Source organism: Victivallis sp. (assembly GCF_048170485.1).
Classification (GTDB): Bacteria; Verrucomicrobiota; Lentisphaeria; order Victivallales; family Victivallaceae; genus Victivallis.
Genome location: NZ_DBEXAY010000271.1, coordinates 1 through 42,895, shown reverse-complemented (window position 1 = coordinate 42,895; position 42,895 = coordinate 1). Strand labels below are relative to the sequence as shown.

Annotated in this window: 28 protein-coding genes and 1 tRNA gene; 17 read left to right on the top strand and 12 right to left on the bottom strand. The window is 63.5% G+C overall.

The annotated features are described in order from the left end of the window. Window positions 1–9: 9 nt before the first annotated feature. From ACMLHG_RS14120 to ACMLHG_RS14110, 3 genes are all read right to left on the bottom strand, one after another. The gene (locus ACMLHG_RS14120; protein WP_417170903.1) at window positions 10–984 is read right to left on the bottom strand and encodes a glycosyltransferase; all 975 of its coding nucleotides are present in this window, start codon (window positions 982–984) and stop codon (window positions 10–12) included. 64 nt (window positions 985–1,048) lie between these two features. After that, window positions 1,049–2,497: a polysaccharide deacetylase family protein gene (locus tag ACMLHG_RS14115; protein WP_417170902.1), complete on the bottom strand. Its 1,449-nt coding sequence runs from the start codon at window positions 2,495–2,497 to the stop codon at window positions 1,049–1,051. A 27-nt stretch (window positions 2,498–2,524) separates the two neighbouring features. Continuing rightward, on the bottom strand, window positions 2,525–4,708 hold the full coding sequence (locus ACMLHG_RS14110; protein WP_295810255.1) for an alpha-L-rhamnosidase: 2,184 nt from the start codon (window positions 4,706–4,708) through the stop codon (window positions 2,525–2,527). A 200-nt stretch (window positions 4,709–4,908) separates the two neighbouring features. On the opposite strand from ACMLHG_RS14110, the gene eda reads away from it, so the two are divergent. The 4 genes from eda to ACMLHG_RS14090 are packed head-to-tail and all read left to right on the top strand — an operon-like array spanning window position 4,909 to window position 10,647. Further along, window positions 4,909–5,565 carry a bifunctional 4-hydroxy-2-oxoglutarate aldolase/2-dehydro-3-deoxy-phosphogluconate aldolase gene (gene eda, locus ACMLHG_RS14105; protein WP_417170901.1) on the top strand — a complete coding sequence of 219 codons (657 nt, stop codon included), beginning with the start codon at window positions 4,909–4,911 and terminating at the stop codon, window positions 5,563–5,565. A gap of 2 nt (window positions 5,566–5,567) precedes the next feature. Continuing rightward, on the top strand, window positions 5,568–6,659 hold the full coding sequence (locus ACMLHG_RS14100; protein ID WP_294435222.1) for a sugar kinase: 1,092 nt from the start codon (window positions 5,568–5,570) through the stop codon (window positions 6,657–6,659). Between the two features lie 11 nt (window positions 6,660–6,670). Beyond that, a complete protein-coding gene (locus tag ACMLHG_RS14095) occupies window positions 6,671–8,245 on the top strand; it encodes a hypothetical protein (protein WP_294435224.1) in 1,575 nt (524 codons plus the stop codon). An 8-nt stretch (window positions 8,246–8,253) separates the two neighbouring features. Continuing rightward, window positions 8,254–10,647, top strand: a complete 2,394-nt coding sequence (locus ACMLHG_RS14090) for a RecQ family ATP-dependent DNA helicase (protein WP_417170900.1) — start codon at window positions 8,254–8,256, stop codon at window positions 10,645–10,647. A 3-nt stretch (window positions 10,648–10,650) separates the two neighbouring features. Here ACMLHG_RS14090 and ACMLHG_RS14085 read toward each other — a convergent pair whose 3' ends face one another. The 4 genes from ACMLHG_RS14085 to ACMLHG_RS14070 form a co-directional block, all read right to left on the bottom strand. Next, entirely contained in the window at window positions 10,651–12,045 is a 1,395-nt protein-coding gene (locus ACMLHG_RS14085; RefSeq protein WP_417170899.1) for an MATE family efflux transporter, read from the bottom strand. 146 nt (window positions 12,046–12,191) lie between these two features. After that, window positions 12,192–13,181, bottom strand: coding sequence for a glycoside hydrolase family 130 protein (locus ACMLHG_RS14080; protein WP_294435230.1), 990 nt, complete (start codon window positions 13,179–13,181; stop codon window positions 12,192–12,194). Between the two features lie 144 nt (window positions 13,182–13,325). Further along, window positions 13,326–13,402, bottom strand: a tRNA-Ile gene (locus ACMLHG_RS14075). Between the two features lie 773 nt (window positions 13,403–14,175). Continuing rightward, window positions 14,176–15,120 (bottom strand): helix-turn-helix transcriptional regulator, encoded by a 945-nt coding sequence (locus tag ACMLHG_RS14070; RefSeq protein ID WP_417170898.1) that lies wholly within the window; start codon window positions 15,118–15,120, stop codon window positions 14,176–14,178. Window positions 15,121–15,242: 122 nt separating this feature from the next. On the opposite strand from ACMLHG_RS14070, the gene ACMLHG_RS14065 reads away from it, so the two are divergent. From ACMLHG_RS14065 to ACMLHG_RS14055, 3 genes are read left to right on the top strand one after another with little or no spacing between them, the layout of a single operon-like run. Next, window positions 15,243–19,439, top strand: a complete 4,197-nt coding sequence (locus ACMLHG_RS14065) for a sugar-binding domain-containing protein (protein WP_417170897.1) — start codon at window positions 15,243–15,245, stop codon at window positions 19,437–19,439. A gap of 57 nt (window positions 19,440–19,496) precedes the next feature. Beyond that, window positions 19,497–20,222: a prepilin-type N-terminal cleavage/methylation domain-containing protein gene (locus ACMLHG_RS14060; protein ID WP_295808275.1), complete on the top strand. Its 726-nt coding sequence runs from the start codon at window positions 19,497–19,499 to the stop codon at window positions 20,220–20,222. A gap of 50 nt (window positions 20,223–20,272) precedes the next feature. Beyond that, window positions 20,273–21,517, top strand: a complete 1,245-nt coding sequence (locus ACMLHG_RS14055) for a hypothetical protein (RefSeq protein ID WP_295808272.1) — start codon at window positions 20,273–20,275, stop codon at window positions 21,515–21,517. Window positions 21,518–21,557: 40 nt separating this feature from the next. Here ACMLHG_RS14055 and ACMLHG_RS14050 read toward each other — a convergent pair whose 3' ends face one another. After that, entirely contained in the window at window positions 21,558–22,907 is a 1,350-nt protein-coding gene (locus ACMLHG_RS14050) for a deoxyguanosinetriphosphate triphosphohydrolase (protein ID WP_294434746.1), read from the bottom strand. Window positions 22,908–23,054: 147 nt separating this feature from the next. On the opposite strand from ACMLHG_RS14050, the gene ACMLHG_RS14045 reads away from it, so the two are divergent. The 3 genes from ACMLHG_RS14045 to ACMLHG_RS14035 all read left to right on the top strand — a co-directional run bounded on the left by ACMLHG_RS14045 (window position 23,055) and on the right by ACMLHG_RS14035 (window position 27,004). After that, entirely contained in the window at window positions 23,055–23,891 is an 837-nt protein-coding gene (locus ACMLHG_RS14045) for an HAD-IIA family hydrolase (RefSeq protein WP_295808269.1), read from the top strand. A gap of 138 nt (window positions 23,892–24,029) precedes the next feature. Next, window positions 24,030–25,073, top strand: a complete 1,044-nt coding sequence (locus ACMLHG_RS14040; protein WP_295808267.1) for a class I mannose-6-phosphate isomerase — start codon at window positions 24,030–24,032, stop codon at window positions 25,071–25,073. 26 nt (window positions 25,074–25,099) lie between these two features. Beyond that, on the top strand, window positions 25,100–27,004 hold the full coding sequence (locus ACMLHG_RS14035; protein ID WP_417170896.1) for a glycoside hydrolase 5 family protein: 1,905 nt from the start codon (window positions 25,100–25,102) through the stop codon (window positions 27,002–27,004). Window positions 27,005–27,010: 6 nt separating this feature from the next. Here the strand turns inward: ACMLHG_RS14035 and ACMLHG_RS14030 are convergent, their stop codons facing one another. Both ACMLHG_RS14030 and tkt read right to left on the bottom strand, forming a co-directional pair. After that, window positions 27,011–27,922, bottom strand: a complete 912-nt coding sequence (locus tag ACMLHG_RS14030) for a DUF6159 family protein (RefSeq protein ID WP_417170895.1) — start codon at window positions 27,920–27,922, stop codon at window positions 27,011–27,013. Between the two features lie 84 nt (window positions 27,923–28,006). Continuing rightward, window positions 28,007–30,082, bottom strand: a complete 2,076-nt coding sequence (gene tkt / locus ACMLHG_RS14025; protein WP_294434755.1) for a transketolase — start codon at window positions 30,080–30,082, stop codon at window positions 28,007–28,009. A 122-nt stretch (window positions 30,083–30,204) separates the two neighbouring features. On the opposite strand from tkt, the gene ruvB reads away from it, so the two are divergent. Genes ruvB through ACMLHG_RS14005 form a run of 4 tightly spaced genes read left to right on the top strand, consistent with a single transcriptional unit; the run spans window position 30,205 to window position 35,333 of the window. Further along, window positions 30,205–31,236 carry a Holliday junction branch migration DNA helicase RuvB gene (gene ruvB / locus ACMLHG_RS14020; protein WP_294434759.1) on the top strand — a complete coding sequence of 344 codons (1,032 nt, stop codon included), beginning with the start codon at window positions 30,205–30,207 and terminating at the stop codon, window positions 31,234–31,236. Between the two features lie 24 nt (window positions 31,237–31,260). After that, the gene (locus ACMLHG_RS14015; RefSeq protein ID WP_294434760.1) at window positions 31,261–31,977 is read left to right on the top strand and encodes a zinc ribbon domain-containing protein; all 717 of its coding nucleotides are present in this window, start codon (window positions 31,261–31,263) and stop codon (window positions 31,975–31,977) included. Window positions 31,978–31,980: 3 nt separating this feature from the next. Then, on the top strand, window positions 31,981–33,249 hold the full coding sequence (locus tag ACMLHG_RS14010; RefSeq protein WP_294434764.1) for a helix-turn-helix domain-containing protein: 1,269 nt from the start codon (window positions 31,981–31,983) through the stop codon (window positions 33,247–33,249). Window positions 33,250–33,254: 5 nt separating this feature from the next. Continuing rightward, on the top strand, window positions 33,255–35,333 hold the full coding sequence (locus tag ACMLHG_RS14005; protein WP_417170894.1) for an ATP-dependent DNA helicase: 2,079 nt from the start codon (window positions 33,255–33,257) through the stop codon (window positions 35,331–35,333). On the opposite strand, the gene ACMLHG_RS14000 is transcribed toward ACMLHG_RS14005, so the two are convergent. Continuing rightward, complete coding sequence (locus ACMLHG_RS14000; protein WP_294434769.1) at window positions 35,315–36,142, bottom strand: AraC family transcriptional regulator; 828 nt, start codon at window positions 36,140–36,142, stop codon at window positions 35,315–35,317. The two genes, ACMLHG_RS14005 and ACMLHG_RS14000, sit on opposite strands and share 19 nt — an antisense overlap. A 147-nt stretch (window positions 36,143–36,289) precedes the next feature. Between ACMLHG_RS14000 and ACMLHG_RS13995 the strand changes: the two genes are divergently transcribed. The 3 genes from ACMLHG_RS13995 to ACMLHG_RS13985 all read left to right on the top strand — a co-directional run bounded on the left by ACMLHG_RS13995 (window position 36,290) and on the right by ACMLHG_RS13985 (window position 41,940). After that, complete coding sequence (locus ACMLHG_RS13995; RefSeq protein WP_417170893.1) at window positions 36,290–37,138, top strand: AraC family transcriptional regulator; 849 nt, start codon at window positions 36,290–36,292, stop codon at window positions 37,136–37,138. Window positions 37,139–37,226: 88 nt separating this feature from the next. Further along, entirely contained in the window at window positions 37,227–38,921 is a 1,695-nt protein-coding gene (locus ACMLHG_RS13990; RefSeq protein WP_417170892.1) for a hypothetical protein, read from the top strand. Next, window positions 38,914–41,940 (top strand): beta-galactosidase, encoded by a 3,027-nt coding sequence (locus ACMLHG_RS13985; protein WP_417170891.1) that lies wholly within the window; start codon window positions 38,914–38,916, stop codon window positions 41,938–41,940. The genes ACMLHG_RS13990 and ACMLHG_RS13985 overlap by 8 nt, the downstream gene beginning before the upstream one ends. Window positions 41,941–41,947: 7 nt before the next feature. On the opposite strand, the gene ACMLHG_RS13980 is transcribed toward ACMLHG_RS13985, so the two are convergent. Continuing rightward, the gene (locus tag ACMLHG_RS13980) at window positions 41,948–42,790 is read right to left on the bottom strand and encodes a helix-turn-helix transcriptional regulator (protein ID WP_294434776.1); all 843 of its coding nucleotides are present in this window, start codon (window positions 42,788–42,790) and stop codon (window positions 41,948–41,950) included. Window positions 42,791–42,895: the final 105 nt, after the last annotated feature.

Sequence of the window (42,895 nt, the reverse complement as noted above, 5' to 3'; positions counted from 1 at the left end):
ATTTTCACCTCAATTCCGGAGCAGGAGATCCTGCACCACGTTGAGCCAGCCGCGCCCGTAGCGGAAGTAGCGGCGGCGGAGAAGTTCATTCAAAACCAGGCGCAGACGGCGAAGCGGCGAATTCGCCATCGCCGCTCTCGCTTCGGAGTGCGCCCTCCGGTCCTGCAGATGGCGGAGCACCTCGACCGGGACATGGGGCTCCAGCCGCTCCTCCAGCGCCCGGTAGAGAGCGGCGTTCCAGCCGAAGCTGTTCAAGGCGGCGGATTCCCGCGCCTGACGAAGTTTCCCCCGCCAGCTGTCCGGCTTGCCGGAGCCGGAGAGATTGCCGCCGTGCTGACGGAAAAGCGTCAACGCTTCGGGAATCAGCTCCCAGGTTCCGGCGGCGGCGATAACGAGACCGATCCAGCTGTCGTAACACCCCGGCAGTGCGGGGAAGGGGAGCAGCAGCTCCCGGGCGGCGCGGGTGAAAGCCATGTCGTGGCCGGCCGCAGGAACCCGCCGCAGAAAGAGCATGAGCCGCTGTTCCTGTGTCCAGCCGGAATAGGCCGTTCTCTCCCGTTCCGTAAAGCCGCGGTTGCGCCAATGGGAGACGCCGAGCGGATGCAGTTCCCGGTCGGTACTTTCGCTGTCGCAAAAGGCACCGGCAATCGCGTCGGGATCGGGCAGCCGGGCGGCGAGCGCCGCCATCCGGCCGGGGAGCCAGACATCATCCTGATCTGCCAGAAAGATCAGATCGCCGGTCGTCATGGAAATCGCCTGTTCGAAGTTCCGGTCGGGGCCGAGCGGAACCGAGTTGCGGATGTAACGGATTTCCGGATGCGCGGCGAGCAGCGGCGCAACCGCCTGACGGGTCGCGTCGTCCGGAGAATCGTCGGAGAGAACGATCTCATCCGGCGGCAGGCTCTGGCGCAGAATGGAATCCAGCTGTGCCGCGAGAAACTCCTCGCCGCGGAATGCCGTCAGAGCCACTGATCGTCTTGCCATGATTGCCGCCTGTCTTTCGTTATCGTAAAAGAGTAATATACGCTCCGTGAGCGGGGAAAGCAAACTACTCCGCAAGATATTCCGCCATGGAAACGCACCGGAACCCCTCGTTGCGGAGGTATTCCAGAAACTCCCGGAAGCATTCCGGAGAGTTGTTCACCCACGGGTGGACCGTATCCGGCACGCCATGAAAGACCAGAACCACCGCGTTGTCCTCCCGGCAATGGCTGAGCGCGCTGAAAAATCCGAGGCGGTCGTCTTTGCAGATGGGAAACGCCGGAATCCGCATCGGGTCGTCGGTGTTTTTCGCCCAGGGGCGCTGTTCCGTAGTTCTCGCCGCAGAAAATCCGCGCGAACGAAGCAGCGGAACGATGTTTTCTGCAAACGGTCCGCCGGGATATGCAAAACTTTTCGGCCGGGGAATTCCCGCATCCGCAAGAAACCGGTCGAACCGGTCGATCTCCTGCTCCGCCTCCTCCGCGGAAAGCGTGCGCATGTCGGGATGGCTCCAGGTGTGGTTGCCGATTTCAAACCCCATATCGTGCAGTTGCCGAAGCTCCGCTCCCGTCAGCAGATGCGCTTCATTCTTTTCTCTCCACTCATCGGAAAAGCGGCAGGGAAAGAAGGTTGCGCCGAATCCATACTCCTTCAGCAGCGGCGCGACGAAATCGAGATGGTTCTTCACCGCATCGTCGAAGGTCAGCACCACGGTCCGCCGGGGGCAGGGCAGGGTGAGGGAGAATCCGCAGCTCGTGCGCAGGAACGCCGCCGCCTGTTCCGGCCAGCGGCGGATGTCGTCGCGGCCGTAGCCCAACTGCATCCCGTGCGGACCATAGGGGAAGAGGTGAAGTTCGCACTTCCGTTTCGCGCTCCACATCGCTTCGGCAAACAGCAGACTGTTCCGATACGGCACAATCTGGTCGGTCACCGTATGCCAGACAAAGGCGGGCGGTGTCTCCCGGGTCACCCGCCGTTCCAGCGAAAGCTGTTCGCGCAACGACGGTGAGGCATTGCTCCCGAGCAGATTTTCCGCACTGCCCAGATGGGGATGTTCGACGAACGAGATAACCGGGTAGGCGAGCAGAAGCGCGTCCGGTCTGGCACAGCAGGAGTCGGCGGAATCGCCGTCCGCGGCATTGATCTCGTCATAGAGTGTGCCGGTGCAGGCGGCCAGATGGGCGCCTGCAGAGAATCCGCAGACCGCAAGCTGGTCGGGAAGCACTCCCCATGCATCGGCATTGGCACGGATCAGCTTGATGGCGCGGAGCGCGTCCTGCTGCGGCTCCGGGTAACGGTGCGGCGCGACGCGGTAGCGCAGTACGAAGGTCCGGAACCCGAACTTCTGAAAGCATTCGGCAATCGGCCGCCCCTCGGTGGTTTCGCAGACACAGCCGTAGCCGCCTCCGGGAATCACCAGCAACGCCGGTTTCTTCCTGGGATCAGGATCCGTGTAACGGTCGAGACGGGATTCCACGGCGGAATCCTGCCAGAGAGAATATTGTATGCACGCCATAATGGCCTCTTTTTCTTGAACACTCAATCAGAGTTTGGCACTCCGCACGTAGATCCCCGAGCCGAGTTCGAACCGTTCTTCGCCGGGCAGCTGCAACATTGCACTGGAGTTCGGCGGAACCGTGAGACGGATGGTCATGGTACCATCCTTGACCTCCCATTCCGATACGTAGCCGCGGTATTCCGCCCGGCAGGATTCCACCACCGGGCAGGGCGCAACGATGAGATGGCGACAGCCGGGCCGCTCCGGATCGTGGCGGAAGCCGCCGAGATAGCGGAAGAACCAGGCGCCGAGATCCCCGAACATGATGTGGTTGCGCGACGCGGTGCCGTCCCAGTGTTCGCCGAGCGTGGTCAATCCGAGATCGATCCAGTGAGCCCAGCCGGGGAATTCCCGCTGGGTGAAGAAACGGCAGGCGAGATCGGCATGGCCGTTCTCCGCGAGTACCCGGGGCACGTACTTCGCCCCGAGAATGCCGAAGTATGCGCGACATCCGCCTTCCCGGCAGAGCGCGACCAGCCGGTCGAGGGTGCGCTGCCGGAATTCCGGTTCCACCAGGTCGTGATAGAGTGCACAGCCGAGCGCCGTAAGTTCCCCTTTGCCGCTGCCGTCGCCATACAGGCCGTCGCCAAGGTGGAACTTCCGGTTGAACGCCGCGCGAACCCGTTCGGCAAGATCGCGATACTTCGCCTCCTCCTCCGGTTCGCCGAGCAGTCGGGCGAAAGAGCTTATCCGCTTGGCGTCCATATAGTAATATCCGGTCGAGGTGAGGGCGGGCGACGGCGATTTTCCGCACTCCTCCGGGGACGCCCAGTCGCCGAGTCCGAAGGCGAGGATGCCGTCGCTCTCCATCGTGCCGCAGAAATCGAGGTAGCGTTTCATCGCCGGATAGTTCTGCCGGATCGCGGTGTCGTCACCGGTGTGCAGATAGATCTCATACGGGATCGAAAACAGGGCGCAGTCCCACGCCGGTCCGCTGCCCCAGTCGAACCCCCAGCCGCCGGTGGGCGCGATGCCGGGGAGCTGCCCGTTCCTGCGCTGGCAGTCGGCGAGCAGCTGGAGCCATTCGGCGTAGCTCGAACCGACGTCGAAGTTGTAGAGTCCGGTATCGGCGGCAATGGCGGCGTCGCCGGTCCAGCCGTTCTTTTCCCGGTGTGGGCAATCGGTCGGAATGCCCACAAAGTTGCTGCGGAAACTCCAGCGGGTCATCTTCTGCAGCTGGTTGATCGTTTCGTCGCTGGTGGTGATTTTGCCGATGGAATCAAAAGCGGTGCCGACAAAGCGCGCCTCGATGCTCCGAACTTCCGCCGCCCCGGTCACGCTCACCCGGACGTAGCGGAACCCGTGGTAGGTGAAGCGGGGCTCCCAGCTTTCGACGCCGCCGCTCCCCTTGAGAATGTAGCGGTCGGTCTGGAAGTCACCGGATTTGATGAAGGTATCCTGAAAATTGGTGTCAAGGTCCCCGTCTTCGGTGATCCGTTCGGCATATTCCAGTTTCACTTCCGCGCCGGCTTCGCCCTGCACGGCAATGCGTGCCCAGCCGGAGAGATTCTGACCGGCGTCGTACACCCTGCCCGCCGGATGAAGCGTCATCGGAATCGTCTGCAGCACCTTGCAGGGCGGCATCTTCTGCTCGTCAAGCATCCCGCCCGGACCGGCAATTCGCACGGCGGAGAGCCAGCCGGAATCGTCGTAACGCTCACCGAGCCAGCCGTCAATCTCACAACGTGCATCGTAGGTTTCGCCGTTGCGGAGGGCGTCGAAGAGAATCGGTCCGGAGGTGCACTTCCAGCTCTCGTCCGCGCCCAGCACGAGCCGTCCATCGATCTCAAGTTCGATGGTGAACTTCACGCAGTCCCGCCAGGGAGCCTTGAAGAAGTTCCACACTTCGGCGGTGGAGGGGTTGTACCAGCCGTTGCCGAGAATGACGCCGACCACGTTTGTGCCGGGATGCAGATATTCGGTGATGTCGAACGTCACGAAACGGACCCGTTTCTCGTAGCAGCTCACCGCGGGATCGAGTACCCGGTCGCCGACCTTGCGGCCATTGAGATAGAGTTCATGATAACCAACGCCGGAAAGGCGCACCCGCCCCGTCGTGAATCCGCTGCATTCGAAAGCGCGCCGGAACAGCGGCGCCGGCGAAGGGGGATCTGCGGTGACGCAGTTGCGTGACAGTTGCGGGCTGGTGATCCAATGTCCAAAATTCATTTTTAAAGTTCTCCTTCCCGGGGTTTCTCTCTTTCGCTCTCATAGTATAACGGAGAGTGCGGGAGAATGCAAATCTTTTTTTCGGTTTCCCTCTGCAATATTCCGGTAAATGAACTTGAATAATGGGGGCAGGAGCCGTATACTATACAGAGAAACAGATCGATGAATCGCAACTTTTATTCAGAGAGAAGGAGTGAATCATGAGTTTTGCGTTGAAATCGGAACAGGTGGTGAATGAGCTTTCCCGCATCCGGATTGTGCCGGTGCTGGTGCTCAACGATGTGGAATCCGGGCTGAAAATGTGTGAAATTCTGGTCGAATGCGGATTGCCCGCGGCGGAGATCACGTTCCGCACTCAGGCGGCCGAGGCGATCATCAAGGAGGCGGCGAAACGCTTCCCGGACCTCTATCTCGGAGCTGGAACCATCCTCAACGTCCACGATCTCAAGCGCGCATTTGACGCCGGAGCGAAATTTGCGGTCACCCCCGGATTCAATCCCACGGTGGTGCGTGCCGCGGTCGAGAGTGATTTTGCATTCGCGCCGGGAGTCTGCACTCCCTCTGAAGTGGAGCAGGCGCACGAGCTCGGCTGCAAGTTCCTGAAGTTCTTCCCGGCCGAAGCCGCCGGCGGCGTCAAGATGCTCAAATCGTTGATCGCGCCCTACAAACATCTCGGCATCCGCTTCATGCCCACCGGCGGCGTCACGGCGGATAACGTGCTCAACTATCTGGCCATCAAAGAGGTGGTTGCAGTCGGCGGCACCTGGCTCGGCAAGAGCGACGAGATCGCCGCAGGCAACTGGGATGGCATCCGCGCCACGGTGAAGAAGGCGGTCGAACTCAAGGAGGGAAAATAATCATGTTGCAGTACAAATCCGCGGAATCCTGCCGCTTTGACGAAATCAGCCTCGGTGAAATCATGCTCCGTCTCGATCCGGGCGAGGGGCGAATTCACACCACCCGCAAGTTCGACGTCTGGGAGGGCGGCGGCGAATACAACGTCGCGCGCGGTTTGCGCCGCTGCTTCGGCCTGCGCACCGCGGTGGTCACCGCCTTTGCCGACAATCCGGTCGGGCGGCTGGTGGAGGATTTCATCCTGCAGGGCGGAGTGGACACCTCGTTCATCCGGTGGGTGCCGTTCGACGGCGTCGGCCGCGAAGTGCGCAACGGTCTCAATTTCGTTGAGCGCGGCTTTGGATGCCGCGGTGCGAAGAGCTGCTCCGACCGCGGCAATACGGCGGTTTCCCAGCTCAAGGCCGGCGATATCGACTGGGATGCGATCTTCGGGCAGGGGGTGCGTCACTTCCATACCGGCGGCATCTTTGCCGCGTTGTCGGATACCACTCCCGATGTGACGATCGAAGCGTTGAAGGCGGCCAAGAAGCACGGCACCATCACCAGCTATGACCTCAACTACCGGCCGAGCCTGTGGAAGAGCATCGGCGGCGTCGAGCGCGCCCGTGAAGTGAACCGCGAAATCGCGAAATACGTCGATGTGATGATCGGCAATGAAGAGGACTTCACCGCCTGTCTCGGTCTCGAGGTGCAGGGGGTTGACGCCAATCTGAGCAAACTCGACACCGCCAGTTTCCGGGCGATGATCGAAGAGGCGGTCAAGCGTTATCCGAACTTCCAGGTGGTGGCGACCACCCTTCGCGCGGTGCGTTCGGCCTCGTTCAACGACTGGGGCGCGATCGCGTGGAAGGACGGCAAATTCGCCGAAGCGGTCAACCGGCCGAACCTCGAAATCTTCGACCGCGTCGGCGGCGGCGACAGCTTCGCCTCCGGCCTGATTTTCGGGCTGATGACCACCGGTGATGTCGAGTATGCCGTCAACTGCGGCGCCGCTCACGGTGCGCTGGCGATGACCACACCGGGCGACACTTCGATGGCGACCTTCGAAGAGGTGAAGAAACTGATGAAAGGCGGCGGCGCCCGCGTCGATCGCTGAGGAGGCGTGCGGTGAAGGGAGCCTGGCTGTTCGCTGCCGCACTGCTGGCGTCCGCCGCTCTGGCGGACGTTCCTTCTCCGGGGGAGGAAAATGTTCTGCCGGTGAGCGGGATGAAGTTCCGGGCCTTCCGGGATATGCGTCCGCAGCCTCTGCCGTTGCCGGCGATTCGTGCGGAACGCCGTTCGGACCGGGCGAAGCTCTACTCCGAACTTGAATGGTGGCGCAGTCGCCAGACCGCCGGAATCTGGGGCGGCGACGGCTGCCGGGTGATGGTGGGCGAGCTTCTTCTCGAACCGCCGGTCTCCGACCGGAATCTCGCGACAACCGGCGAACTGGAAAAGCGTTATCCTGTTTCCAGCCGCCGGGCGGAGTGGGATGATGCGAAGCTGAAACAATGGATTCGCGCATTCACCGGCAATGCCGTCTCCGGATTCCGTGCCGCGACGACGAAGATCTACGACTGCGTCTGGCGGCGGGTGCTTTTCACCGGTGCGGCCGGGAGTCGAACCCGCGCCTACCTGATCGCGCCGGACCGGGAGCCTGCGCGGCGGATGCTGCTGGTCTATGAGCTGGAGAACGGCACGTTCACTCCGGAATGGGAGCGGGCGGTGCTCCGTTCCCTCGGCAGTGTGCAGTTCTTCCGCCCGGAGCAGGATGCCTCCGCGCGGCGGATTGAGGCGGGCCGGGGAGGCGGGGCCACGGCGACGAACACCTCCGACTCCTGGCAGGAGAGCCGCCGCCGGGTGATCGACAACATCCGCAACTTCCGCGACTGGTGGTATCTGGAGACGGAGAACTACATCTTCGTCTCCAACCAGGAGGACCGGCGCAGCATGATCCGGCTCCGCCGGGATCTGGAGCGGGCGCGAAGCGCCTTTGCCGCCCACTTTCCGATGCGCGGCAAACCGGATGCGGTCAGCGTGGTCCGGATTTTCGGAACCCGCGAGGAGTATCTTTCCTACGTCGGCAAGGAGCTGCAATGGTCCGGCGGCGTCTGGGTTCCCGCCCGCGAAGAGCTGGTGATCTCGCCGATCGACGCCCGGGCACCGGAAAATGTCCAGCAGGAGATTATCCGGCAGGTGGCGTTTCACGAAGGATTTCACCAGTACATTCATTACGCGCTGGGGCGGATTCCGGTCTCGCTCTGGTTCAATGAGGGGGCGGCTCAGTATTTCGAGGGAATCGAATTTCGCGGTGGAAAACCGGAAGTGCGGCTCGACGAACGCAGTGAAACGAAACTGCGCCGCACCTTCCGCCGGGTGACTGCCGAGGAGCTTGCCGCTCTGGTTGCAATGGATTATCAGACTTTTTACGGGGAAAACCGCGACCGCAACTACCCGCTCGCCCAGGGGCTGGTCTACTATCTCTTGAAGGGGGCTCCGGTCGCCGGGAAACAGGAGTATGCCCGGATTATTCCCACCTACTATCGCGAACTGGCGAAGTCGGGGGATCCTGCCGCGGCCACCCGCGCCGCATTCGGGCGGACAAACTTCCGGCAGCTCGCCGCGGATCTGGTGAAGTTCTGGGACAGCGACCGTCTGATTCGCCGCTCCATCCGTTACAATCCGGTTGCCGGGAACAGGTGACGCGTTCTATGGATGAGGTGACTGCCGCGCTGAAGCGGTATTTCGGATTTGATGGATTTCTCGCCCACCAGGAGGAGATTGTCCGGGAGATTCTCTCGGGGGACGATCTCTGCGTCATCATGCCGACCGGGGCAGGGAAATCGCTCTGCTACCAGCTGCCATTGCTCTTGCGCCCCGGATACGGCATCGTGGTTTCTCCGCTGATTTCGCTGATGAAGGATCAGGTGGACGCCTTGACCGAGCGGGGAATCCCCGCCGCCTTCATCAACAGCATCGTGCCGTTCCCGGAACAGCGCCGGATCACCGACTCCGCCGCCGCCGGAGCGGTCAAACTGCTCTACGTTGCGCCGGAACGGTTTCAGGCGCCGTTTTTTCAGGACTTTCTGCAGCACTGCCCGCCGGAGACGATGGTGGTCGACGAGGCGCACTGCATCAGCCAGTGGGGGCACGATTTCCGCCCCTCCTACCGACAGCTGGGGGAGGTTGCAGACCGGTTCGGCATCCGGCAGGTGTGCGCCTTTACGGCAACGGCGACGCCGCATGTCCGCCAGGATATCTGTGTTCAGCTTCACCGGCCGGAAATGCGGTTGCATGTCGCCGGATTCCGCCGGCCGAACCTCTCCTTTTCCGTTGTGCAGTGTTCGTCGGATGCCAGCAAACTTGCGGCAGTCGGCAAACGGCTGGCCCGCAAGGTGCCGACCATCCTTTACGCCTCCACCCGCAAGGCGGTGGAACAGCTGGTCGCCGAATTCGGCGTCATCGGCTATCACGCCGGAATGTCCGACGAAGACCGCACGGCGGCGCAGGAGCGTTTCATGAATGAACCCTGTCCGGTTCTCGCCGCCACCAATGCGTTCGGGATGGGGATCGACCGCCCCGACGTCCGGCAGGTGATCCACTACAATCTGCCCGGTTCGCTCGAAGCCTATTATCAGGAAGCGGGGCGTGCCGGGCGTGACGGAGCGCCGGCCGACTGCGTACTGCTCTTCGCGTACCGGGATAAATTCGTGCAGGAGTTTCTGATCGATCTCGGCAACCCGCCGGAAGAGGTGATCCGCGCTCTCTACCGGACACTGCGCCGGCTCGGGCAGAAAGAACAGACAACCACGCTGGAGGTCACCGCGGCCGACCTGCTCCCGCAGATTCCAGAAGCGCGGGCGGAAAGCCAGCTCTCCGCCGCCTTCGGCATTCTGGAGAAAGCGGGGCTGATCGCCCGGGGCAGCCGGCGTTCCGGCTGTGGAATTCTGCGTTTCACCGGCGATCTGGAAGAGCTCCGGCTGGTTCATCAGCTGGAGAACACCCAGCGCTCCCGTTTCATCAGCCGCTGTATCCGCCGTTACGGAGAGGCGCTCCGGCAGGAGAGCTCCCATACGGTGGAGGAGCTGGCGGATACGGCAGGACTCACTCCGGAACAGGTCCGCCGGGTTCTCAATGCGCTCAACGGCTCCTGCCTGAACTGGCATGTTCCTTTTTCCGGACGCACGACCGAACTGCTCCACCCGGAGACCGGTGAGGCGGATCTTGATTATGACGCTCTGCAGGCCAAACGCGACTTCGAGATGGCGCGGCTGGAGGATGTGATCAGTTACGCTTCCACCCGCGGCTGTCGCCAGGCGGAGCTTGTCTCCTATTTCGGAGAGTCCGTGAAGGGGTGGCACTGTGCCTGTTGCGACAACTGCCGGGGGCAGGATGCGAAACGCCCGCCGCAAGGCAAAGAGACGGTCATCATTCGTGCCATTCTGCAGGCGGTCGATGAATTCGACGGCCGGTTCGGCGCCACCCGGATTGCCAAACTCCTTTCCGGCGATTCCGGGGCGGATACGCCCGGCCGGAGTTTGAGCCGCAGTCGCAGTTTCGGCGCGCTCTCCGCGCTGAATGCCACCCGGATCAGCCGCTATATCCGCGCTCTGGAAGAGGCCGGCTGCCTCGACCGGATTGAGCGGGGAGAGTACCCCTGTCTTACCGTGACGGCGCGCGGTTACGAGGTGTTTGCCGGACATGCCGAACCGCTCCTTGCCCTTCCGCCTCTTCTGGAGGAGGGGAAACTTCCGGCGTCCCGTGAACCACGCGCCCGCTCCAGAATGCGGCAGGAGACCCCGTCGCCCCGCCGGACGGAGAAGGAAAAGACGCCTCCGGATACTTCGCCCGCAACGGAGTGTAATGATTTAAAGAGTGAACTTCGTTCGCTTCGCACGGAAGTGGCCCGCTCCCGGGGCGTTCCCGCCTTCCGGGTACTCTCCGACGCCGAGCTGACCGCTCTGGCGGAAAAACAGCCGCTGACCGTCGAAGAGGCAATGCGGATCAAGGGAATCGGGCCGGCCAAAGCGGCAACCGTGATTCCCCTCTTTCTCGACCGGATTCGCAGCTGGCGGCGGCGGGAATTCGGTACGGAGAAGTTCTGAGAACTACACCGCCGGGCGCTTCGCGCCTCCGATTCTGCCGCCTTTCCATCGCTGTGCCCGGAAGAGCCTCCGGCAGACCCAGTAGAGCAGGGTGCTGTTGAGGATGGCGACCAGCAGCCAGGAGATCGGGTAGGAGAGCAGAAGATTCTCCATCGTCCGGTAGTGGGGGAAGATTTCGAACACCCACCACACCCGGAAGACGCAGGCGCCGAAGAGCGTGATGACCGCCGAGAGGAAGGAGTAGCCCAGTCCGCGTAACCCGCCGCTGGCGACATCCATGATTCCGCAGAGGAAGTAGGTGGTAAACAGCATCTTCATGCGGAGCAGTCCCCAGGCGATCACCTCCGGATTCGGGTTGAAAATCCGGAGCACCTGTTCGCCGAAGAGATAGAATCCTTCGCCCAGGATCAGATTGCACAGGCAGGCGCAGAAAAAGCAGTTGAAGAGACTGCGCTGGATGCGTTTGAACTTTTTCCCGCCGAGGTTCTGCGCCACGAAGGAGATCGCGGTCTGATGAAAGGAGAAGGAGCCGACGTAGACGATTCCCTCCACGCCGAGCGCCGCCGTCATCCCCGCCATCGCCAGCGAGCCGAACGAATTGATCGAAGACTGAATGATCATGTTGGAAATCGCAAAGCAGGAACTCTGCACGCCGGCAGGAATGCCGATTTTGAGCATTTCAAAGAAGATTTTCCAGTCCACATACAGTTTTTTCAGGTTGAACCGGTAGGCCTCGCGGGTGACGGAGAGGGTACGCAGAATCAGCCCTGCGGAGATTGCGTGAGAAATCGCCGTCGCCAACGCGACGCCCGCCACCTCCATGCCGCAGACGATCACAAAGAAGAGATTCAACAATACGTTGATAACGCCGGCGATCACCAGAAAGAAGAGCGGGCGTCTGGTGTCTCCGACCGCCCGCAGAATCGCACAGCCGAAGTTGTAGAGCATGATGCAGGGAATTGCGCAGAAACAGATCCTGATGTAGGTGCACGCCTGCGGCAGGATATTTTCCGGCGTATCCATCAGAATCAGCAGCGGCCGCGCCACCAGCAATCCGACGATCATCAGCAGGATTCCGCCGAAAAGCGCCACGGTCATGGTCGTCTGCACCGTCCGGGTGATGCTGCGCCGGTCGCGGGCGCCGAAATAGCGTGCCGCCAGCACGTTTGCGCCGATGGAAATTCCAATGAAAATATTGATAACCAGCGAGTTCAGGTTCATCGTTGCACCCACCGCCGCCATCGCTTCATGCGGAGCGTAGTGGCCGATGACGATCAGATCCGCCGCATTGAACAGCAGTTGAAGGATATAGGTGAACATCAGCGGCAGAGAGAAGAGCACGATCTTCCCGAACAACGGCCCGTGGCACATGTCGATCTGATATTTACTTGCAGCCATGATTTCAGTGAGGACTCCAGCTGTTGCGGGTTATTCAAAAAGTTAATATAGCATCATCCGGGAATTTTAAAAGAAGGGGAACACGCTTCCTCCGGGATTTTCCCCGGAGAAAGCGGTTCCCCGTGTTGTTAAAAAATACCGATTCGTCAGTGACTGAACGTGACCGGCTGGATCATCGCCAACAGATCTTCCAGCGATGCTGTGGCGAGACATTCGACAGTATCGGCGCCTCCATAGTAGATTTTGACTTCCCCGCTCTCTTCAAGAATCATTCCGCCGGGGAAGATCACACTGCCGCGGAATCCTTCCAGCTCATACTTCGCTTCTGCGCGAAGCAACGGTTCCGGCGCAAGACCGATTACCTTCTGCGGATTTTCCGCATCGAGCAGCATCAGACCTGCAACATATTCCTTGAACCAGCCGTATTTCTCCCAGCCGTTCAGGCGGAGATCGGGATTCTTGATGGTGGCGTGGAAGGTTGCCAGCCAGCCGGCCGGGGTGCGGATCGGCGGAGCCGCCGGACCGATCTTGGCGTTGGCGAAGGGAACATCCTCCATGCCGAGCACCAGACGGGTATCTCCCCAATAGCGGCAGTCCGGCGAAAGGCTCGACCAGACGTCAAATTTTTCCTTATAACCACGGCTGTACTCGGGGAAGGGGCGCTCCAGACGGACAAATTTCCCGTTAAACTTCTCCGGGAAAAGCACCATGTTGCGGTTGTCCGGCGCGGAGAGCGAGAGCACTTCGAGCGTTTCGAAATCCTCGGTGACGGCGATTCCTCCCCGCACCCCGTGTCGGGTATCCACCGCAAAACAGAGGTAGCAACGGCCGTCGATCACCGTCAGACGGGGATCGTACACGCGGAGGATTTCCGGATCAGAGGCGACAAGATCAGCCGCCGCCTTCCACGGTTTCGAATTCACCTCCCATTTCACGCCGTCGTTGCTGTATGCAATGCCAAGATTGGTCCAGGTTTTTCCCCAGTTGCCGTCCGGCGAAAATCCGGCGTCGTTGCGGAACACCATGACATACCGCCCCTGATATTTGCACACGCCCGCATTAAAGATCAGTGAGGCATCGAACGGAACGTCCTTTGCCGACAGGACCGGATTGGAAGCACAGCGAACCAAAGCCATCTTTACCCTCTTTGATTTTTTCTCTGTTATGAAACGATTTCATAGTGATGTTTGTAATGTACTGCCGTGAGTTTACAAATACAATGGGAGCTTTCATTTTTTTCGCAGAAAAAGCGTTTTGCCGACGGAACGTCAGGGGAAAAGTGGTGGATCCGCCCGGACTTGAACCGAGGACCCGGAGATTATGAGTCACCTGCTCTAACCGACTGAGCTACGGATCCAATACGGCATACTATAGTGCCGGTTGTGCTTCCGTTCAAGTTGAAAATCTGGTTTTATCGCAAAAATCCTTGCGAACCTGTCAAAAAATTTGTACGGTGTCATATTGACAAGCTCCTGCAGGATACGGGCGGGGGAGGGGCGGAATGTGGAAATGCTGGGCGAGACGGTACCGTGGCGGAAAATTCCGACTTCTGCGGTGCGCGGTCAGGGCGGAGGCGGATATTCGAACTTCCGAGAGAAAATGATCGTCGAGGGAGCTGGAGGGCCGGTCGCCCTCCAGACCTCCCCGCCCGTGAGAAGACCAAAGTCGGTTGATACTGATCCGCACGCGGCCCTCGCGGGCCTTACTTGTCGGGCTTCGCCCGCCAACTCCTCAATCGCCGGAGGGGCTGCGCTCGACTCCGTTCGACTGCGTCGCAATTGCTCCTTGCTGCTTTGCGAAACGCAAAGCAGTTCTCTCACATGCGCTCGCGGCGCTGACCGCGCTTGTTCCCGTGAGAAAGCCGGGTTGCGGGGGAAAATGCTGACCACGCTTGTTCCCGTGAGAAGGCTGGGTTGCGGGGGGGAAATACTGACCACGCTTGTTCCCGTGAGAAGGCTGGGGTGCGGGGGAAAATGCTGACCGCACTTGTGCCCGTGAGAAGGCCGAGTTGCTGTGGGAATCCCGCTCGCGGCGCTGACCGCGCTTAACCAGGGCACAGGCTCAGCCGTAGAGATATGCAAAACAAATGTGTGCAAAAATCGGACACTACCCTTTTTCAAGAGCCTTCTTTCAAACTTCCCTCCCGGCCGCAGATGCGGTCACTCCGTTTCGAAAGTTCCGCGGCGATTCCCCGTGGTACCGTTTGAATTCCGAGGAGAAGATCAGCGCACTTTCATATCCGACTTGCGCGGCAACCTCTTTGATCGAGAGTTCCGGCCTCTGCAGCAGGATGGTGGCGGCCAGACGCATGCGCATCCCGCGCAGCATCCGATGCGGCGGCTCGCCGAAGTATTTCCGGAATTCCCGCACCAGATGGATCTTCGTGCACTGCGCATCATGGCTCAGCTCCGCCAGGGTCAGAGGACGGTGGAGATTGTGGCGGATCTTCTCCCGCAGTTTCAAAAAACGCTCGGGAATCTCCCGCACCGGATAGGGCGACTGCAGAAACTGCAGCAGCCGCCAGGTTGCCACGCCGTTTTCCCGCAGCGCCTGTTCCGTCTGCTGTTCGTAGAGCAGTCGGAACTCCTCCAGAAGCAACTCGAACTCCTTCCGGTCGATCTCCGGCAGAATCCGGCAGCGGTCAAAGCCGTTCGCCCGCTGCCAGGCGGGAAGAAGCGCTCCGCCCAGTGTCAGCGATACTTTGCGGCAGAATCCCTCCGGCCCGGGACTCAGCGTCGCCTCGCAGACCGGAGGAATCCACAACAGACTCCCGGCATGGACAATCCGCGGTGTTTCCCATTCGCGCGTCTCCACCCGCAGCGCCCCTTCGCGCACAAACTCCACCGAGGGCCAGGGGACGTTCCGCCGATGGAACCGCGCCCGTTTGAGCCAGTGGGTTTCGAAGAAATTTTCCACGTATACCATCTCCCGTATTTCCGGCGGCAGATAGAGGTAGTAGAGCCGGCTGTTCCGGCGGTGTACCGTCAGTCGCTGCTCCCCCGCCTCCTGATGGGTGACGGTCTCCGGCAGAAACTCCTCCCGGTCGGCCGTGATTGTTTTCCGCGGATACTGCATGATGTTAATTTTCCATATATATTTTAACCGTTTCACGATATAATATAATCGGTGCTGTATTGACATGCAACGACTTTTGGCATAAAATATAAATAGAATTCATTCATCAAACGGAGATTTCCATGATTAGAAAACTTCTTTTTATCTGCGCGATGACGCTTCTGTTTCTGCCGGGATTCGCCGCGGACGAAAATTCGCTGCGCGACGCGCCGCCGCCCAACGGCCTGTCGCTGGAGGAAAACTGGAGCATGGCCGACGCCTGGCGCCGGACCACTTCGACCCGGGAGATCGTCTCTTTGAACGGACTGTGGCAGTTCTACCCGGTCCTGACCGCGGAGACGGCCCGCAGGATGCCTGCGGAACATTCCGGGTGGGGATTCTTCAAGGTCCCGGGCATCTGGCCCGGCATGGGCAAAAAAAAGAACCAGCCGGGCGACAGCACGATGGTTTACGGACTGGATGCGAAACGGTTCCCGGGAGGAAATCCCGCGGCGCTGGTTTCGGCGTGGTACCGGCGTACCATCACCATCCCCGACGGCTGGAGAAATCGGAGAGTTCTGCTGGAAATCACTATGCTCCAGACCGCCGGACGCATCTTCGTCGACGGGAAACCCGCGGGCGACCTCTACTTCCCCGGCGGGAAAATCGACCTCACCCGCTTCGTCACCCCCGGCAGGAACCATGAGCTGGCGATTCTGGTCTCCGCCGTGGCCTCCGGCAGCGGCGACAGCGTCTTCATGGCGCCGGACCGGCAGCACAAGGCGGCGAAGACCATCAGCAACCGGGGCATCACCGGCGACGTCTATCTGCATGCGGAGCCGCTCCATGCGGCCATCACCGACGTGCACATCCTCACCAGCTTCCGCCGGAAAGAGATCACCTTCGACACCGGCCTCTCCGGGAGCGGCGGCGACTACACCCTCGAAGCGGAGATTCTCTGGAATGACGAGGTGGTCAAGCAGGTGAAGTCAAAACGCTTCCGGATTCCATCCGGAGAGGGGCCGTTCCGCATCCAATTCTCGGCCGACTGGCTCGCCGAACACCTCTGGGACACCGATACGCCGGAGAACCTCTACACCGCCAATCTCCGCCTGAAAGCGGCGGACGGTGCCACGCTGGATGCGTTTCTGCCGCAACAGTTCGGCTTCCGGGAGTTCTGGATCGACGGCAGAAACTTCATGCTGAACGGGTCGGTGATCCATCTGCGCAGTCTGTGCAGCTCCGCCATGCGGGACGGCGCCGACCACTCCAGCGCCGCCGCCACGCGCCGCTACGCCGAACGGGCGAAACAGAACGGGTTCAACCACCTGATCGCCTACAACTACTTCTTCACGCCCGGCATGGTCGGCTATCAGGATGATTTCTACCTCCAGAGCTCCCGCGCCGGCGTGCTCACTTCGCTGACGCTGCCGCACATCAAGGATTTCGAATGGGATTTGAAGAAAAACGAACAGCGCTACCGGAAGATGGCGGAATTTCTGATCCGGCGGTTCCAGAACGTTCCCGGCGTGGTTCTGTACGCGGTCAACCACAACGCAACCGGCTATTACGGCGACCAGAATCCGCAGAAGATCGACGGCGTCTACGCCCCGGATCCATTCATGAAGAGGGCCAACGCCGTCGATTACAAAAACCGGCGCCAGGCGCTGCTCTCGGCGAAGCTCATCCAACAGCTGGATCCCTCCCGGCCGGTCTACCACCATGAATCGGGCAATCTCGGCGACATCTTCTCCATCAACTGCTACCTCAACTGGGTTCCGGCACAGGAGCGGAGCGACTGGTTCGAGCACTGGGAGCGGTCCGGCGTCAAGCCGCTCATGCTGGTGGAGTGGGGCAATCCGCACATCGCCTCGTGGTCGAGCTACCGCGGGCCCGACTTCATCTGGCGCGTCCGGAGTGTGCAGTGCATGTGGTTCAACGAGTACAACGCGGCGATTCTGGGCGAAAAGGCGTACCGCAGCTCCCGGCTCAAGGAGATCCGCTACAAACGGCAGAGCCGCCTCTGCGCCGGAAACCGGCCGGTTCAGTACGGCGAGATCGGCGGATTTTCCGCCAACGAGGACGGCGACGAGGTGATCGCCGCGATGATCGGGAAGAACTACCGGGATATGCGCGCCCGTGGCGTCTCCGCCATCCTCCCCTGGGATCAGGGCAAATTCTGGCGCTGCCGGAACGAGGTTGACGAACAGCTTCATCCGGACCGTTTCCGGAATCTGAAACAGCCGGGAATCGTGCCGGACCGCACCCGGCGCGGCGGCGGTTATCCGGCCGACGGATACGGCAGTTACACCGTCAGCCGGGTCGGCGAAGCGGGGCTGCCGAACCTGCGGGAGCTGATCGCCTGGATCGGCGGCAAACCCGGTGACGTGACCGAACAATCCCACACCTTCCGCCCCGGTGAAACCATCGAAAAGACGATTGTGATCCTGAACGATTCCCGGCGGGTGCGGAATGCGGAGGTCCGCTGGCGCGTTCCGGCGCTCGGCCTGGAGGAGCGGAGCGAACTCTCTCTGCCGCCCGGCACCCGGCGCGACCTCCCGGTGACCTTTCCGATTCCGGCGAGCTGCCGGGAGCGGTCGCTCCCCATCGAGGCGACGGTCCGTTTCGACAACGGGGAGGAGCGGAGCGACCGCTTCCAGATCGATCTGGTCGCCTCCGCCCCGTCGCTCCGGCTGCAGTCGCGGGTCGGGTTGTATGATCCGCAGAAGCGGAGTGAGGCGGCGCTCCGGCGTCTGGGCGTGCCCTTCCGGACCGTGAAGAGCGATGCCGATCTGGATGAGATCGATCTGCTGGTCGTCGGCCGTCAGGCACTGCCCGGCTGTCCGCTGCCGCTGGCGGAGAAGATGCGGCGGGGCGGACGGCTGCTGGTGCTGGAACAGGACTCCGCCGGACTCGCCAAATTCGGATTCCGCAGCAACGAGTACGGAATCCGCACCGTCTTCCCGCTGGTTGCCGATTTCACGGCGAAGTTGGTCCGCGACTGGCGGGGGGCCTCCACGCTGACGCCGCCGGAACTTGCCCTGCCCGGATGGGAGCGGCAGGACCCGGTCTGGAACTGGCAGGGATTTTCCAATACCCGGGCGTGGCGGGCGGGCAACCGGGGCAACGTCTGCAGTGTTCCGCTGGAGAAGCCGGTCATCGGCGATTTCCTGCCGCTGATGCAGTGCGGCTTCGACCTGCAGTACACCCCCGCGGTCGAATGGAGAAGCGGAAACGGCATCGCCATCTTCTCCCAGTTCGATCTTTCCGGCCGGACGCAGAGTGAGCCGGAGGCGGACGAGCTCTTGCGCCGGCTGCTCTGCCGGCTGGATTCCGCCCGGATACAGCCCGCCCGGCCGACCTGGTTCAGCGGCGGGAAGAGGGCGGCGCAGCTGCTGGAGGATCTGGGCGTCGCGTTTCAGCCCTGCGCGGCGGTTCCGGAATCCGGCGTGCTGGTCGTCTCCTCCGGCACCGGACTGGGCGACCTGACCGGCGCGGTCCAGCGGGGGCTGAACGTCTTCGCCCTCGCGCTGTCGCAGGAGGAGCTGAACCGTCTCTTCCCCGGCAGGTTCGAGACAAGAGTTGAAAAGCGCTTCTCCGACTTCGTCGGGGATCTCGGGGCGGTTCCGGAGTTCCGCGGAATCTCCAACGCCGATCTGCACTGCCGGATTGAGCTGGAGTTCGCCGGATTCACCGGCCGCTCCAACGGCGGAACGGCCCTGCAGGCCCTCCGGCTCGGCAAAGGGAGCGTGGTGGTGCTCCAGGTGGCGCCGTGGATGATGAACGAAACCGATTTTCAATACCGGACCAGCCGCCGCAGAAACCATTATCTCATTTCGCGGCTGCTCCGCAATCTCGGCGCCGCGGACCGGTTCGACGCCTGGAGAAGGCTGGACCGGGAGCACCGCCGCCAGCTCAAACGGGAACGCGGCGTGGCGTTCTCCGGCCGCTGGAAGAGTTCCGAAACCGCCTCCGGCGAAAAGCGGGTCGAAGAGCACAGCAACACCTTCGATGTCGCGCCGGAAGTTCTCCGCCGGAGCAGCGATGCGCTTCTCTCGGTCTCCTCGCCTTCGCGCTCCCTCGCGGTGGAGGTCAACGGCCGGAAGATTCCGGAACGCACGATCAACATTGCCGGAAGCAAACGGGGGCTCTCCCGCCGGTTCGTCGTGCCGGCCGCCCTGCTCCATCCGGAGAAGAATGTGGTGAAGATTTCGCAGGAGAAGCGGCAATATCCCGGGGATCTGCCGTCGACGGTGACCCTCTCGATGGTCCCGGAGGAGCGTTTCTATCCGGACATCCCGATCGCCTCGGACGATCCATACCGCTATTACCGCTGGTAGAACAGGAAAGAATCAATTGCCCATACGAAGATGCCATTTAACAGGAAAGGTTGAATCATGATCCGCACACCTCTGGAGACGCGGTTCCGCCGCGCGTTTACCCTGATCGAACTCCTGATCTGCATCGCGATTATCGCGATTCTGGCCAGTCTGCTGCTGCCGGCGCTGAACAAGGCGAGACAGCGGGGCAAGACCGCCGCCTGCAACAACAACTTAAAGACGATGAATCAGCTGATTCTGCTCTATGCATCGGATTACCGGGAGAGCATCCCCGCAAGCGGAGTGGGGGTGGAGAACTATGCGGGTGCCCTGATGAAAGGCGGTTTCCTGCGCACCGGCAACCGGCATGTCGCCCTCTGTCCGGAAAGCGATCTCGCGACCGCCGAAAATCTGGCGAGCACCTACTTCATCCGGAACAACTGCTACGGATTGAACTACCTCGGCAGCTGGCGGAACGGCGACCTGAGCGGTTCGATCAAGATGACGGCCCCGGGGATGACCACCAACGACACGCTTCTGAATTTCAAGCAGCTGCGCTCCCCCAGCCGTTTTGTTCTGCTGATCGACAGCAAACGGAAAGGGGTGATGAACAACGGCCCCAAGGCGGTCTTTTTCGGCGGCGACGTCGGCACCTGGGGGGCCAATCCCTGGATCATCCACAACAAGAACTCCGTGTCGACCGCATATGGGGACGGGCATGTACAAATGGCCTCCCGGACCCAGTTGAAGGAACAGACCAACAAGAGCGTCAAATTCGCGCTTTTCGGCGTCGACCCGCTGTGAGCGGAGAACCTCTCGAAAATCATAACCTTTCTGCTGAGAAAATTCACTTCATGAAACCGATCTCTTTTCCGGCCCCGCCGGAGCTTCTCGCCTCGCTGAATGCCGCAGAAGAGCAGATCCGCGGTCTGCTCTTCTGCGAACGCACCAATCTCCTCTACGACTACCTCGGCTCGCTCGGGGAGGACCGTTTCGATTTTCTGCCGTTTCCGGAGGAGATCGAACACGATTTCCCGAATCCGCGCGGCTACGCCACCGGGATGGAGGACAGCGCGCTCAACGGAGGAATCATGATCCACGCGGCGCTTCTCCGCGCCCGGCTCTTCCCGGAAGCCGCGGAGGAGTGCCGCGCATTCGCCGCAAAACTGCTGCGCGGACTCGAGCTCTGCGCCACCGTGCACGGCCGCGAAGGCTACGTGGTCCGCAGTGTCTCCCACCGGGACGGCACAAGCTGTTACAGCTGTTCGTCGCGCGACCAGCTGACCTTCTGGGTCTGGGGGCTGTGGCGCTACTTCCGCAGCGACGTCGCCACGGAGCCGGAGCGGGAGAAGATCCGTTCCCTGGTCGTGAAGCTCGCCGCCCGCGGCGAGCGGGAGGTCGTTCCGGAAAATCAATACAGCTACCTCACCCTCGACGGCGTGCCGGACCCCCTGCTGCAGATGGATCAGGTCCTGCCGCACGAGATTCTCCGGCTGCCGATGTTCTACCTCGCGGCGTGGGCCCTCTCGGGCGACGCACACTGGCGGGCGTGTTACGACCGGAGGATCGACCGGGCGCTCCGCCGCGCCGCCGAACCCAAAGAGGATTGGAACCACTTCGAACTCTCGCAGTTTCTGTTGACGCTCGCCCTCTGCCACGAGCTCGATCCACGCCCGGAATTCTCCGCCATCGCCCGCGAAATCGGCGATGTCACCGAGGAGATGTTGTGCAGCACCTTTCTCCCGGAACTGGAGAAGTGGCGCGGCACCTGGTCGATTCCGGCGACCGCGTGGCGGAATTCGACGGCGTTGCGGCTGGTGCACCGGTCCGACGGCGGCGTCGTTTCGTATGGCAAACTCGATCTGCGCTGCGGCCAGACGCCGGGGTTTCACGATCTCTTCAATCTGGTGCGGATTCCGGGCAATCTGATGACCGGCCTGCTGCTGGCGCCCGGGCGGCCGGTGAGGGAGCCGTTGATCCGCCGTTTTCTGAAGGCGTTCTGCCGCCCGGACTACCGGAGAAGTTGTTCGTGCAGTTCGGTCAACGTCCTCTACGCCGCCCTGCTCGGGCTCGAACGGCTCGGCGGAATCCGCCGGTGAACCGCACCCCGGATCACTCCGGCCCCGCATGGGCGGCCGGTCAGATCGAGATCCCCTTGAGCTTCTGGTAGAGCGAGACCGCGTAGGAGTCGGTCATGCCCGAGACGTAGTCGAGCACGGTGAGCAGACGCCGGTAGCCGTTCCGGCACCACTCCTCGTCGGCGAGGTGCTGCTCCAGATCCGGCAGCAGCGCCGAAATCCGGCGGCTCCGGAACGAGGCGCTCTTGCCCCCGGTCCGCTCCAGCGCCATCTCGTTGGCGCAGGGCACGAAGATGTCCAGCATGCCGGAGACCAGTTCGAATCCGGCCCCGATCACCTCCGCCACCTGCCGGTGGTTGTAGATGTCGCGGGTGCTCCGGTTCTGAATCCGCTTCAGCGGCTCCTGGCAGGAGACGTAATCGAGCAGCGGCCGCGGCAGTGTCCCGGCGAGCAGTTCGTCGTGGTGTTCAAGAAAGATCGCCGAAACTTCGCGCACCAGGCGGCCGATCACCTGCGCGCGCAGAAACTCCGCCTTGCGGATCGGCGAAGCGATGGTCGCGACGTACTCCGCGGAACGCTCCGAATCGATGATCTCCAGAAAGAGCCGCTCCAGCTCCTGATAGTCGATCAGCCCGAGCCGCTGGCCGTCTTCGAAATCGACAATCCGGTAGGCGATGTCGTCCGCCGCCTCGACCAGGTAGGCGAGCGGATGGCGCTGCCACGCCCAGGGGCCGGCCGGAATCATTCCGGTGTGTTCGGCGACCTCGGCGAAAAACTCCTGCTCCTCGCGGAAGAAGTTGAACTTCTTGCCCGCCACGCCGGAGGGCTTCACCTCGACCCGCGACGCGCTCGGGTACTTCGCGAAGGCCGCCAATGTGGCGCAGGTGAGCTGCATCCCCCCTCTCTGGTCGGGCATTTCAAGGCGGGTCAGCACCCGGAACCCCTGCGCGTTGCCCTCGTATCGCTCGATGTCGGCGGCCTCGTCCTCATTCATCACATCGCGCATGGCGCAGGCGACCGGAGAGTGGGTGAACCAGTAGCGGATCGCCTCCTCGCCCGCGTGCCCGAGCGGCGGGTTGCCGATGTCGTGGGCGAGGGCGGCGGCGGCGACGGCGGCGCCGATGTCGCTCGGCTGCGCTCCGGCGGTGTCGAAGTTTTTACAGATCTCCACCCCGACCGCGGTACCGAGCGAACGGCCGACCGAACTGGTCTCCAGACTGTGGGTGAGCCGGGTGCGGACGTAGTCGGTCTTGACCAGCGGAAACACCTGGGTCTTGTCCTGCAGCCGCCGGAACGCCCCCGAAAAGACAATCCGGTCGAAATCGCGCTGAAACGGCGAACGGTCCTGCGTGATCACGCCGGGCTTCGAACTGCCGACGCGGTGCGGGGACAACAGTTGTTTCCACTCCATCAAAACGGAACTCCCATCTGAATCTTGTTTCCTCATACAATACCCGGAACCGGCCGGTTTATCAAGTGCGCCGGGTGGAAATTTCCGCTTTATCGGGCTATTTTAAGAGAACGGCCGGGGAATCCGGCCCGGAAGTGAGAACGGGCGATGAAATTTCTGGAATTCTGGAACCGCGAAGCGCACCGCTTCAAGGGAATTGTATTCGACATCGACGGCACGCTGGTGTGCGGTCCGCGGCAGCTGCCCGGCGCGGCGGAGCTGCTCGGTTCGGTCCGCGCCGCCGGAATTCCGCTCTGCTTTCTCACCAACGACGGCGACCATACGATGGAGCAGAAGTGCTCCTTCCTCTGCCGCGCCGGACTCCCCGCCCGCCCGGAGGAATTCATCTCCTGCCTCGCGGCGCTCGACACCGCGGCCGAGGAGAACGACTGGCGCGGACGCACCTTCTTCGCCATCGGCAGTCTCGGCACCATCCGCTGTCTCCAGCTCGAGCGCGATCCGGGCTGCATCGACCACTGCGCCGGGGTCATCATGGGCGAGGGGCGCTACGACTGGCGCGGCAGCTGGGAGGCGGCGGTGAACTTCTTCCGCCGCCACCCGGAGCGGCCGTTCATCGTGCCCAATCCCGACCTCTGCTGGCCGGACCCGGTCTCCGGCGGCATCTGCATCGGCGCCGGCGGGCAGGCGCGCTGCATTGAACACCTGCTCCGGGAGTTCGGCATCGAGCTCAGGATCTTCTACCTCGGCAAACCCTATCCGGCGATCTACCGCCACGCCTTCCGCGAGCTGGAACGGCGGTTCGGCATCCATCCGGAGCCGTCGGAGCTGTTGATGCTCGGCGATTCGCTCGCCAGCGACATCCGCGGCGCGAACCGGTCGGGCATGGTCTCCGCACTGGTGCTCACCGGCATCACCTCGCAGGAGCAGGCGCTCGCCGCCCGGGGGGATTTCCGGCCGCAGTACGTTTTCGATTCGATCAACTGAAGTTGAGCGGCCGCCTCGCGCCAGGTTCGTTTTCTACAAGATTATGCGCACTTTCTCCATTTTTTTTCGCGGCGGCGGCGGTATACTAAACAGCGGAAATTTGAGCGTGACAGCAACAATTCAGGAGAAAGTTTGACCATGGATGCAATTCTGAAGTTCCTTCCGAACCGGGTTCGCCGCCTCTATCTCGGCGGCAGCGGCATCGACCGGATGCGCGGCGAAACCAATCCCGCCGACGGCTACTATCCGGAGGACTGGATCGCCTCCTGCATCGAAGGCAACACCCGCGAATTTCAGGCGCCGGGGCACGGGTTGAGCAAGGTCCGGATCGACGGGGAGGAGGTCCGCTTTCTCGACCTGCTCGAGAAATATCCCGCCGACCTGCTCGGAGAAGCCCACTTCGCCCGCTACGGCGCCAATCCCGCCGTGCTGACCAAATTTCTCGACTCGGCCATCCGGCTGCCGGTTCAGGTCCACCCGACCGTGCCGGATGCAAAGCGCTACTTCCACGCCGACTTCGGCAAAACCGAGGCGTGGATCATCCTCGCCTGCCGCCCCGGCGCCTACGTCTACTGCGGCTTCAACGAAACGCTCGACGAGGCGGTGTTCCGCCGCGAATCCCTGGCGGGCGTCTATGAACGCGGACTGGGGATGATGCACAAGATCCCGGTCAAACCCGGCGAGGTCGTCATCGTCTGGGGCGGACTGCCGCACGCCATCGGCCCCGGCATCACGATGGTCGAAGTGATGGAGCCCTCCGACCTCACCATCAACCCCGAGGCGCGCTGCGGCGAGCGGGAGATCGCCCCGGAGAAACGGTTCGGCGGACTCGCACCGGAAACCGCGCTCAACCTCTTCGAATACAAGCCCCGCAGTGAAGCGGAGATCCGGGCGCTCTCCCTGCCGCGCCCCGAACCGGTTGCCCCCGGCTGGAACCGGTTGATCGACCGCGAAAAGGTCCGCTTCTTCGAGGCGCAGGAGCTGCGGGTCGACGGCGAACGCACGGTGGAGTTCCCGGAGGAGTGTTTCCACATCGCGCTCTGCGTCGAAGGACGGGTGTCGCTCGACGGCGTGCCGCTTTCGGCGGGCGAGAGCGCGTTTCTCCCCTTCGTCCGGCGGCGGTGCACGCTCTCCGGCAACGGCCGGCTCGTGCTGATCCTCCCCCCTTCGCCCGCAAAGTAAGCACATTCTGTCCGCAAGGAAACATCATGGATTCATTCCCCGTTCCGTCGGGCCGGTTTGCCACCGGCGTCAACTTCTGGGCCTCGAAAGAGGCGATTCACATGTGGAGAAACTGGGATGCCGCTTCGATAGAAGCGGATCTCGCCGCGCTGGCGAAGTACGGTGTGCAACTGCTGCGCTGTTTCCCCTTCTGGCCGGACTTTCAACCGATCCGCCAGCTCCGCTCCGCCCACAGCGACGCCGTCGGCGGGCGGTTCAAGGAGGTCCGGTTCGGCGACGACCCGCTCCCCGACACCGAGGCCGGACGGGCCGGCGTGGATGAGGTCATGCTGGAACGGTTCGAAACCTTCGCCGACCTCGCGCAGAAGTACGGCATGAAGCTGATCGTCTGCCCTTTGACCGGGCAGATGACCTTCGGACTCTTCGTGCCGCCGGCGCTGGAGGGGCTCGACCTCTACCGCGATCCCTTCGCGCTCCAGTGGGAGGTGCGCTATCTGCGCTGTTTCGTCAACCGCATGAAGCACCATCCGGCCATCGCGGCGTGGGAGTCCGGCAACGAAACCAACCTGCTCGGGAAGATCGACTCCTCCGCCGGCGCGTGGAGCTGGACGGCTCTCATCCACAGCACCATCCGCAGCTGTGACCCGACCCGGCCGATCATCGGCGTCAGCGTCACCGGCTTCGGCGAAAGCTGTGACGAAACGTGGCGGATCGAGGATCAGGCGGAGTGGAGCGACCTGCTCTCGGTCCACCCCTACGCGCTGTGGGATTCCGCCTACGGGGGCGAGGAGTTCAACCGCATCCGCAACCTCCACCACGCGGCGTTTCTCGCCCGGCTCTCGGGCGACATCGGCGGCAAACCCTGCTTCGTCGAGGAGACCGGCACCTGGCGGCCGATCGTCGGCAGTTACGAGGTGCTCGCCGCCTCGCTCCGCTCGATTCTGTGGAACCTCTGGAGCGAGGACCGGCGCGGCCTGCTCTGGTGGTGCGCCTTCGATCAGGAGAAACAGGCGATCGCCCCCTATGACTGGAAGGAGCCGGGGCTGGAACACGGCCTCTTCGCTTCGGACCGCACGCCGCATCCGACGGCGGAGGTTCTGCGCGACTTCCGGAACTTCCTCGACGGCCTGCCCTTCGACGCACTCCCGGCCCGGGAGCCGGACGCGGTCGCCGTCGTCACCGATGAACACACCGCGCTGGGCACCTATCTGCTCGCCCGGCAGGCGGGAATTCACCTCGCCTTCCGTCACGCCCGGCAGGAGCTGCCGGAAGCGGCGTGCTACTTTCTCCCCTCCGCCGCGGGCCGGGCGGGATTTTCGGTGCGCGGCTGGGAAACACTGCTCGAACGGGTCCGCAACGGGGCGACGCTCTATCTCTCGCTCAACGACACCATCCTCTCCGGCATCGACGACGTCTTCGGCGCGGGAGTCCGCGACCGCCGGGTGACGGACGACCGGCCGGAGTTCCGTTTCGACGCCGGGTTCTCGTTCACCCTGCCCCGGCGCATCCGCTACCGGATGAATTCGTACGGTGCGGAGATTCTCGGGCGCGAGGCGGACGGCAACCCCGCCTTCTTCCGCCACCGGTTCGGCAAAGGGGTGGTCTATCTTTTCAACTTCCCGCTCGAAGCGGCGGCGGCGAACACCATCGGCGGATTCGAAACCGATGCGTGGAAGCTCTACCGGGAGATCCTTCATCCCCGGCGGCTGGCGGAGTCGCCGTCACCGTTCCTTCAGCTCACCGAACACCATTTCGCCGACGGGCGCACCGCGCTCATCGCGGTCAACAACCAGCCGGAACCGTTCAAGGGCGCGCTGGTTCTGCCCGCGGGGCGGCAGTTGCTGGACCAGCGCTCCGACAGTAACGCGACGTGGCGCGCCGGTACGCTGGAGATGCCGCCGAATTCGGGATTGCTTCTGCTGCTCGGCTAGGGCGTTCTATTTCCGGGAGCGGAACGCCGCGGCGAGCTCCTCTTCGTCGAAAAGGTTGTATTCGTCGTAATCGGTCGCGTAGAGATAGAGCGAGGCGATGTAGACCTTTTCGGCGACACTCACCAGATAACAGAAGGCGAAAAGACAGAGGAAGAGCAATATTCCAACGCTCGTCCCGGCGATCACCGGAACGGCGCCGCCACCGGCCGCGCCGACCAGAGCCCCCACCCCGAAGACCGCGAGGAAAAAGAGGAACACGCCGACCCCGGTGATGACGTGCAATCCGGCAAAGCCGATGAGGGTCTCCCCCCAGGTGCGGCGGATGATCGACGCGGAGCGCTTCAATGCCGTGAAGGGGTTGGTGAGCTCCGCGTCGCAGACGAGCGCCGGGATGGCGAAGACCGACGCAACGGCCCAGACCACCCCGATGAGTTTGAGCACGATGCGGCCGACCAGCCCGGCGCGCCGCTCCAGCACGCTCAGCACGATGCCGACCGTCGAAGCGAGCAATGACCAGAGAAAAATCGCCTTCAGCCGGTAGAGGGCGTAGCCGAAACCGCGGGAAACCGAGACGTTCTCCCCGCCGAGCCCCCGCAGGATCTCGCTGAAGAAGGCGGTGTTGCAGAAGTTCACCACTGTCATGCAGAAGAGATAGACCAGTGCGAAGATCGCGAAAGCGACCGCATTCAGCGCCGGATTCCCCTCCTCCGTGCCGGAGTCGGCGAAGGCGGCTTGCACCCCTTCCGGCGAACCGTTGGCGGCGAAACAGATCACGCCGGCAATGCCGGCGATGATGAAGACGAGCAACAGCAGCATCGCGCAGGCGGAGAGGAGGGGAAAGATCAGCAGTTTCTTCTCTTTCCCGATCAGAGTGAGAGATTTGCGGAAGATCTGCCAGCTTCGGGTCAACTTTCTCATGAATCCCTCCTGTTCTCCGGGGATTCCGGAGGGGGCGGAACCTCCCTCCGGCAGATCCCGGTCGCGAAAACCGCTGTTTTTCCGTTACTCCTTGTCGTCGCAGTCGCAGTCACACTCGCAGTCGCAGTCACAGCCGCAACCGCACTCGTCATCCTCCTCGTCGGAGCAGACGAAGTGATCCTGAATGCGGGCGAGGACCCCCTCCGGCGTGAATCCGAACTCCTCGGCGAGCTTCTTGTAGGGAGCCGACGCGCCGAAGTGGTCGAGGCCGATGGCGAGGCCGTCGCGGCCGATGAAGCGCTGCCAGCCGTAGGTGGTTCCGGCTTCGATCGAGACGTAGCAGGGGCACCAGCTCGGGAGGATCTCCTCCTGATAGGCCTCATCCTGCTGCAAGAAGAGCTCCTGCGACGGCATCGAGACCACCCGGACGCCGACCCCCTTCTCCCGCAGGAGTTTCGCGGAGCCGAGCGCGAGGTTCACTTCGGAGCCGGTCGCGACCAGGACGATGTCGAACTCCTCGTCGTCGCTGACCACGAACGCGCCGCGGGCGACGTCGACCTTCGCCGCGGTTTCGGCGTCGTAGGGAGCGAGATCCTGCCGGGTGAGCAGCAGCGCGACCGGTCCCTTCGCCTGAAGCGCGACCGCCCACGCCTGCGCCACTTCGTGCGCTTCGGCCGGCCGGATCACCGTCAGGTTCGGAATGGTGCGGAGCATCGCGATCTGTTCGATCGGCTCGTGGGTCGGGCCGTCTTCGCCGACGTAGAAGGAGTCGTGGGTGAAGACGTAGATCTCATGCAGATTCTGCAGTGCGGCGAGGCGGATCGCCGGCTTCATGTAGTCCGAGAAGACGAAGAAGGTCGAGGTGTAGGGAATCGCGGTGCCGAAGAGCGCCATACCGTTCCCGGCCAGCCCCATCGCCAGCTCGCGGATGCCGAAGTGGATGTTCCGCCCGGCGCGGTTGTCGGCGGAGAAGTCGCCGCCGTCCTTGATGTTGGTCTTGGTCGAGGGCGCGAGGTCGGCGGCCCCTCCGAAGAGCGACGGAACCAGCGCCGCCGCCCGCTGCAGCACCGCTCCGGAGGAGGCGCGGCTGGCGACCGGCTTGTCGACCGGAGCGACCTTGAGCAGCTCTTCGGCGATATTTTCCGGCACGGTGCGGTTGACGTAGCTCATGATCAGCGCGGCGCGCTCCGGATCGGCTTCGAGGAACTTCTGGTATTTCGCCTCCCATTCGGCGGCCTCCTTCTCCAGCTCCGCGACGCGGGCGTCGCAGAAGGCGCGCACCTCGTCGCTCACCGTGAAGGGTTCGGCGGGCATGCCGAGGTTCCGGCGGAGCGCCTCGACCTCCTCCTCGCCGAGCGGTTCGCCGTGGGCGCTGGATTTGCCCTGCTTGTTGGGCGCGCCGTAGCCGATGCTGGTCTTGCCGATCACCAGCGTCGGACGGCCGTCGGAGCGGAGCGCCTCGGCCAGCGCGGCGTCGCATTTGGCGATGCTGTTGGCGTTGTCCAGCCGGATGACCCGCCAGTTGTAGGCGGCGAACCGGGCGGCGACATCTTCGGAGAAGGCGAGATTGGTTCCGCCTTCGATGGTGATGCTGTTGTCGTCGTAGAAGACCACCAGTTCATCGAGGGCGAGGTGGCCGGCGAGCGAGGCGGCTTCCGAGGTGCACCCCTCCATCATGCAGCCGTCGCCGGCGATGATGAAGATGCGGTTGTTCATCAGCCCGGACTCCTCCAGCCCGGTCTTGGCGGCGAAGTAGCGCTTGGCGATCGCCATGCCGACGCCGGAGGCGAATCCGCTGCCGAGCGGACCGGTGGTGATGTCGACGCCGGCGGTGTGGCCGTACTCCGGATGGCCCGGGGTGCGGCTGTTCCACTGGCGGAAGTTGCGGATCTCCTCCATCGAAAGCCCGTAGCCGAAGAGGTGGAGCAGGCTGTACTCCAGCATCGAACCGTGTCCGGCGGAAAGGATGAAGCGGTCGCGACCGAGCCAGTTGGGATTCTTCGGGTTGTGACGCATGTACTTGTACCACAGCGTGAACGCGAAATCCGCGCAGCCCAGCGGCATGCCCGGATGGCCCGACTTCGCTTTCTGAATCGCTTCCGCGGAAAGCATCCGGATCGTATTGGCCGACTGCAACGCTTTTTCGAGATCGAACATCATTCCCTGAAATCCTTTCTTTTTTCCTGCCGGAACTGGCAATTTTCCCGTTTTCGCGCTATTTTTACTATAATACCTATAAACTAACACGGCAATCCCGCAAAAACAAGTGCGTTCATGAAAATATGACAGAGCGTTTCATCACTTCGACACTGAACAAACGCGATACGGCAAAGGAGCAGAGCCTGCGGCCGCCGAAATTCGCCGACTTCCCCGGCCAGCCCCGCGTAAAAGAGCAGCTGGAGCTCTTCGTCAAGGCCGCCCGGGCGCGCAACGAGGCGCTCGACCACATCCTGCTCTGCGGTCCGCCGGGGCTCGGCAAGACCACCCTCGCCTACATCATCGCCAACGAACGGGGCACCAACCTCAAGAGTTCGAGCGGCCCGGCCATCGAGAAACCCGGCGACCTCGCCGGCCTCCTGACCGCGCTCGAACCCGGCGACGTCCTCTTCATCGACGAGATCCACCGGCTCAATTCGACGGTCGAAGAGTACCTCTACAGCGCGATGGAGGACTTCTTCATCGACATCATGCTCGAACAGGGCGCCGGCGCCCGCTCCATCCGGCTGACGGTGCCGCACTTCACGCTGATCGGCGCCACCACCCGGCAGGGGATGATCTCCGCGCCGCTGCGGTCGCGCTTCGGGCTGACCATGCGGCTCGACTACTACGATCCGGAAAGTCTCGCGCAGATCCTCCGCCGTTCCGCCGGAATCCTCGGCATCGAGATCGACGACGAAGGCGCCATGGAGATCGCCGGGCGCTGTCGCGGCACCCCGCGCATCGCCAACAACCTGCTCCGCCGCGCCCGGGACTACGCGCAGGTGCGCGCCGACTCGGTGGTGACCGGCAAGGTGGCGGCGGAGGCGCTCGAGATGCTCCAGATCGACAACGACGGGCTCGACGAGATGGACCTGCGGATTCTCGAAGTGATCATCTCCAACTTCCACGGCGGCCCGGTCGGGCTCAAGAACATCGCGGTCTCGGTGGGCGAGGAGGAGGATTCGATCGAAGATGTCTACGAGCCCTTCCTGATCCAGAAAGGGTTTCTGGTGCGTACGCCGAAGGGGCGCGTGGCCACCCCGAAAGCGTGGAACAAGCTGGGCCTTTCGCCGCTCCGGGGCGGCCGGGGCGACGACCAGCCGGAACTTTTTTGAACAACATACCAGACGGAGGATAACATGCCGGCAAAATGGGTTCAGTCACTGTTGAAGCTTCAGGCGAACGATCTGCGGATCCGCGACCTGGAACAGCGCATGAAGCTGCTCCCCTCCGAGATGAATGCGCTCAAGGCGAAACGCGACCAGCTGGTCGCCTCGACCGCCGCGGCGGCGGAGGCGGCGCACAAGGTCGAACGCGAAATCAAATCCGCCGAATCGGAGATCGCCCGCCTGACCGATGAGAGCCGCAAACTTCAGCAGCAGTCGGCGATGGTCAAGAAGAACACCGAATACCAGGCGATGCTCAACACCGTCGCCCTCAACAAGAACAAGATCGGCAAACTCGAAGGGGACGTGATCGAACTGCTCGACAAATTCGAGGAGGCGAAGGCGCAGTACCGGAAGATCAAAGCCGCCAACGACGCGGCGGTCAAGAGCGCCCGCGCCGAGTTCGAGGAGCTGATCGCCTTCGCCGGCGAGATCAAGCAGGAGATCGCCAGACTCCAGGAGGCGCGCCCCGCGCTGATCCACGGCGTCGACAGCGAAACCCTCAGCCGCTACAACACCCTGCTCAAGGGGCGCAACGGCGGAATTCCGCTGGTGAAGATCGAAAACGGCATCTGCGGCAACTGCCACCTCCGGATTACGCCGCAGGCGATGAACGGCATTCAGAAAGGGGTTGTCACCTACTGCGACAACTGCCAGCACATCATCTACGACGAGGAGGTTTCCGAATAGTCCATGGAGAAGGCGCCGGAACACGAGCCCCGCGACATGCGCGAACTCATCTACCGCGGCGTGGAGTCCGAGGAGCTGGACTACAAGGCGGCAATGAGCTGGACCGCCATGAGCCGGGCGGCGCGGGCGAAGATCGTCCGCCACTGCCTCGCGCTGGCCAACACCAAAGGCGGCTACATCGTCATCGGCGTCGGCGAGGACGCCTCCGGCCACCCCTCGGTCTACCAGGGGCTGACGCCGGAGGAGACCCACTCCTTCGACCCCTCGACGGTGGGGCCGTTCATCAACCGCTACGTCGAGCCGCCGATCGACCTCACCGTCGAGCGGCCGCTGGTGGATGGCAGGCGGTACGCGGTGCTGGTGGTCCGCCCCTTCCGGAACCTTCCCCACGTCTGCACCGCCAGCATCGAGAACGAACTGCAGACCGGCATGTTCTACATCCGCACCAGCGACGCTTCGAGCCGCCCCGCCTTCCGCGCGGTCGAGATGCATGCGCTGATCCAGCGGGCGCTGCGCAACCAGCGCGAGGCGCTCGGCAGGATGCTGCGCGGCATCCTCTACGAGAGCCGCGACACCGTCCGGCAGGGGGCGGACTTGAGCGAATTCCGCGATGCGGTCAGCCACGCCCAGCTCTTCTTCAAGCGGCGTAAATCGCCCCCGCCCGGTGTGCCGGCGGTGCTCTTCAACTTTCAGGTGATTCCGCCGGAGTTCGATGAGGAACACTTCACGCTCAGCCGGATCCGCCGGGCGGTCGGCGACGCCTGGACACTGCTGGCCTCCTCCGGCTTCATCGAGCCGGGGGAGCTGGAGAAGTGCTACCTGACCAACGTCTCTCTGCGGTCGCTCCCCGAAGGGCGGCTCAAGATGTGGCAGGTGTTCAAGTCCGGCCTCTTCCACTACATCGCCTACTGGCCGGTGCCGCACCACCTTCTGCTTTACAACCAGCTCGCCACCGCCCTTTCGGAGGCGGTCTGTTTTCTCGGCAAACTCTACACCGAGCTGGGATACGCCGAAGAGCTGCTCACCCTCCGGCTCACGCTGGAGGGAACCGAGGAGCTCAAGCTCAAACTCGCCGGCAGGGATGGCGGGGAGTTCCGCTGCCGGATTCCGGAGATCGCCGTGGAGATCCGGCGCTCCGCCGCCGACCTCGCCAGCGGCTGTGAAATGCACGCCTCCCGGCTGATCCGCGAAGTGACCGAGCGCTTCAATCTGCCGGACCAGTATCTGCAGAACCTCCCCCGGGAGATCCGCCGCCATCTGGAGAAACGGTAGAGATCATGATTATTCCGGCTGGATTTTTTCCGCCCGGCGAAGAGCCGGAGCCCGGGGAGTTCGACTGCGAATTCAACCCCGAAGAGTTCGATGTTCCGCCCGAGTTTTTCGAAGCGGAAGAGCTCCCGCCGATCCGCCCGTTGTGCGAGGAGTTTTTCGCTCCGGGCGGTCCGCTCCGGCAGGCGGCGGCCCGCGGGGGCAGGCCCTACGAGTTCCGGCCGCAGCAGATCGAGATGGCCGGCGCCATCGCCGACGCGCTCAGCGAAGGCGGCAACCTCTGCGTCGAAGCCCCCACCGGCGTCGGCAAGAGTTTCGCCTATCTGGTGCCGCTCATCTACCGTTCGCGCAGCCGCGGCCGCCCGGCGATCATCTCCACCGAGACGATCAATCTGCAGGAACAGCTGATCGACAAAGACATTCCGCTGTTGCGCGAACTTACCGGCGTCGATTTCCGGGCCGCCCTCGCGAAGGGGCGGCACAACTACCTCTGCCGCCGCCGGCTCTCCCTGCTCAGCGGCGAACAGCGGGATGCACTGCTGCCCGCGCCCTCGCTCGCGCTCGACCTCGACCGGATTGTCAAATGGCTCGAGCGCGGCGCCGACGGCAACCGCGATTCGATCGATTTCCGGATGGAGGCGGCGACCTGGAATCTGGTCTGCTGCGAAACCGGCAACTGTCTCGCCAAGAAGTGTCCGTTTTTCCGCAACTGCTGTTACTTCAAGGCGCGGCAGGAGTGGGAGAGTGCCGACATCGTCGTGGCGAATCACGCGCTCTTCTTCACCGACCTGGCGATGCGCTGCGCCGGAGGAAACGCCGGAGCACTGCTGCCGAACTACGGCGCGGTGCTGATCGACGAGGCGCACACGCTCGAAAACAACGCGGCCGAACACCTCGGACTGCACCTCTCGCGCGCCGGAGTGATCGCGACGTTGAACCGGCTCTACAACCCGGATTCCGCGCGGGGGCTGCTGATGCGGCAGGGCTACCCGCCCGAACTGCGCGGCGCGGTGGCGGAGGCGCGCGACGAGGCGTACGGATTTTTCACGCCGTATGAGAACTTTCTCGCCGAGCGGGGGGAAAATGCCCGCGAGGTGAGCGATCCCGCCCGCTTTCCGAACCGGCTGAGCGGGAAACTGCTCCAGCTCTGCCGGGCGCTGGAGGCGGAGATCGACGAGGAGGACGACGCGTCGTTCCGGGCGGAACTGGAGGCGCAGTTCTCCCGCTGCCGGGAGTTCATCGACGCGATCGACAGCTTCACCTCCCGCTCGATTCCGGAGTCGGTCTACTACGCGGAGAAGGACCGCCATTCGGTGGTGCTGCACGCGGCGCCGCTCAACGTGGCGGAGATCCTCGGCGAGGTGCTGTTCAACCAGGATTTCCCGGTGATGCTGTGCAGTGCGACGCTGAGCGTGCGCCGGAGCTTCGACTACTTCCGGAAACGGACCGGATTCCGGAACGGCAAAACGCTGCTGCTCGACTCGCCGTTCGGCCCGGACCAGGCGAAGATCTACATCTCCCGCAACATGCCCGATCCGAGTTCGGAGCATTTCAACGCCGCGCTCGCCGGTGAGATTCCCCGTTTCATCGAGTTCACCCACGGCAAGGCGTTCGTGCTCTTCACCAGCTACCAGTCGTTGCGCTACTGCACCGACGCACTGCGCGGCTACTTCTCCGAAAGCGGCATCCGGCTGCTGGTGCAGGGGGAGAATCTGACCCGCTCCAGACTGCTCCGGGAGTTCCGCGAAGACATCGATTCGGTGCTCTTCGGCACCGACAGCTTCTGGACCGGAGTGGATGTGCCCGGCGAAGCGCTGAGCAACGTGATCGTCACCAAGCTCCCCTTCGCCTCGCCGGGACACCCGCTCATCCGGGCGCGCATGGCGCGGATCGAAGCGGAAGGGCGCAGCTCCTTCACCGAATACAGTCTGCCGGAGGCGGTGCTGAAGTTCCGGCAGGGGGTGGGGCGGCTGATCCGGAGCCGCAGTGACCGCGGCATCATCGTCCTGCTCGACCGCCGGGTGCTCACCAAGAATTACGGCAGACTCTTTCTCGACTCGCTCCCCTATCAATTCGAACAGATGTGACCGGCCGCCTCCCGGCGGGCGTCGCGGCGGTATCCGGCCGGCGTGCAGAGCAGTTGTTCGCGGAACACCCGGTGGAAATACTCCGGCGACCGGAATCCGGCCTCGAAGGCGAGCTCCTTGAGCGGCATGTCGGTGTTCGTCAGCAGAAAACAGGCGCGGTTGAGCCGGATTCCGGTCACGTAGGCGGAGAAGCTCATCCCGGTCGCGTCGCGGAAGAGTTTCCCCAGATGGTTGGGGGAGAGCGAGAGCTCCGCGGCGAGCGCCGTGAGCGAAGCGTCATCCCGGCAGTGCTTCTGCGCCCACGCCGCGGCGCTCCGGACCAGCGGCGGCGGAGCGACGTATCCGGGGTCCGCCTTCCGCACGACCTCGATCAGCAGTTCGAGCAGAAGCGCCCCGGTCCAGGCGCGGGCAAAGAGCTCCTCCGGGCGGGCGGTTGCCAGCATCTCAAACTTCCGCAGAGGCGAAGCGAGCTCCTCCGCCGGGAAGCGGCAGCAGAGCGAACGGGTCTCCAGCAGAAAGCCGATCTCCTCCGGCAGCGAGTCGCCGCGAAAGGAGAGGTTGGCGACCTCCACCTCCGTTTCGCAGGAGATGCCGTGGCTGTCGATGCCGCCGATCAGCCAGCACTCCCCGGCGGAAAAGGGGAGGGCCCGGCCGTGGATCCGGTGGAGGCCGCGCCCCCGGGTCACAATCTCCAGCTCATAGAAGTTGTGCCGGTGGAGAATCGTCTCATGGCCCGCCTCCAGCCGGTGAAATCCCGCCTCCAGCCCGGACCAGCCCGGCAGTCCGTTTTTCAGAAACACCCCGGCCATGCGCGGCGTCGCTCCTCGGTTTGCATTGCGTCTCTTGTCACTCCTCTACCAATACCACGGAAGCGGAGCGATTGCAAGTCCGGGCGGAGGGCCCGAGGTTGATTTTTCGGGGATGCGGGGTATATTAGCCCGCAGGAGGTGGGTTCCGTGGAATCGTCCGGCGTACCGTTTTCTCTTTCATTGCGGCTGTGGGAGTATCACCGCCATGACCGGCGGATTGAACTGCCCATGCATTCGCATCTCTTCTGGCAGCTCAACATGGCCGAAGCCGGCACGGCGGAGTTCGTCACGCCTGACGCGCCGCCCCGGGAGCTCTCCGCCGGAGCGCTGCTCTTCGTGCCCCCCCGCCGGGAACATCTGCTCCGGTACGGCGACGAGCCCTTCGTCGGGTTCTCGTTCAAGATGGAGGTGCGCGGCATCGAGGATGACGGAAGTCCGCCGCTGCTGATTCCGCCGGCGCGGGAGAATGCCGGATGCATCAACGCCGTCCGCGAACTTCTCACCGCGACCTTCCCCAACAGCCGCCTCTTCAACGGCGAAAATCTGCTCTGCGACGACGACGACTACACCCTGCTGGTCGAATCGCTGCTTTCCGGACTCTTCCGCCGCTTCGTCCTCGGCGACGCCGACACCCGTCCGCCGCTGCTCCGCCGTCTCCGGCAGCTGCTGCACCAGCGGCACGGGCGGCCGCTCTCCGTCGCCGAACTCGCCCGCCACTGCAACTACTCGCCCGGCCACCTCTCCGAACTGATCCGCCGGGAGTGCGGCGAAACCGCCAAGACGATGATCGACCGGGAGCGCGCCTCGATGGCCCGCCACTACCTCGAATTCTCCGACATGAACATCGGGGAGATCGCCGCGCACATGGGGTTTGCCAGTCTGTTCGCCTTCTCCGGATTTTTCCGCCTTCACCACAACTGCTCGCCGCGCGCGTTCCGCGCCGCCTGCCGGGCCGGACTGAAACCCGACTCCGGTCCGGCGATTCAAAATCCCTGATTTTCGTATCTTTTCCTGAAAACATGAATAACGCTTCCGCGGGAAGTGCGTTACATTCTCCTTGAAACAACCACGATCAAGGCATAGTATGAATCAGGAAAAACGTCATTATCTCGCCCTGCTCGACCGCGCCCTGCTGTTCGCCGCCCGCCACACCGATCCGGCCGGACGCATGACCGTCGACGGGGAAATCGACTGCAAGGACTCCGGCTGGCTGGTGCTCGGCGGCGCCATCCGCGGCCTCGAAGCCGGGTGGACCATCGGCGAATTCAACCTCGCCGACCTCTGCCGCCGCTGGACGCTCGCGTCGGTGCGCGTCGACGACACCCGCAGCGCCTGGACCACCTTCGCCCTGCTCTACACCCTCTATCTCACCGGCGGGAACGACGGCCCGTTCGCCCGCTCGTTTTCCGCCGCCGGACGGGCGGAGCTGGATCGCTTTCTGCTTCAGATCGACATGCACTACCTCTACGAAGCGTCGCGCAACTACCGGGTGGCGGCGGCCATCATCGACGCCCTGCGGCTCCGCTTCGGCTACATCGAGCAACCGGAACTGCCGATTGAGGAGAACATCGACGCCATGCTCTCCGGCTACCTCGGGAACGGGTTCTTCAACGACGACGACTGCCGCGGCAGCCGCGCCGACCGCCGGATCGACGCCTACAGCGCCGAAATCATCGGGCTGTTGCTCCACTTCGACGAGATCTTCGACTTCGCCAGCTGCCGTCACGAAGAGATCATGGAGATCTGCCGGGAGTTCTGCCGCGATGGGAAATTCCTGATCGACGCCGACGGGGAGTTCGCCAAGTGGGGGCGTTCCCTGCGGGGCGAGGCCGAGGCCAAGAAGATCTTCCTCTGGGAGTTCGCCGAGGCGCACGGCCTTGTCGCGCAACCGGGCGACGGCGTCGCGGCGGCCCGGGCCCAGCTCGAATTCTTCGCCCGTTACGGCATCGACGAAACCGGCAGGATCGGTTGCGACAAGGCGTTCAACCGGGGCATGCGCGACGAGTACACCACCCAGGTGCAGGCGCAGGGCTACGGCGTCTACGGGCTGGCGATGGCGCTCAAATGGTGCGCGCTCGGACCGCGGCCGGAACCACTTCCACTGCCGGCGGAGAAGGAGAGTTTCGTAAAATATCTCCCCGGCCCCGCCATCGTCTGCGCCTCCGGCCGCCGGAGCGGAATCCACTATATTCTCCCCCTCGCCAACCGGATGACCAAGAACATGTTCTTCTGGCACAACCGGATCACCGGAGAGAACGACGTCGAGGTCGATGTGAGTGCAAAATTCATGCCGCTGCCATACTTCGGCCGGAAGATTCCCGCCCCCTACGCCGGGCCGCAGCTGCCCTTTCTGCCGATGCTGCGCACTGCGGCGGGCGTTCTGTTCGTGCCGCGCAACCTCGATGAAACCGGCCCGCAGGCCGTCGAGGAGCCCGGCGCGGTCCGGTGCCGGACGGAGTACGCCTTCTGCCCGGTGCGGGAGTACCGCCCCGCCGTCGAACTCGCCTTTTCCGCAACGCTGGTCTGCCGCCCGGCGGAGCTGGAGTGGGAATTCCGTTTCCGGGGAAGCTGGCCGGAAGGAAGTTCCGTTGAACTCCATCTCTTCGAGCCGCTGCCCGAATGCGCAATCCGCGTGGAGTGCGAACTATGCGGTGCGGACGCGCGATGGAGCACGAAGGAGTGCGCCCCCTCCATCTACGGTCCGGCGACGCTGGCTCATGTCGCCCGGGTCGCCCCCTGTGACACACTTTCTCTTCATGTGAGGTATTGCCATGTCTGAATTCTACCGTTACGGCGCGGTTCTGCTGCTCGACGAGGAACAGACCGCCGAAGAGTTCCGCGCCGCGTGCGCCGCGATGCGTTCGCTCGCGATGAACACCGTCGTCGTCTGGCCGCCGGTCTTCTACCATGACGGGGCGTACTGCTTCCGCCGCCAGCGGGAACTGCTCGACGCCGCCGCGGCCGAGGGGCTCGACGTGATCGTCGAACTGCACGGGCAGGTCCCGAACCTCGAATTCTATCCGGATTTTCTACCGGTCGACGAGGTGATGGTCCGCAACGCCGACGGGACGCTCGCGCCGGGGCAGAACGGGCTCGGCGAGCTCAATTACAACCATCCCGCCGTCCGGAAGGAGATGAAGCGCTTCCTCGAAGCGGCGGCCGCTGCGCTCAAGGACCACCCCGCCCTCGCCGGGTGGGACGTGTGGAACGAGAGCCACTTCCTGAGTTTCGACCCGTGGACGCTCGCCGAGTTCCGCCGCTTCCTCGAACGCAAGTACGGCACCATCGGCGAACTCAACCGGGTGTGGAGGAAAAGCTACACCGACTTCTCCCAGCTCCGGATCGACCCGGTGCTCTGGGCGTCGATCATGCCGGAGGTGGATCTGCAGGAGTTCCGCACCGAAAACCTCGCCGGACGGTGCGCGGAGTGGACGCGCATTCTCAAGGCCGCCGATCCGGACCATTTCGTCATCGCCGACAACGTGATGAGCAACGCGGCGTGGAGCGAATTCGACCGCGGTACCGACGACTGGAAGCTCGCGCAGGCGGTCGACCGCTTCGGCATCTCCTTCTACCCGAAGACCGGCGGGCGGCTGCTGCGCGACAACGCGCCCTGGCTCCGCGCGCTCACCTTTGACGCGGCGGCCGCGGCCGGCGGCGGAACCTTCCTCGTCTCGGAGATGCAGAGCCACTACTACTCCGAACTCTTCACCGCCGAACGGGTCTCCTCCGACGAGCTCGTCTGCTGGAATCTCGAAGCGCTGATGCACGGCGCCTGCGGCTGCATCTACTGGAAATGGTCCCCCTTCAAAACCGGCCTCCAGCTCGGCGGCCGCGGCCTCACCCTCGCCGACGGGAGCTTCTCCCCCCGCGCCGGAGCGGTGAAACGCTTCGGGGAGCTTCTCCGCAACCATCCCGATCTCCACTGTCTCAAGCCGGTCGCCCGCGCCGCACTGCTCTACGACCGCACCGCCAACTTCATGGTCAAGGCGGTCAACGCCAAAGTGCGCCACATCATCGGCGACAACCAGCCGGCGGAGGCGCGGTTCGGCGTCTATCGCCGCGCCTTTGAGCGGAACATTCCGCTCGTCGTGCTCACGCCGGAGACGCTGGAGCTCGACGGAATTTCGGTGCTCTTCCTCCCCTACGCGATCACGCTCGACGACCGGACGGCGGAAACGCTCCGCGAATTCGTCCGTTCCGGCGGCACGCTGGTGGCGAGCTACCCCTTCGGCGACTTCGACGGCGAAGGGAAACTCCACCGGGAGATTCCGGGCGGACCGCTCCACGATCTGGTCGGCGCAAAACACCTCGACATCGACGACGACGGGCTCGAACTGCTCGAACCGGCGGGGGATTGCACCGTTCTCTCCGAACGGCCCTTCCTCTCGCTCCGCTCCTTCGGCCGCGGCATGGTCTGCTACGCCGGAGCGCCGGTCTGGAACGGCGACGCACACGACGACACCTGCCGGAACATTTTCGACCTTCTGACGGAGAAACACCCCGAACTGGTCGCGGTCCGGGCAAATCAGCCGGTCACCTGCGCCCGCGGGCGGGCGGCGGAGTACCTCTTCGTCGCCGGCGACGGGGAGGGGTCCTGCTGTGAAATTGAACTCAACGAGCCGCTCTCGGCGGAACTGCTCTTCGGCGAAGGGGAACTGCTCCGCAACGGGAGACAACTTCAGCTCAAGGGAGCGAAGAACGCGCTCCTCCGGCTCCGCCCGGAAACGTCCCCGCTGCCGTCGCTGTTCCAACTCGGCAGGAACCGGGTGTGGCGCAGCTATCTCGGCGGCCGCACGCTCGATGAGATCTCCGGCGTCGAACCGCCGCAGGACGGACACTTCCCGGAAGAGTGGCTCCTCTCCGACACCGCCGCGATCAACCCCGGCCGCGCGCCGGAGGGGATCACCCCCGTCCGGCTCGGGGAGAGAACCGTTCCGCTCACCGAACTTTTCGCCCGCGCGCCGGAGTATCTGCTCGGAAACGCGCACCGCAGACGGTTCGGCGACCACGCGGGCGTGCTGGTGAAGTACCTCGATTCGGCAATCCGGCTTCAACTGCAATGCCACCCGACGGTGGAGTTTGCGAAGCGCTTTCTGCACTCCGACTCCGGCAAGACCGAAGGGTACTGCATCCTCGGCACCCGGCCCGGAGCGGACGCCGCCGTCTACCTCGGATTCCAGCGGCCGCCGTCGAAGGAGCAGTTCCGCCGGATGATCGAAACGCAGGACATCGAGGCGATGCTCGGCTGTTTCGACCGGATTCCGGTCCGGCCGGGGGATCTCTTCCTGGTTCCCGGCGGACTGCTCCACGCCATCGGCGAAGGGGTGTTCATGATCGAAATCATGGAGCCGACCGACTTCGTCGTCCGGCTCGAATTCGAGCGCGACGGCTGCGTCCTGCCGGAGGAGGCGCGCTTCATGGGGCGCGACATCGATTTCGCGCTGTCGATGTTCGACTTCACCGCCTACCCGGCCGACGAGGTGAGACGACGCTTCTTCGTGCGGCCGCGCCCGGTGGAACAGTGCGGAAAATCGCTCCGCAGCGTGCTCTTCGACCGGAGCATCACCGACCGGTTCCGCATGGAGAAGTTCGACATCCGCGGCAAAGCCGCCTTCGCCGGCGAAGGGCTCCGCCTCCTCATCGTCACCGCGGGCGGAGGAACACTCCGCGCAGGCGGCACCGAACTGCCGCTCCGCCGCTTCGACCGGGTGCTGGTTCCGGCCGGAACTCCGGTCGTGGAGTTCGAAAGCTCCGGCGGCATGGAGCTCGTCCAGGCCGCGCCGCCCGCCCCCTGACGGGAGGTCACGCGCCGTCGCATTTCCGGCGGCGCAGTGCGCCCGGCGTGACGCTCCAGTAGCGCTGAAAGAGCCGGGCGAGGCGGCTCTGGTCGGGGATGCCGCACTCGGAAGCCACCGCGCCGACCGGCAGGTCGGTCAGTTCCACCAGATCCCGCGCTTCGGCAATTCGCAGCCGCTGCAAATACTCCCGGAATCCGATTCCGACCGCCTCCTTGAAGAGGTGGGTGAAGTGCGAGGGGCTTACCGCCAGCTCCCGGCAGAGCGGTTCGAGCGCCAGCGGACGGCGGAAATCCCGGTGCAGGCGGCGAACCGCGGCGCAGACCCGCGGATCCATCCGCTCGAACTCCAGTGTCGGCAACAGCGACAGTTGTTTGCGTTCCCAGCTCTCCGGTTCGGCCGACTCCACCAGGGCGGTCAGCAGTGTTTCGAACTGCGGCATCGCGGAGGCGGGCTGTTTCGGCAGTGCGCCGTAGAGCGCGGCAAACGCCCGCCCCGCGCCGCGTCCCCCTTCGGGCGAAAGGAACGGTCCGACGAAGATCGCCGCCCGGCAGGTTCCGGCCACCACCGGCACCACCAGCTCCAGCACGCCCGCCGGGCAGAGCAGCGGGAACGGCTTCCGTTTCTCCAGCGCCAGGTGAAAGGCCGCTCCGGCATGGTGGCGGTTGCAGCCGAGCAGCGCCGCCGCGCCCGACTCCTTCACCGCGCGGCAGTAGGCACAGCAATGGTAGCGTTGATGCTCCGGCAGCAGCGGCAGCCAGCTCCGTTCCGAACACTTCCAGACGAAGTACAGTCCGGTCACTTCACGCAGTGCGTCGAGGACGCGGATCAGTTGTCGCAGTTGATTCATCGCTTCTGCTCCTGTATCTGGCCCGGGGGAGGTGCATCAGAAGGCGGTTGCCGGTTCGGGAGAAAAAAAAGAATTTTTTTTCTTTCCGAACCATGATACGGGAAA

Excerpts from the sequence above, each read along its gene's own strand:
- ACMLHG_RS14120 (WP_417170903.1), bottom strand. The coding sequence starts at position 984 with ATGGCAAGACGATCAGTGGCTCTGACGGCATTCCGCGGCGAGGAGTTT.
- ACMLHG_RS14115 (WP_417170902.1), bottom strand. The coding sequence starts at position 2,497 with ATGGCGTGCATACAATATTCTCTCTGGCAGGATTCCGCCGTGGAATCC.
- ACMLHG_RS14110 (WP_295810255.1), bottom strand. The coding sequence starts at position 4,708 with ATGAATTTTGGACATTGGATCACCAGCCCGCAACTGTCACGCAACTGC.
- eda (WP_417170901.1), top strand. The coding sequence starts at position 4,909 with ATGAGTTTTGCGTTGAAATCGGAACAGGTGGTGAATGAGCTTTCCCGC.
- ACMLHG_RS14100 (WP_294435222.1), top strand. The coding sequence starts at position 5,568 with ATGTTGCAGTACAAATCCGCGGAATCCTGCCGCTTTGACGAAATCAGC.
- ACMLHG_RS14090 (WP_417170900.1), top strand. The coding sequence starts at position 8,254 with ATGGATGAGGTGACTGCCGCGCTGAAGCGGTATTTCGGATTTGATGGA.
- ACMLHG_RS14085 (WP_417170899.1), bottom strand. The coding sequence starts at position 12,045 with ATGGCTGCAAGTAAATATCAGATCGACATGTGCCACGGGCCGTTGTTC.
- ACMLHG_RS14080 (WP_294435230.1), bottom strand. The coding sequence starts at position 13,181 with ATGGCTTTGGTTCGCTGTGCTTCCAATCCGGTCCTGTCGGCAAAGGAC.
- ACMLHG_RS14070 (WP_417170898.1), bottom strand. The coding sequence starts at position 15,120 with ATGCAGTATCCGCGGAAAACAATCACGGCCGACCGGGAGGAGTTTCTG.
- ACMLHG_RS14065 (WP_417170897.1), top strand. The coding sequence starts at position 15,243 with ATGATTAGAAAACTTCTTTTTATCTGCGCGATGACGCTTCTGTTTCTG.
- ACMLHG_RS14060 (WP_295808275.1), top strand. The coding sequence starts at position 19,497 with ATGATCCGCACACCTCTGGAGACGCGGTTCCGCCGCGCGTTTACCCTG.
- ACMLHG_RS14055 (WP_295808272.1), top strand. The coding sequence starts at position 20,273 with ATGAAACCGATCTCTTTTCCGGCCCCGCCGGAGCTTCTCGCCTCGCTG.
- ACMLHG_RS14050 (WP_294434746.1), bottom strand. The coding sequence starts at position 22,907 with ATGGAGTGGAAACAACTGTTGTCCCCGCACCGCGTCGGCAGTTCGAAG.
- ACMLHG_RS14045 (WP_295808269.1), top strand. The coding sequence starts at position 23,055 with ATGAAATTTCTGGAATTCTGGAACCGCGAAGCGCACCGCTTCAAGGGA.
- ACMLHG_RS14040 (WP_295808267.1), top strand. The coding sequence starts at position 24,030 with ATGGATGCAATTCTGAAGTTCCTTCCGAACCGGGTTCGCCGCCTCTAT.
- ACMLHG_RS14035 (WP_417170896.1), top strand. The coding sequence starts at position 25,100 with ATGGATTCATTCCCCGTTCCGTCGGGCCGGTTTGCCACCGGCGTCAAC.
- ACMLHG_RS14030 (WP_417170895.1), bottom strand. The coding sequence starts at position 27,922 with ATGAGAAAGTTGACCCGAAGCTGGCAGATCTTCCGCAAATCTCTCACT.
- tkt (WP_294434755.1), bottom strand. The coding sequence starts at position 30,082 with ATGATGTTCGATCTCGAAAAAGCGTTGCAGTCGGCCAATACGATCCGG.
- ruvB (WP_294434759.1), top strand. The coding sequence starts at position 30,205 with ATGACAGAGCGTTTCATCACTTCGACACTGAACAAACGCGATACGGCA.
- ACMLHG_RS14015 (WP_294434760.1), top strand. The coding sequence starts at position 31,261 with ATGCCGGCAAAATGGGTTCAGTCACTGTTGAAGCTTCAGGCGAACGAT.
- ACMLHG_RS14010 (WP_294434764.1), top strand. The coding sequence starts at position 31,981 with ATGGAGAAGGCGCCGGAACACGAGCCCCGCGACATGCGCGAACTCATC.
- ACMLHG_RS14005 (WP_417170894.1), top strand. The coding sequence starts at position 33,255 with ATGATTATTCCGGCTGGATTTTTTCCGCCCGGCGAAGAGCCGGAGCCC.
- ACMLHG_RS14000 (WP_294434769.1), bottom strand. The coding sequence starts at position 36,142 with ATGGCCGGGGTGTTTCTGAAAAACGGACTGCCGGGCTGGTCCGGGCTG.
- ACMLHG_RS13990 (WP_417170892.1), top strand. The coding sequence starts at position 37,227 with ATGAATCAGGAAAAACGTCATTATCTCGCCCTGCTCGACCGCGCCCTG.
- ACMLHG_RS13985 (WP_417170891.1), top strand. The coding sequence starts at position 38,914 with ATGTCTGAATTCTACCGTTACGGCGCGGTTCTGCTGCTCGACGAGGAA.
- ACMLHG_RS13980 (WP_294434776.1), bottom strand. The coding sequence starts at position 42,790 with ATGAATCAACTGCGACAACTGATCCGCGTCCTCGACGCACTGCGTGAA.